Raw genomic sequence first — 56,013 nt, forward strand, 5'->3', positions numbered from 1 at the left:
GAGGGCGAGGACAACTGGATGGGGCGGCACTTCTTCACCGGCGGCCTGATGCCGGCAGCGGACACGCTGCTGCACTTCCAGCACGACCTGCAGCTGCAGCAGCGCTGGTTGCTGGATGGCACGCACTACCAGCGCACGGCCAACCACTGGCTGCAGAACCAGGACAGCCAGCGCGATGCATTGATGCCGGTGCTGCGCCAGACCTACGGTGATGCCGCCGCTGCGCTGTGGTTCCAGCGCTGGCGGATGTTCTGGATGGCCTGCGCCGAACTGTTCGGTTATGAGAAGGGCCAGCAGTGGCTGGTGGCCCATTACCTGTTCCGTCCCCGTTGAAGGAGAACGCCATGCGTCTGTCCAGCCTGCTTCCCGTGATCGCGATGGCGTTGTCGGCCAGCGCCTGTTCGTCCAGTCCGGAACGTCCGTTGCCCCGCGCGAGCGCGGTGGACGTGCCGCGCTTCATGGGCGACTGGTATGTCATCGCACAGATTCCCACCTTCATCGAACGCAAGGCGTTTGATTCGGTGGAACGTTATGCGCTGCGGCCTGACGGGCGCATCCAGACCACCTTCACCTACCGCAAGGGCAGCTTCGATGCGCCGCTGAAGACGATGCATCCGGTGGGTCGTGTGGAGGAGGAAGGCAACGGCGCGGTGTGGGGCATGCAGTTCATCTGGCCGATCCAGGCCGAGTACGTGATTTCCTGGCTGGATGCGGATTACCAGCAGACCATCGTGGCGCGCAGCAAGCGTGACTACGTCTGGTACATGGCGCGCACGCCGCAGGTCAGCGCGGCCGACTACCAACAGGCCATCGAGCGCATCGCCGCAATGGGTTACGACACCAGCAAGATCCGCAAGGTGCCGCAGTCGGAGCGGTAGCGCCGAGCCATGCTCGGCGAGCTCAGCGGCAGAGGCAACGGCGTGACGACCAACGGTCGTCACCTACCAGGGGCGACGGCAACGGGTCGGAGCGGTAGCGCCGAGCCTGCTCGGCGAGCGCAGCGGCAAAGGCAACGGCGTGACGACCAACGGTCGTCACCTACCAGGGGCGACGGCAACGGGTCGGAGCGGTAGCGCCGAGCCATGCTCGGCGAGCGCAGCGGCAAAGGCAACGGCGTGACGACCAACGGTCGTCACCTACCAGGGGCCAGGGCATGACGGCCAGCGGCCGTCACTACCGGCGCGCCGCCTTGCCTGCGAAATGCGTGAGGCATCTCATGCCGTGAGAGGCGCTCTTGCCATAATCAGGGTCGAATCCAGCAGAGGGTCGGCCCATGGCAGCCAAGTACTGCGATCTGGTCATGAAGGGCGGCATCACCAGCGGCATCGTGTATCCCAATGCGGTGCTGGCGCTGGCCAGGGAATACCGCTTCAAGAGCATCGGCGGCACCTCGGCCGGGGCCATCGCGGCGGCGGTGGCTGCGGCTGCCGCGCTCGGTGATCGCCGTCGCCAGGCGGGCGAGGCGGTGGGGCCGGAGGCCGGCTTCGAGGGACTGGCCGCTGTGTCGGCCCAGCTGTCCACGCAGGGCTTCATCCATGGCTTGTTCCAGCCTGCCCGCGGCGCGCGCGCGGCGTACCGTTTGCTGGTCGTGCTGGCCAGCCATGCGGGTTGGCCCCGCAAACTACTGTGCCTGCTGGCGGCAGTGTTCACCATCGCACCGTTGGAAGTGCTGCTTTCGCTGTTCCTGCTGCTGGGCATCGGCTATGGCGCCGGCGGCGTAGCGGGCATGCTGGCTGCTCTCCTGCCTTCGCTGCTGTGCGCCTACGGCGCGGGTGTGGCCGGCGCGCTGCTGCGGGTGGCGCGGGTGGCCCGTGGCAACCTGCTCGGGCTGTGCAATGGCCGCAGCGACGACCCACGGCGCCCCGCGCTGACCGACTGGCTGCACGATGCGCTGCAGCGGTTGTCGGGCAAGCCGGACGACCAGCCGCTGACCTTCGCCGACCTGCACGCCGCGCCGCGCTATGCCGACGAACCGCAGGATGGCCGGGCCATCACCCTGCAGATGATCAGTACCTGCGTGTCGCACAACGAGCCGCGCACCCTGCCGTTCTCCGAAGCGCGCTTCTGGTTCCTGCGCGAAGAGTTCGACCGCCTGTTTCCGCGCAGCGTGGTGGACTGGCTGGTGGCCGATGCCGGCGCACCGGAGCAGGTTGGCGGAAGGCTGTACTACCGGCTGCCGCCGGCAGGGCAGCTGCCGGTGCTGGTCGCCACGCGGATGAGCCTCAGCTTTCCGCTGCTGATCAGCGCGGTGCCGCTGCATGAGCCGGCGCGCCACCTTGTACCCGCCCAGGGCAACCGTGCCGAGCCCGGACGTGGCGGGAAGAACGTGGCCGACAGCATGGAGGGCCTGGCCAGCGGGGGGCAGCAGGGAACGACCGCGGCAGGCTCATCGATCGCCGGCTACCGCCGTTGCTGGTTCTCCGATGGTGGTATCAGCAGCAATTTCCCGATCCATCTGTTCGACGCCGCGCTGCCGCGCTGGCCGACTTTCGCCATCAATCTGGTATACCCCGGCGATGCGCGGGAAGTGCCCGAAGCCGGCGATGCGCAGCAGGCGCTGGAACGCGCGGTGGTACTGCCAACCGGCAATCGCGAACGCTGGCAGCGCGGTTACCGCGATATCGCCTCGCCAATGGCCGCCACCGAGCTGACCCGTTTCCTGTTTGCCATCATCGCCACCATGCAGAACTGGCGCGATCTGCTGCAGGCCCGCGCGCCCGGCTACCGCGACCGCATCGTGCATGTCGCCCTGGAAGGCGACGAGGGCGGCATGAACCTGGACATGCCGCAGGAGGTGCTCGGTCGCATCGCGCAGAAGGGCACGCTGGCCGGCGAGCGCTTCTGTCGTTTCTCCTTCGAGAACCACTACTGGATACGTTGGCGCAATGCCGCTTCGGCCTATCAGCGCTACACGCTGGAAGTGTCGCGCACCGATGACGCGGGCCAGCAGGTGGTGGCCTACCGCGCCGCGTATGCCAGCGTCGCGGCAGGGCAGCCGGCACCGCCATCGTATCCGCTGGGATCGCAGGAAAAGCGTCGCGCATCGCAGGCGCTGTATGCGCTGATGGTGGAGCAGGGCGCAAGCTGGGACGACTGCGGTCCGGACCTCACCGACGGCGCCCCGCGCCCGCTGCCGCAGATGAAGGTCACCCCGATCTACTAGGTAGCAACGGCCGCTGGCCGTCATTCCCGTTGGACGGCCAGCGGCCGTCCGTGCAATTGCCCGGCGCTAGCGCCCAGGCAATTGCACGAACGCGCGCTGCATGCAGTCTTCGCGCGGGCACACCCGGCAGCCGGGGCCGATCGACACCGAATTGCCCGGGCTCTGGATATCCAGCCCACGCGTGTACACCAGCCGCTCGGCGTGCTGCAGGTCGCAGCCCAGCGCCACCGCGAAGGTCTTGCGCGGCTGGCCGTGGCCGACCGGCCCGCTGCTGACCTGCCGCGCCAGCCAGAAATGGCGTCGCCCATCGGGCATGCGCGCGGTCTGGGTGAGGATGCGCCCGGGCTGGTTGAACGCCTCGTACACGATCCACAGCGGACACGAGCCGCCGACCTGCGAGAAGTGGAAATCGGTGGCCGAATGCCGTTTGGACACATTGCCCGCCCGGTCCACGCGGATGAAGAAGAACGGCAGGCCGGGTGCACTGCGCCGCGCCAGCGTACTCAAGCGGTGGCAGACCGCCTCGAAGCCCACGCCGAACTGGTGTGCCAGCAGTTCGATGTCATAGCCACTGGACTCGGCCGCACGCAGGAATGGGCCGTACGGCATCACCAGCGCCCCGGCGAAGTAGTTGGACAGGCCGATACGTGCCTGCGCGATGCGCTCGTCATCGCCGAAACCAGCCCGCTCGATCACCGCATCCACCTGTTCGGCATGGCCGCGCAGCGCCAGTTCGGCGGCCATCTGGAATGCCTGCTGGCCCGGTTCCAGGTAGTCCGGCAGCCACAGCGTGCGTGCCTGGCGGTCCATCACGCGCTTCTCCCGCCCGGCCTGCAGCGGGGCCACTTCCACCATCACCCCGTGGCGGTCGGCCAGCAGCTGGCGCAGCCGCGGCGCCATGTGGCCCACGCTCAGGCCCCACTCGGCGAACAGGCGCTCGGCCAACGCGTCCAGTTCAGGGATGTGGTTGTGCATGCGGTTGAAGAAATCGCGCACCTGGTCACCGGCCGGCAGGCTCATCCCAGCGCCGGGCTCACCCAGCTGGAACTCCAGCGCGGCGGCGTGTTCGCGCAGCGCCAGATGGCGCCGGTGCAGGTCCAGCAGGGCCTGGCTGACCTGTGGCAGGTTGCCGGCCAGTGCCCGCAGTTCATTGGCGCTGACATCGGCCAGGCCGAGATCACGCAGGGTCTGCCCCAGTGCCTCCTGCAGCGCGGCGGGGCCGCCGGCGTCGAACAGATCGCCCAGCTCACCCAGCACCGCGCGCAGTCGCTGCTGGACCGCCGGGGTCAAGGGCCGCTTGTTGCGCTCGATCTGGTTCAGGTAGCTGGCTGATACGCCAAGCTGCTGTGCCAGCTGCACCTGGGTATAACCGCGCTGCTCGCGCAGCTTGGCCAAGCGGAGCCCGAGGTGGCGTTGGGGCGACTCCGTATTCACAGGATTAACAACTTTCGTCGTTCCGGTTGGCCAGATTAAGCGTAGACAGCCCGGAAATCGAGCGGTCGCTTGTGAATAATGCCAAGCATCCCTGAGACCCCACGGTACCGCCATGACTGTTGCAGCGCCCCGTATCCGCCTGTTGATCGATGGCCAGTTCATCGAATCGTCCACCGCCCACTGGCAGGACGTCGTCAACCCGGCCACCCAGGACGTGCTGGCCCAGGTGCCCTTCGCCACCACCAGCGAAGTGGATGATGCGGTGGCCGCCGCCAAGGAAGCCTTCAAGACCTGGCGCAAGACGCCGATCGGCACCCGCGCGCGCATCTTCCTGAAGTACCAGCAGCTGATCCGCGAGAACATGAGCGAGCTGGCCCATACCCTCAGCGCCGAGCAGGGCAAGACCGTGCCGGACGCCGAAGGCGATGTGTTCCGCGGCCTGGAAGTGGTCGAGCACGCCGCGGCGATCGGCAACCTGCAGCTGGGCGAGCTGGCCAACAACGTGGCCAACGGCGTGGACACCTACACCCTGATGCAGCCGCTGGGCGTGTGCGCGGGCATCACCCCGTTCAACTTCCCGGCGATGATCCCGCTGTGGATGTTCCCGATGGCCATCGCCACCGGCAATACCTTCGTGCTCAAGCCGTCCGAACAGGACCCGATGGTCACTATGCGGCTGGTCGAACTGGCGCTGGAAGCCGGCATTCCGAAGGGCGTGCTGAACGTGGTGCACGGTGGCGAAGAAGTGGTCAACGCAATCTGCGACCACCCCGACATCAAGGCGGTTTCGTTCGTGGGTTCCACCCGCGTCGGCACCCACGTATACAACCGCGCCTCGCTGGCCGGCAAGCGCGTGCAATGCATGATGGGCGCCAAGAACCATGCCGTCGTGCTGCCGGATGCCAACAAGGAACAGACCCTCAACGCGATGGTCGGTGCCGCCTTTGGTGCCGCCGGCCAGCGCTGCATGGCGGCCTCCACGCTGGTACTGGTGGGAGAGGCGCGTTCGTGGGTGCCTGACCTGGTGGCCAAGGCGAAGACGCTGAAGGTCAGCGCCGGTTCGGTCGCCGGCACCGATGTCGGCCCGGTCATCTCCTGCAGCGCACGTGAGCGCGTGGAAGGGCTGATCGCTTCGGGCGTGGAGCAGGGCGCCACGCTGGACCTGGACGGCCGCAATCCGCAGGTGGACGGCTTCGAGAAGGGCAACTTCGTCGGTCCGACGATCTTCTCCGGCGTCACCACCGACATGCGCATCTACCAGGAAGAAATCTTCGGGCCGGTGCTGGTGATCCTCGAAGCGGAAACGCTCGATGACGCCATCGCGCTGGTCAACAGCAACCCCAATGGCAACGGCACGGCGGTGTTCACCCAGTCCGGCGCCGCCGCCCGCAGGTTCCAGGAAGACATCGACGTAGGCCAGGTCGGCATCAACGTGCCGATCCCGGTGCCGGTGCCGCTGTTCTCCTTCACCGGTTCGCGCGCGTCCAAGCTGGGTGACCTCGGCCCGTACGGCAAGCAGGTGGTCATGTTCTACACCCAGACCAAGACCATCACCGCACGCTGGTTCGATGACGAGACGCTCAGCCACGGCGTCAACACCACCATCAGCCTCAAGTAACAACGGAGTTCCAGCCATGAGTAACTCGATGACGACGGAACTCGAAGAAGCGCAGCAGGCCTATCGTGAGGCAGCGCGTGACTTCGCCCAGGCGGAATTGGCGCCGCACGCGGCGCGGTGGGATGCGGAGGGCATCTTTCCGCGCGAGGCGATCGCCAAGGCAGGGGAGCTCGGGTTCTGTGGCCTGTACATGGATCCCGAGGTCGGTGGCAGCGGCTTGAGCCGACTGGACGCCGCCGTCGTCATCGAGGAACTCGCCAACGTGGATCCGTCCACCGCAGCGTACGTGAGCATCCACAACATGGCCTCGTGGATGGTATCCACGTGGGGCCAGCAGGCGCTGCGCGCGGCCTGGGGTGCGGACCTGGCGGCCGGCATCAAGCTGGCCTCCTACTGCCTGACCGAACCCGGCGCCGGCTCCGATGCGGCGTCGCTGAAGACCACGGCGCTGCGCGACGGCGATGATTACGTGCTCAACGGTTCCAAGGCCTTCATTTCCGGGGCCGGTGCCACCGAACTGCTGGTCGTGATGGCGCGTACCGGTGGCGCGGGCGCGGGCGGGATCAGTGCGATCGCCGTGCCAGCCGACCTGCCGGGTATCAGCTACGGCCGCAAGGAAGAGAAGATGGGCTGGAACAGCCAGCCGACCCGCGGCATCACCTTCGAAAACGTGCGCGTGCCGGTCGGCAACCTGCTGGGCGAGGAAGGGGGCGGCTTCAAGCTGGCGATGAAGGGCCTGGACGGTGGCCGCATCAACATCGCGGCCTGCTCGCTGGGCGCCGCCCAGGGGGCGCTGGATGCTGCCCGCCGCTACATGGGCGAACGCCGCCAGTTCGGCAAGGCGCTGGCCGAATTCCAGGCCCTGCAGTTCAAGCTGGCCGACATGGCCATCGAACTGGTGGCGGCCCGCCAGATGGTGCACACGGCGGCGCGCAAGCTCGACGCCGGCGCCAGCGATGCCAATATCTGGTGTGCGATGGCCAAGCGGTTCGCCACCGATGCCGGCTTCACCATCTGCAACGAAGCGCTGCAGATCCACGGCGGCTACGGTTACATCCGCGAATACCCGATCGAGCGACTGCTGCGCGACAGCCGCGTGCACCAGATCCTGGAAGGCACCAACGAAATCATGCGGGTGATCGTCGCCCGCCACCTGCTCAACACCGAAGAGGAACTGCGATGAACGATTGGCGCACCCACGATCACGTCGGCCTGAAGGTCCAGGCCGATGGCCACGTCGCAGTCATCACCCTGCACAACCCGCCTGCGCATACGTGGACCGTGCACAGCCTGGCGGCACTTCGCGACCTCGTCGTCGCGCTGAACGCGGACCGTTCCATCTACGCACTGGTGATCAGTGGCGAGGGCGAGAAGTTCTTCTCCGCCGGCGCCGATCTCAACCAGTTCGCATCGGGTGACAAGGGCGCTGCCCGTGAAGCCGCACGTCGTTTCGGTGAAGCCTTCGAGGCACTGTCCGGCTTCCGTGGCGTGTCCATCGCCGCGATCAACGGCTATGCGATGGGCGGCGGGCTGGAATGCGCGCTGGCCTGTGACCTGCGCATCATCGAAGAACATGCCCAGGTGGCGCTGCCGGAGGCCACCGTCGGCCTGCTGCCGTGCGCCGGTGGCACCCAGAACCTGCCGCGCCTGGTCGGTGAAGGCTGGGCCAAGCGGATGATCCTGCTCGGTGAGCGGATCGACGCCGACACTGCCGTGCGTATCGGCCTGGCCGAACAGAAGGCCGGCAAGGGCGAAGCCAAGGCCCTCGCACTGGAATGGGCGAAGAAGGCCGGCAAGCAGAGCCCGACCAGCATTGCCGCCTGCAAGACGCTGGTGCAGTCCACGCGCACCGGTACCCACGCCGCCGCGCTGGTGGCCGAGCGCGAAGCGTTCGTGGACCTGTTCGACAGCGCTGACCAGGTGGAAGGCGTGAGCGCTTTTCTGGAAAAGCGCAGCGCGCAGTGGAAGAACGCATGAGCCGGGAAACCGACATCGTGGTCGATGAGGCACCGGTGCTGTTCGAAGAGCGCGTGGCGGCCAACGGCATGCGCATCGGCATCGCCACGCTCAACGCACCGCGGACGTTGAACGGGTTCTCGCTGCCGATGGCGCATCTGCTGCTTGAAAAACTGCGCACCTGGGCAACTGACGACGGCGTTGCGATGGTGGTGCTGCAGGGTGCCGGAGAGAAGGCGTTCTGCGCCGGTGGCGACCTGCACAGCCTGTACCAGAGCATGCTGGCGTACCGTCAGGCAGGCCACGTCGACATCCGCCAGAACGCCTACGCCGCCGAGTTCTTCGACGTCGAGTATCGCGTCGACTACCTGATCCATGCCTATGCCAAACCGATCCTGTGCTGGGGTCATGGCATCGTGATGGGCGGGGGCATCGGCCTGATGTCCGGTGCCAGCCATCGCGTGGTCACCGAGCGCTCCAAGCTGGCGTTCCCGGAAATCACCGTCGGCTTGTTCCCGGATGTGGGGGGCAGCTGGCTGCTGCCGCGCGTGCCCGGTAACGGGGGGCGTTTCCTGGCGCTGACTGGCGCGCTGCTCAACCCCGGCGATGCCCTCTTTGCCGGGCTGGCGGACCTGCACGTCGCTGAATCACACCGGGGCGATGTGCTGGATGCGCTGCTGGCGGCAGGCTGGGAAGCCGACTGCAATGCCAACCATCACCACCTCACCACCGTGCTGCAACGCTTCGCCAGTGAGGCTGCGCCCGGGCCCCTGCAGCGCAACGCCGGGTTGGTGGACGTGCTGTGTGACGGCGATGATCTGCAGAAGATCGTAGACCGTATCACCGCCATGGAAAGCGAGGATGCCTGGCTGCAGGCCGCGCAGAAGACGCTGGCAGCCGGGGCTCCCGGCTCGGCGCGACTTGCGTTCGCCCTGCAGGCACGCTGCGCGGACGAACCGCTGGCCGATGTGTATCGACTGGAGTACGTAGCGGCACTGCACTGCGCGGCACACGGCGATTTCGCCGAAGGCATCCGCGCGCTGCTGGTCGACAAGGACCGCACCCCGCATTGGAACCCGGCCACGCTGTCCGACGCCAGCGCGGCGTGGGCCGAAGATTTCTTCATTTCCCCGTGGCCGGCCGACCAGCATCCGCTGGCCGATCTGGAAGCCACCACTCCTGAAAGGACCCCCGCATGAGTCGCATCGCATTCATTGGTCTGGGCAACATGGGCGGGCCGATGGCCGCCAACCTCGCCAAGGCCGGCCACGCCGTGCGGGTGTTCGACCTGGTGCCGGCCGCCGTGCAGGCTGCGGTCGACGCAGGCGCCACCGCAGCCAGCTCCGCACTGGATACGCTGGCCGATGCCGAAGTCGTGATTTCGATGCTGCCGGCCAGCCGCCACGTCGAAGGCGTGTACCTCGGTGATGACGGTCTGCTGGCCGATATTCCGGGCGGTGCGCTGGTGATCGACTGCAGCACCATCGCCCCGGCCACTGCGCGCAAGGTCGCCGAAGCCGCCGCCGCGCGCGGACTGCAGATGCTGGACGCGCCGGTTTCCGGCGGTACCGCCGGCGCCAGCGCCGGCACGCTGACCTTCATCGTCGGCGGCGAAGAAGATGCGCTGGAACGCGCGCGTCCCTACCTGCAGGCGATGGGCAAGAACATCTTCCACGTGGGTGCCAACGGTGCCGGCCAGGTCGCCAAGCTGTGCAACAACATGGCGCTGGGCGTGATCATGGCGGTCACCGGTGAATCCATCGCGCTGGGCGTGGCACACGGGCTGGACCCGAAGGTGTTGTCGCAGATGATGGCGGTCAGCACCGGCCGCAGTTGGGCCACCGAAGTGTGCAACCCGTGGCCCGGCGTGCTGGAAAACGCACCGGCTTCGCGCGGTTACAGCGGCGGTTTCGGCAGCGACCTGATGCTCAAGGACATGGGCCTGGCGGTGGAAGCGGCGATGAGCGTGGGCGCCTCGATTCCGCTCGGCGAACTGGCGCGCAACCTGTATTCGATGAACCACCAGGCAGGCCGCGGCAAGCTTGATTTCTCCAGCGTGGTGCAGCTGGTGAGCAACGAAAAATAGCCCACGGCCAGCGCGTGCTGGCGGGCATGAAGGGGTAGGGGTGACCAGCGGTCGCCCTGCTACCAACCGCGGTGGGATGGGCGGATGCACGGTCACGACCGGCATCCGCCCATTTTTTTTCAGGCCACGATCAGCTTGACGTCGATGTTGCCCCGGGTCGCGTTGGAATACGGGCAGACAACGTGAGCCTTCTGCACCAGCTCTTCCAGCTGCTCGCGCGGCACGCCCGGGGCGGTGATGGTCAGCTCGGCTTCGATGCCGAAACCGGTCGGGATCTGGCCGATGCCGACCTTGCCGGCCACGGTGGTGTCGGCCGGGAGCGCAACCTTGGCCTGGCCTGCGACGAACTTCAGCGCGCCCAGGAAGCAGGCCGAGTAACCGGCAGCGAACAGCTGCTCCGGGTTGGTGCCCGGGCCGCCGGCGCCGCCGAGTTCGCGCGGGGTCGACAGCTGGATGTCCAGCACGTTGTCGGAGGAAACAGCGCGGCCTTCGCGGCCGCCGGTTGCGGTGGCCTGGGCGGTGTAGAGAACCTTTTCGATCGACATGGCGGAGTTCCTTGTTGGGGTGGCCGGTTGGCCGGTGAGGTGTACTTTGCGCGCCGTGGGTGGACGTGTGGCAACATGGAGTCCGGAAAACTTGATGGATCGTCCAGCCATGCTTGATCGACTTGAATCCCTGCTCGACCGCTTCCCGGTCAGTGCGCGGCTGCTGCAGGGTGGCGAGATCAGCGGCCATTGGGTGCCCGCACAGGCCGCCAGCCAACCCCTGCTGCACCTGCTCAGCCAGGGCGGCGTGGAACTGGTGGACCGCGATGGCACCTGCCTGCGCATCGACCAGCCCAGTGTGCTGCTGTACGCCCGCCCGCGCGACCATCACTTCAACGTCGATGACCGATTGCGGGTGCCGCTGGTGACTGCCGGGCTGCGTTTCGAAGCCGGCGAAGGCAGCCCGGTGGCCGATGCGTTGCCGAGCCCGGTCTGCCTGCCGCTGGCCGACCTGCTGGGCAGCAACGCGGTGCTTGGCGTGCTGTTCGAAGAAGCGTTCGCACAACGCTGCGGCCGCCAGGCGATGCTCGATCGTCTGTTCGAACTGGTGATCATCCAGGTGCTGCGCACGCTGATGGAAAACGGCCAGATCCAGGTCGGGCTGCTGGCCGGCATGGGCCATCCACGGCTGCGCCATGCGCTGGTGGCCATGCATGAGCAGCCGGCGGAAGAGTGGTCGCTGCACGCGCTGGCCGAACGTGCCGGGATGTCACGCAGCGCTTTTGCCGAAGGCTTCCGCGAGGTCATCGGAAGTACCCCCGGGCAGTACCTGCAGGCGTGGCGGACCAGGCTGGTGCAGCAGGCGCTGCGTCGTGGCCAGCCGTTGAAGCGCATCGCCGGTGACGTGGGCTACGGCAGCGAAGCGGCGTTGTCGCGCGCGTTCAAGGCGCAGACCGGGCAGTCGCCGCGCGAGTGGAAGCAGGCCGCAAGGTAGCGCCGAGCCATGCTCGGCGAGCGTCCCGCGCGGTGCAGCATTCCGCTGAGCACGGCCAGGCGCTACCGGGTCATACCGCCCATTCCAGGTCGGTGGTGAACATGATGGTCAGCCAGCGATCCGGCGACTCTTCGCCCAGCAGGTCGCCGATCTCATCGCGCAGCCGATCCCATTCGGCCAGCGCGCGTGGCGGATCGTCGGCGCGCACCACGAAGAACAGTTCGATCTGCTCGCCGCGGCCCACCTGCGCCACGTAGCTGCGGTAGTCGAGGAAACCGTGCCGCGCCACCACATCGCGCGCCACCGTATCCACGTGGTTGCGCAGCTCCTGCGGTGCGACCAGCAGGATGCCCGCAAGCGCCTGGCGTACGGTTCCCAACGGAGCCACCATCACGAACAGGCAGACGGCCGCCAGGATGCCCGGATCGATGTACGGGCCGATCCAGTCCAGTGGCGTGCCGCGCACCAGCGCCCCACCGACAAAGGCCAGCAGGTAGCAGGCCGACATGCTGGCGGCGATGATCCAGTTCTTCGCATCCAAAGCGATGAAGTCCGATCCGATGCGCCGGTTGGCGCGCAGCACGAAGGCGGCCAGCGCGCCTTCGGCGAGCAGCGAGATCACCCCGAAGGTGATCGCCGGACCCAGCGCGATCAAGCGCCCGCCCGAGGTGAGCGCATCCACGGCGTTGACGAAGGCATACAGCGCCGCACCGATCATCAGCGTCCCGCTGACCCCCAGCACGATCGGCTCCAGATGCCAGAAGCCCATCGAAAAACGCTGGTTGAGCCGCGACTGCAGCGTATCGGTATTGGTCGATTGGGCGATGAGCCGGGCCACCAGCAGCGAGAGCCAGGTCATGACCACGTCGATCAGGCCGTAGATGCCGTCGAAGATGATCAGCGAGGAGTTGGCGTACAGCCCGAAGCCCACGGCCATGGCCGCCATCACCAGGGTGCCGGCGATGGACAGGCGCAGCACGCCCTGTTCGGTGCGCGGATCGAAGAAGCGGGGGGCAACGGAAGCCATGCCGGGATTGTAGCGCCCGGCCCTGGTAGCGCCGAGCCACGCTCGGCGAGCGCAGCGGCGTGACGACCAACGGTCGTCACCCACCAGAGCAAGGGCAACAGCAGGACGACCCACCAGAGCAAGGGCAACAGCAGGACGACCAACGGTCGTCACTACCTTGCCGCCGTCGCCTGCCGTAAACTTGCGCGCTTACCGCCGCCGCGTATGCGTGGCCCTGCCCGCGGTCACCAGGAACCCCCCATGCAGACCCATTACCCGCTGCGCCAGCAGTGGCTCGGCAACGTCCGTGGCGACGTGCTGTCCGGCATCGTCGTCGCCCTCGCGCTGATCCCCGAAGCGATCGCGTTCTCGCTGATCGCCGGGGTCGACCCCAAGGTCGGCCTGTACGCCTCGTTCTCCATCGCGGTCATCACCGCCATCGCTGGCGGCCGCCCCGGCATGATCTCGGCGGCCACCGGTGCGATGGCGCTGGTGATGGTCGACCTGGTCAAGGACCACGGCCTGCAGTACCTGTTCGCCGCCACCATCCTGACCGGTCTGCTGCAGATGACCGCCGGCGCGCTCAAGCTCGGTTCGCTGATGCGCTTCGTCTCGCGCTCGGTCATCACCGGCTTCGTCAACGCATTGGCGATCCTGATCTTCATGGCCCAGCTGCCGGAGCTGGTCGGCCGCGGCCCGATGGTCTATCTGCTGTGTGCGGCGGCGCTGGCGATCATCTATCTGCTGCCGCGGATCACCCGCGCGGTGCCTTCGCCGTTGGTCGCCATCGGCATCCTCACTGCAGTGGTGATCGGCTTCGGCATCGACGTACGGACCGTGGGCGACATGGGCCAACTGCCGGACAGCCTGCCGTCCTTCTTCCTGCCGGACGTGCCGCTTAACTGGGAGACGCTGCGCATCCTGCTGCCGGTGTCGGCCACCCTGGCGGTGGTGGGGCTGCTGGAATCAATGATGACCCTGCAGATCGTGGAGGACATCACCGAAACCCCAAGCGAGCGCAATCGCGAGTGTGCCGGACAAGGCCTGGCGAACACGGTGACCGGTTTCTTCGGGGGCATGGCCGGCTGCGCGATGATCGGGCAGTCGGTGATCAACGTGACCAGTGGCGGGCGTGGGCGCCTGTCCTGCCTGATCGCCGGCAGCGTGTTGCTGATGCTGGTGGTATATGGCAGCGACCTGGTGCGGCAGATCCCGATGGCCGCCCTGGTGGCGGTGATGATCATGGTCAGCATCGGCACCTTCAGCTGGCGCTCGCTGCGCGACCTGCGCACGCACCCCCGCAGTTCCTCGGCGGTGATGCTGCTGACCGTGGTGGTGACCGTGGCGACGCATGATCTGGCCAAGGGCGTACTCAGCGGCGTGCTGCTGTCAGCGCTGTTCTTCGCGCGCAAGGTCGGCGGCATGCTGGACGTGCAGCGTGATGACCACGAGGGCGCGCAACGGTATGTGGTGCGTGGACAAGTATTCTTCGCATCGGCCGGGCAGTTCGGCGCGGCCTTCGATTACCAGCACGTAGCGCCGCGGGTGGAGATCGACCTGCAGCACGCCCATCTGTGGGACCTCACCGCGGTGGGAGCGCTGGAGCGCGCGGTGGAAAAGCTGCGCGCGCATGGCGCGGTGGTGGAGGTGGTGGGCCTGAACGCGGCCAGCGAAACGCTGATCGAGCGGGTAGGGCGCAAGGGCCCGGCCGGCAGCGCGCATTGATCCCTGCCGGTAGTGACGGCCGCTGGCCGTCAAGCGGGTGGTGGGTGACGACCGTTGGTCGTCACGCCCGTGCCCACCCGGATCATTCAGCCGCCCGGTGTAAACTATTGATCATGCAGGCATTGCCTGCCGCCCCTGATTCTCCAGCGTCCCCATGACCCAGCCAACCGCCACCGCCGCGTCCCGCTACGCCGATTCCCTGCGTCTTTCCGTCGCCCCGATGATGGACTGGACGGACGATGTTTTTTAATTAAGCATAATCAATGATTTGCAGGCTTGGCATGATTTGCTGTAGCACTTGTGTTGCTTTGGGTGCTCCTTTTCGTATCTTGCAGCGCTTGAGGTGCCCACGTGACCACGCTGTCGTATCAGGCCGACCCCGCCCCCAGTGTGGCAATGCCAGCACCGTAGAAGGATCTGAAGGGCCGTTATGAGAGACTACGACGCAAGCAAAATTGACCGAATCGAACTGCTGCCTCTGCCGACGAGGTGGGATCTCCTGCTAGCTCAACCCGTCACGTCCTGGAGTGTGGAGGATTGGACTTATGCGGTAATCCGCACGGATGATTGCCCGATGAGCCGGGTTCAAGCGATGACCGTCTTGCGACGCGCCTATCCCGAACTTGGCGATCAGTTCTCGTATGTCTTACAGGTGTGGGAAGCCGGCTACGGTCCAGCGCCGAGAGACTGACTCACCATACGATTGCGCAGATGGCTTGCTTATGACACTGGCCACCCACTGCATTTGTAGGATCTCCCGCATCAGGTCAGTGCACTGGTAAACGCAGCTGATGGTGGGGTCTCGGCAAACGCCGACGGCTTCGGCAGCATCAAGGATGCGGCTGCGACCTGAGGCTGAGGGTCGGCAGGGAATTGTGTAAAAAACGGCCAAAAGCTAGCTAACTATCTGCCAGCAAAGCCTTTTTGTGCAATCACTCCGCTGCACTTAGACGCAGATCGGCAGATCTAGTTCGTAGCGACTTCAAGAATCCGCCGTGAGAAGTCGATCGGCTCGACCGCCCGCTTAAGATCCAAGGTGTAGTCCCCGAACCGGTTGATATGGCTAGTCCTATACGGTGACGTAAGCGTCCGGTGACCACATCTATGCACCGGCACACCTGAGCGGTGGGATACCCGTTTCCCCAAACGGACAGCCCACATGCCTTCCAAACGCGATTATTGGTCCAAGCAGATCTCCGCCTGGTCCGCCAGCGGCACTACCCAAGCGGCGTGGTGCGCCAAAAACGGGTTGGCGATCAGTAGCTTCAGTTACTGGCGCCGCAAGCTTGCTGCGGCCGCCGCAGCGACTCCTGCATTACCGGCAACGCTACCGATCTGCATCTCCCCCGCCGCACCGGTGGTTACGGCCGATATCCGCCTTCCCAGCGGCGTCAGCGTCTGCGTGCCCGCTACCGACCCGGTCTGGCTGGCGCGGCTGCTTCGCGAGATCGGCGCGTGCTGAGTAGCGCTATCACCGCCTGGCACCTGGTTACCGCCCCGGCAGATCTGCGCTGTGGCATGGACCGGTTGCTGCTGCAGGTGCAGGCATTGCTGGATCGGCCCGCAACCGAGGGCGAGGCGTACGTTTTCGTCAACCGCGCCGGCACGCGCCTCAAGGTGTTGTGCCTTGATCGCCACGGCGTTTGGCTGGCAGTACGTCGGCTGCATCAGGGGCGTTTTCAATGGCCGCGTCCGGGCGATACCGCCTGGACGTTGAGTGGTGAGCAGTGGGCGTGGCTGTGCGCGGGCGTGGACTGGCAGCGCCTGTCCATTGCACCGATGGCAGGTGCGCACCCGCTGTAGACCATGGCATCGTAGTGGACATGGATCTGTCCGCACTCGATGACATCAACGACCCGCAGGCGCTTCGCGACCTGCTGATGTCAGTGACTCGCGAGCGCGACGCTGCCCTGTCCACAGTTGCAGAGCAATCCGCACTGATCGCTGCCCGCGAGCTCACCATTACCCGGCGCGACACCCAGATTGCCACCCTCACCGCCGAGATCTCCCGCCTACGCCGGTTGCAGTTCTCCGCAAAGACCGAGCGCATGGACCCGGGCCAGCGCGAGCTGTTCGAGGAAACCATGGCCGCCGATATCGCGGCCGTGGAAGCGCAGCTGGCGGCTATCCAGGCCGAGGGCGAGAGCGCCGCCGCTGCGCAGCAGCGGCGCAAGGCTGCCAGCGCCGGAGGCAAGTCGCTGCCAGAACACCTGGAACGCGTGGAAACCCGGCACGAGCCGGCCAGCTGCGATTGCCCGCAGTGCCAGGAAAAGCTGGTGCAGATCGGCGAGCACGTCAGCGAGCGGCTGGCCTGCAAACCGCTGCAGTTTTACGTCAAGCGCGATGTCCATCCGCAGTATGCCTGCCGCACCTGCGAGCTGATCGTGGCCGAGCCGGTGGCTGCGGCCATCATCGAGCGCGGCCAGGCTGATGCCAGCCTGCTGGCACAGGTTGCCGTGGCCAAGTATGTCGACCACCTGCCGCTGTATCGTCAGGAAGCCATCTACGCACGCAGCGGCATATCGCTGTCGCGCAGCACACTGGCAGAATGGTGCGGAGCCATCGGCGTGGCATTGCAGCCGCTGGCCGATCGCCTCCGCGAGAAAATGCATGCGCAACACGTGCTGCATGCCGATGAAACCCCGGTGCAGATGCTGGAGCCAAAAACCGGCTCCACCAAACGCGCTTATCTGTTTGCGTATGGCAGCGTCAGACACGTTGGCGCCGATCCGCCGATGGTGATATTCCAGTTTGAAACAGGCCGCAGCGGCGCCCATGTCCGGCAGTTTCTCGGAGACTGGCGCGGCGCGCTGATGGTCGACGATTACAGCGGCTACAAGGCCAGCTTTGCGCAAGGTGTGAGCGAGCTGGGCTGCTGGGCGCACGCCCGGCGCAAGTGACATGAGCAGCACATTGCCAGCGGCAGCGCGATCGCCGCTGAGGCGCTGGCGCGGATTGCGGTGCTGTACAAAATCGAGGAGGCGGCCAGTAACATGACGGTCGAAGCACGCCATGCCTACCGACAAGAGCACGCGCTGCCAGCGCTGGCTCGATTGAAAGCATGGCTGCACGAGCTGCAGCCCAAGGTACTGGGAAACAGCGGCACGGCGCGTGCGTTGGCGTATACGCTCAAACGCTGGGATGCGCTGGCGCGCTACGCCGAGGACGGGGATTATCCGATCGACAACAACCTGATCGAGAATGCCATCCGGCCAATTGCCCTTGGACGCAAGAACTGGCTGTTTGCGGGTTCGGAGCAGGCCGGGAAGCGTGCCGCGGCGATCATGAGCCTGCTGGCCACGGCGAAGGCCAATGGCTTGGAACCGCATGCCTGGCTGTACGAAACGCTGGCGCGCCTGCCGACGACGCTGGACCGGGATATCGATCAACTGCTGCCACTGCGCACGGCTTGAAGCTGCTGGGTAGGTGACGTCGCCAGACGCTTACAGGCGGGCTCGCGATGGAGTCCTATGAGTTGGCCAATGGGATGCGGCCAGTGTGGATCGAGCTTAGTGACGCTATTGCGCACAACCATTCAGTTATGGCAAACAAGGAAACGTCAATGAGATTGTCCATATATCGCGAAACGTTCATGTTAGAAAAAGTAGCTGGCGAGCTCTTTAGCTGACGCAATGCGTCTCCCCCCCGGGTGTTGCAGCCGCAGTAGCACTTAAGCCTTATGCGCTGAGTTGCGGACTTAAAGGCACCGAGCCACACTTTATTGGTGCGGCTCGGTGCTCGCATCGGGAAGGCTCCCGCCGGTCCCGCATTTCTCAGCGAAGCAACAAAACGGGTATATGGCAGGTACGCAACACACTGGTAGTGGTGCTTCCGACTATAAGCCGCCGAACGCGTGAGTGCCCGTAGGCCCCCATTATCAGAAGATCGATCGATGCATCGGCTACTCGCCTAACAATCACTTCTTCGGGTTCGCCTGCAATCACATGGCCCTGACTACTCAAGCCGGCCTCCGTCAGTGTGGATAGTGCCCAGTCCATATTTAGATGGGCGGCGTCACTGTCTTTAGCTACGGTTATGACCTCAACCTGCATACCCGTAAAGAGAGCGCTCCTTGCCATCATCTCGACCCCTTTTCGGGTAGTCGGGCTACCGTCAAATGCGATGAGAACCCTCCTGATAGCTGAAAAAGCACGTGACGCCACCAGCAATGGTTGGTGTAGGGCGCGAACAGCACGTTCCACTTCGCCTCCGAGATGGCCCTTGGCGAAATCAGCATGCTCACCTCGCTTACCGAGAACGAATAGGCGAACCTCGTCCTCGCTCTCTGTCAGGTTGTCCACCAGACTGCCGTGTCGAAGCTTGGTTTCCGCTCGCACTCCCTGGGCAGCCAGGGCAATGGATTGTGCGTGATCAAGTAATAAACGACCCCGCTCCTGGGCAAGCCTGCTCTTGGATTCATCCAGTGCCGCCAACTCCTGGAGGAGCGTCTCCTGGGCGCCCAACGCAAGGCTGCCGCTGAAGTCGTTGCTCGATTGAGAGTCTGAATGGCGTTCCAGCACATGCAGGAACTCCAGGGGGGCGCCCAATCGATTTGCGGCCCACGCGGCGTGGTGGATCACGCTCTCGCTGTAGACGGAAGCGTCGATTGCTGCGAGGACCTTCAAGAGGCCGTTGGCGCTTGAAGGGCTATTGATATGCATTTCCATGGCTATCTCCTCAGTGGCCCATCAATCGTTCAACAGCATCAGGTTTGTCATGCACACCCAGACGGTCAACCAACGTGGCGCTAGCTTCGTTCATGCCAAGGATATTGACCAAAGTTCCCTCACGTCTGAACTTAAGCACCACAGTGTCCAAGGCGCCCACTGCGCTCAGATCCCAGAAGTGCGCCCGACTGACATCGATGGAGACGCGTTCAAGAGCTTCTTTAAAGTCAAAACCGGCAATGAACTGGTCTGCGGACGCAAAGAACACCTGACCTGTCACCGCGTAGGCGCGCTCCCTGCCGGAGTCGAGCGAAGTCGATCCGATGTGCAGCACCTGCCCAACTTTTCGAGCGAAGAACAACCCAGACAGAAGGACACCGGTGAGCACTCCCTTTGCGAGATCATGCGTTAGTACGGTGACTACAACAGTAGCAATCATTACCAGGCTGGAGGCCTTCGGATTCGTGGTAAGCCCTTTGATGGATGACCAACTGAAAGTGCCGATACTGACCATGATCATCACCGCTACCAGTGCCGCCATCGGGATCTGTTTGACCCACGGTCCTGCAAAGACAACCATCAGCAGCAGGTAGATGCCCGCCGCCAAAGATGACAAACGGCCGCGTCCACCTGACTTTACGTTGATCACGGACTGGCCAATCATCGCGCAGCCGGCCATGCCCCCAACGAAGCCCGACGCAATATTGGCAACACCCTGGCCAACGGCCTCGCGGTTCTTGTCGCTCGGCGTATCCGTGAGTTCGTCAACAATCTTGGCGGTCAGCATGGATTCCAACAGGCCCACAACCATGAGAGTTGCAGAGACCGGGAAGATGATCTTGAGCGTCTCAAAATTGAGCGGCACGTCCGGGATGAGAAACACGGGCAAGCTATCAGGCAGTGAGCCCATATCGCCCACAGTGCGGATATCGAGCTTCAGCGCAACAGCAACGAAAGTGAGCACCACGATCGCCACAAGTGGTGATGGGACAGCCTTGGTGATGCGCGGGAACAGGTAGATGATGGCTAGCCCGGCCGCCGTCATGGCGTAGACGGGCCAGGCGACATTCGTCAGTTCTGGCAACTGGGCAAGGAAAATAAGGATCGCCAATGCGTTGACGAAGCCGGTGACCACAGAGCGGGAGATGAACCGCATAAGTGAGCCAAGCCTAATTACGCCCGCCACGATCTGCAGGACGCCGGTCAGCAGCGTTGCAGCAAGCAGATACTGAAGGCCGTGGTCTTTGACCAAAGTGACCATCAACAACGCCATGGCGCCAGTGGCGGCGGAGATCATTCCAGGGCGACCGCCCGTAATGGAAATGACGACTGCAATGCAGAACGAGGCGTAGAGGCCAACCTTAGGGTCGACCCCTGCGATGATGGAAAACGCGATGGCTTCGGGGATCAGGGCGAGAGCTACAACGATGCCCGAAATAAGATCGCCACGAACATTCCCAAACCAGTCCTGGCGCAGGGTAGAGAGCTTATTCAAAATAAATAGTCCGATTGGCCTTGGCAGTCGCCAAGGCTGTCTGTGAGCAAATACGGCAAACCTTCCCGTGAAATCGGGTTTCTCAGTGGCGAGAAATTAAGGTGGCGTAATCACAGTTCTATGCGTCATCGGATTCGCGAAGAGACTTCGCTGGCCGGATAAGCCTAACATCAGTAGTACCCGGGTGCTAGTCTCAAGCACACCCCGTCCGGATCCTGTTGTCGATTCTAAGCCAGTCCTCGCTGGTCAGATCCTAACGGCACTTCATCGTCAATGTAGGACGAACCTCGATGTGCCGCGACAGGAGGTCAACTTGAGACCTCCACCCCCGTCTACTTAGTGGCCGGCGCCAACTGAGCCTGACAGCGCGCTGCCGTCCATCTTAGGGCGCTTGCTAGTCGGCAGCGCCCCGCTGACCATGTAGACAATATCCTCTGCAATGTTGGTTGCATGGTCACCCACCCTCTCAATGTTCTTTACCACGAACAAGAGGTGGGCCAGGTCGAGGGCCGGTGCGCGGTTGTCTGCCATGCTCTGCACGATGTCCTTGAAGAGCAACGTGTGCATTGCATCGATTACCGCATCTTCTTCCCAGACTCGGTAGGCCGATTCGATGTCCATCGTGGCGAACGACTCTCTGGCCGACTTCAGCTGAAGCAGCGTTAGCTCCGCCATACGCTGCATCGGTTCTGCCAGCTCAACAGGGGTTGGGTCAGGACTCATGGCCATCGACCTTTTGGCGATGTTGAAGGCCAAATCACCGACACGCTCCAAGTTCGAACTGATCCGGATTGCTGCCATCACGTGACGGAGGTCGATCGCCAGAGGTTGGCGGCGAGCTATAACGCTCACCGCATCGCTCTCAATACGTGCGGCGAGCGCATCCAGCCGCTCTTCGCGAATGGCCACCTCTCTAGCCATCTGGTCATTGCCGCGGCGCAATGACCATACAGCATCGGTCAGTTGCTGCTCGGCAAGAATGCCAAGCTCCAGGATATGCGCGGTGAGTGCACGCAGCTCAACATCGAAGGACTGAACAATATGGTCGGTCATGACACCTGCTCCTCAGCCAAATCGGCCGGTGATGTACTCGTGGGTCTTTTGTTCCTTGGGGTTCGTGAAGAACTCCGCCGTGGGACCGCTTTCAACCAGCTGCCCCATGTGCATAAATGCAGTCCTGTCTGAGATCCGCGCAGCCTGCTGCATGTTGTGAGTCACAATGACAATTGTGTATTGAGCACGCAACTCGTCAATCAGCTCCTCGATCCTTGCAGTTGCAATGGGATCTAACGCAGAAGTCGGTTCATCAAACAGAATGATCTCCGGATTCGGTGCCAGAGCCCTGGCGATGCACAAGCGCTGCTGCTGCCCGCCGGATAATTCAAAGGCGGATTTGCCAAGCCTGTCCTTTACTTCGTCCCAAAGCGCCGCGCCGCGCAGGGCGCGTTCGACATGCTCGGTGACCACAGATTTGTTGCGCACACCGCGAATCAGGATTCCCGAGGCCACATTGTCAAAGATCGATTTAGGGAATGGATTCGGCTTCTGGAACACCATGCCAATGCGCAGCCTAACGCGCATCGGGTCCACGTCTGGCCCTACGATGTTCAGATTCTCCGGCATCAGGGTGATAGAGCCGGAGTAGCGGTTGTTTGGATACAGGTCGTGCATTCGATTGAAGCAGCGCAACAGGGTACTTTTGCCACAACCCGATGGGCCAATCAGCGCTGTGACCTGATTGCTGCCGATCGACAGGTTGATGTCCTTGAGCGCGTGGAACTTGTCGTAATGGAAGTCCAGCCCACGGACCTCGGCACGCACGGTGCCATCGTGCACAGAAGGCGAGACGCGTTCGGGCACGGGAACAGGAATTGAGATGGTCGAGTGATTCATGCTGTCTCCGTGGATCAACGCAGGCGACGACGAAGGCGGTAACGCAGCCAGATGGCAAAGCCGTTCATCAGCAGGGTCATGCCAAGCAGCACCAGCCCTGCAGCTGCAGCATTGACGTGGAACCCAGCCTGCGGGCGTGACACCCAATTGAACATTTGGATGGGCATCACGGTGAAGGGGGAATTGAGCCATTCGAAACTGAGGAATGGAGCAGGCGCCTGGATCGGTGATGGCGGCAGGAAGGCGATGAAGGTCAGTGCGCCGATGGTGATGATTGGCGCGGTCTCACCGATGGCTCTGGACATGCCCACGATTGCGCCGGTCAAGATCCCCGGGCGCGCGGCTGGGAGCAGGAAGATGCTGACCGTTTGCCACTGATCTGCACCCAGGCCGAAAGCGGCTTCGCGGATATCCTGAGGGATGGCGCGTAGCGATTCCCGGGTTGCAACGATGATGATGGGTAGGATCAGCAACGCAAGCGTCATGCCAGCAACCAGGATCGTCTGGCCAAGCCCGAACATCTGGACGAAGAGTCCTAGTGCCAGCAGACCGAAGATGATTGAAGGGACACCGGCAAGGTTGGTGACATTGACCTCAATGAAGTCAGTGATCCAGTGTTTGGGCGCGTATTCCTCCAGGTAGACGCCAGCGGCGACGCCCACCGGCACGGCTAGAACCCCGGTCACCAGCATGACCAGGCAGGTGCCGATCCAGGCCGAGAGAATGCCGGCGGACTCAGGACGGCGGGAGGGAAAGTTGGTAAAGAAGTCCGGAGTGAGTCGAGCTGCCCCATCCACTACGAAGTCGGCGACAAGCGCCATCAGAATGGTGAGGGTCAGAAACAGCACCAGCAGCCCGAGCACGGTAAAGCACAGATCTGAAATCCGCGCGCGCCTGGTGATTGCACCGTCGTCCAGGCCCATCGGTTCGATGTGGTCTCGCATCAGTAGGCCTCCCGGTAGCGTTTGCGGAGCCAGAAGGCGAAAAGGTTGAAGCTGAAAGTGAGTGCGAACAGCGTCAGACCAGCAGCGAAGATGGTCTGGTAGGCAATCGAATCATGTGGAAGGTCGCCCATGCTCAACTGCACGATGTAGGAGGTGATGGTTGCTGCCCCCTCGAGTGGATTGGTCGCGATACGTGCCTGTTGCCCGGCGGCGATGGCGACCACCATGGTTTCACCTACTGCTCGCGACATTCCGAGCAGGTAGGCGGCCGTGACGCCCGAGAGAGCAGCAGGTGTCACTACCTTCAACCCGGTTTGCAGACGGGTGAAACCCAGTGCGTATGCGCCCTCGCGCAGCGAATCGGGCACGGCGCGCATGGCGTCTTCGCTCATGGAAACGATGTAGGGCAGGATCATGATGCCAATTACGACCCCGGATACCAGCAAATTGAAGCGCGCCAGTCCCGGGATGAAGGACTGGAAGATGGGCGTCAGGAACAGCAGGGCGAAGTACCCGAACGCAACTGTGGGTACGCCTGCGATGAGCTCGAGGAATGGTTTGACCGCTTCGCGGAGTCTGGGCTTGGCGAATTCGCTGAGATACAGGGCGAGGATCGTGCCTGCCGGTACCGCAACGATCAGCGCGATGGCCGTGGTCATCAGCGTACCCGACAGCAGCGTCATGATGCCGAAGTGCTTTTCTTCGAAAACTGGCGTCCACTGCGTATCGGTCAGGAAATCCACGATGGACACCTGGGTGAAGAACTTCACGCTCTCACTGAGCAGGACGTAAAGGATGCCGAAGGTGACCATAACCGACAGCGCCGCTGCAACGAACAATACGATGCGGATGCCTGAATCGATGGCATGGCGGCGGCGCAGGAAGGCGTCGCTTGGCTGAAGCGGGACAGGGCCCGCATCGAGGAAGGAGCTACTACTTTTCATCAGACGGCCTCAACCGGCGCGCCCATCGCTGGGCGCGCCGACCATGATTGTCAGTAGACCAGCTTCTCTTTCAGCAGCTCGTCGATGGAAACGCCAATCTTCGAGCCAGTGAAACCGGTGCCGATCTCCCGTTTTGCAAAGCGGTCGCGCATTGCAGCCAGGGCGTTCTCCGGCAACGGAACATAGCCCACTTCCTGCACCAGTCCTTCGGAGTGCTTGGAGTCCAGATAGAACTCCACGAAGCGCGCGACTTCGGGCTTGGTTTCAGCGGCCTTCTTGCTTACGTAGATGAAGATCGGACGCGACAGAGGCTGATACTGGCCGGAGCGCGCAGTTTCCACGCTCGGAGCAACCGCCTGGGCGCTGGCGTTGGCCTTGATGCCTACTGCCTTGAGCTTATCGGCGTTCTCTTCGTAATAGGCAAGGCCGAAGAAGCCCAGTGCATTGGCGTCACCAGAGACACCCTGCACCAGCACGTTGTCATCTTCGGAGGCGGTGTAGTCGCCGCGGCTGGAGTGTTCCTTGCCGACGACGGCGGCGGTGAAATAGTCGTAGGTGCCCGAATCGGTGCCTGCGCCGTACAGGACCAGCGGCTTGTCCGGGAAGCTCGGACGAACCTGGTTCCAGTTGGTGATCTTGCCCTGGGCTTCAGGCACCCACATGGCCTTCAGTTCCTCGACGGTGAGGTCATTGGCCCAGGTGTTCTGGGGGTTGACCACGACGGTCAGAGCGTCCATGGCGACAGGAAGCTCGATGTACTCCACGCCAGCGGCTTTGCAGGCCTCCTTCTCCTCGGCCTTGATCGGGCGCGACGCATTGGAGATGTCGGTTTCACCGCGACAGAATTTCTTGAAGCCGCCGCCGGTTCCTGACATGCCGACCGTCACTTTGATGCCGGAATTTTCTTTCTGGAACTCTTCGGCCATGGCTTCGGTGACAGGAAATACTGTCGACGATCCGTCCGTGCTCACCATGCCGCTGATTTCGGCTGCTTTGCCCGCGGTGGAACTGGCGTTCTGGTCAGAGGCGGCCGGCGTGTTGGAGGGCGAGCACGCGACGATCGAGAGCGTCGCTGCGGCAAGAAGAGTGAGGCGCAGGTACATTGGGAATCTCCTATGTTCAGATGTTCTTGGGTGCGATTGTGATCTACCCGCCCAGCTCCCCAGCTGGAGGGTCAGGACTACTTGAGAAGTCGTGGCGGGGCCGGCACCTCCGCCACGCAGTCGCAGGCGGGATCGGTCGGGTGAGGCTGAAGGCAGAGCTCAGACCGTCCACCGCAGCAGTCGTCCAGCAGGAAGCCCAGCAGTCCATGCATGCCCTCAAGGCAGGCGCGGTAGCGCACGAACCGCCCCTCTCGGGTTCCGCAGATCAACCCGCCGCGGCTTAGCACGGCCAGGTGGTTGGATAGCGTGTTGTGGCGCATGCCCATCATGTCGGTCAGTACGCCAGCCGTCAGGCCTTCGGGCTCGTGGTTCACCAGCGTGCGGAAAATCACTAAGCGCGCGCCGTTGCTCAGTGCCGCAAGGGCGTCCAGTGCATGGTCGATGGACATCGACGGGCTCAAAGAGCGCCGCTCGAAGTAATCGAAGTCCAGAACGCGTTGGGGCTGAGCCATGGGAAACTCCCGTTGGATACATGTGTCGACATGTCGAGAGATGTCGACATATTGGGATGCTCTCCCTTTTAGATGACACCGTGATGACAGCTGGGCATTCAGATTCTGATAACGGACCGAACGCAGAAGTCCCGCCGTAGCGGGACTTTACTGGGGTGTTGGCCTGGCCGAAGACGGTGTTCGCTGTCTAGACATTTGTGGGTGCGTTAGAGGCAGTTACCTGCCTGACAACTTCTCGCGCGTAACGTGTCACGCCGATCAGCGTGGCCGACGCGGTGCCGTTCCAATCGCCATAGCCCAGCAGCCAGACCGCTGGCTCTGCAACCGAACGTACCTTGGAGTCATCCACGTCGATCTGACCCTGTGCGTCGATCAGGCCCAGCCCTTCCAGGTGCGACACCGCTGGCCGGAAGCCTGTGCACCAGATCACGGCGTCGAAGGTGCGTTCGCTGCCATCTGGCCATTGCATGCCGGTGGCGGTGAAACGGGCCGGCGGCCCAATGGAGGCCAGGACGCCGCGTTGGCGCGCGTCGACCACCGGCGGCACCATGACGATGTCGCCGAAACCGCCCTGCGGCAGATCCGGCTCGCGCCCCTCCTGCTGCGCTCTCCATTTCTCTGTGGCGCGCTCGAACAGCACGCGCCCATCGACATCGTCGGCCAGGAACTCCGGCTTTTGCTGGGTGATCCAGGTGGTCTGGGCGACCTTGGATACTTCGGCCAGTATCTGCGCGCCGGAGTTGCCGCCGCCGATGATGGCAACGCGCAGTCCGGCAAAGGGTTCGGGATTGCGGTAGTGGGCCGAGTGCAGCTGCACGCCAGCAAACGTGTTCAACCCGTCGAACGCAGGTCTGTACGGATGACGCCAGGTACCGGTGGCGCTGATCACCGCACGCACTTGCCACTGCCTGCCGTCATCTGCATCTACCAGCAGTTGATCGCCTGAGCGGCTGATGCGCTGCACCCGCACGGGACGTACCACCGGCAGCGCGTACTTGTGTTCGTAGCGGGTGAGGTAGTCGATCACTTCCGCCCGCGCGGGGTAGGCATCCCGGCTGGCGGGCATCGGCCAACCGGGAATCGAGCTCCAGCCCGCAGGCGAGAACAGGTGCAGCGACTCCCACGTATGCTGCCAAGCACCGCCGGGCGCTGCCTCCACATCGAGAATCACATAGGACAGCCCGCTGCGGCGCAGGAAGTAGCCGGCTGCCAGGCCTGACTGGCCACCTCCGATCACCACCACATCGACACTTTCCATCTAAGCTCCCTTAAGCCTGCACCGCAGTCAGGCGGCGTTCCTCTGCTGCTGTTGATCGGAGATCTTGAGGGCATCCAGGTGCCGCTCTGCATCCAGCGCGGCCATGCAGCCGAAGCCCGCCGAGGTGATTGCCTGGCGGTAGTGCTGGTCGGCCACGTCGCCGGCGGCGAACACGCCTTCCACCGAGGTCTGGGTGGCGTTGCCGCCCAGGCCCGAACGAATTTCCAGGTAGCCGTTGTTCATCGCCAGCTGGCCATCGAACAGGCTGGTGTTGGGGTGGTGGCCGATGGCCACGAAGAAGCCGTGCGCCTCGATGTCGCGGATGCTGCCGTCCTGCACCGACTTGACCCGCACACCGGTCACGCCGGCCTCGTTGCCCAGCACTTCCTCGACCTGGTGGTGCCACACGGTCTCGATCTTGCCGGCTTCGACCTTGGCGAACAGCTTGTCCTGCATGATCTTTTCCGCCTTGAGGGTGTCACGGCGGTGGACCAGGTAGACCTTGCGGGCGATGTTGGACAGGTACAGCGCTTCCTCCACGGCGGTGTTGCCGCCGCCCACCACGACCACGTTCTGGTCGCGGTAGAAGAATCCGTCGCAGGTGGCGCAGGCGGAGACGCCGCGGCCCTTGAACTCGTCTTCGGTCGGGATGCCCAGGTACTTGGCGGTCGCCCCGGTGGCGATGATCAGCGCGTCGCAGGTGTACTCGGCACTGTCGCCGATCAGCTTGAACGGGCGCTGGGCCAGGTCGGCGGTGTGGATATGGTCGAAGATCACCTCAGTCTCGAAGCGCTCGGCATGGGCCTGCATGCGCGTCATCAGATCCGGGCCCATCAGACCATGGGCGTCGCCCGGCCAGTTGTCCACCTCGGTGGTGGTCATCAGCTGCCCGCCCTGCTGCAGGCCGGTGATCACGACCGGCTTGAGGTTGGCGCGAGCGGCGTAGACGGCGGCGGTCCAGCCGGCTGGGCCGGAACCGAGAATCAGCAATGGAATGTGTCGGGTGGTGCTCATGGCTCAGCGGCTCCGTGCATCGGCAGGAAAGTACCGTTTGCCCAGCCGCAAGGCGACGTGGACCAGCAGGATCAGTACCGGCACTTCCACCAGCGGGCCGATGACGGCGGCGAATGCAACCGGTGAGGCCAGACCGAAGGCCGCGATCGCCACAGCGATGGCCAACTCGAAGTTGTTGCCTGCCGCGGTGAAGGCGATCGCGGTGGTACGCGGGTAATCCTTGGCGATGAGTTTGCCCATGAAGAAGCTGAGGACGAACTGGATGATGAAGTACAGCGTCAGCGGGATTGCGATGCGCACCGCGTCCATCGGAATGCGCAGCACATCGCCGCCTTTCAGGCTGAACATCGCCACGATGGTGAACAGTAGCGCAGCCAGGGTGATCGGACTGATGGCCGGCAGGAACTTCTCTTCATACCATTGCACGCCCTTACGCGCCTTCAGCCATCGGCTGGTGAGGAAGCCGGCGAGGAACGGGATGCCCAGGTAGATCAAAACAGCCTCGGCGATGGTCCAGACACTGACATCGATGACGCTGCCCTGCAGGCCGAACACCGGCGGCAGCCAGGACAGGAAGAACCATGCGTAGACGCTGAACAGCGCGATCTGGAAGATCGAATTGAACGCCACCAGACCGGCCACGTACTGGCTGTCACCGCGGGCCAACTGGTTCCACACCAGTACCATCGCGATGCAGCGGGCCAGCCCGATCAGGATCAGGCCGGTCATGTACTCGGGGTAGTCGCGCAGGAACAGCACGGCCAAGCCGAACATCAGGAACGGACCGATGATCCAGTTCTGCAGCAGCGAGAGCATCAGTACGCGCTTGTCGGCAAAGACCGTGGGCAGTTCCTCGTACTTCACCTTGGCCAGCGGCGGATACATCATCAGGATCAAGCCAATGGCGATCGGGATGTTGGTCGAACCAATCGACAGGCTGTGGAGCGCGCTGGGCACGCCTTCGAACATCGCGCCCAGTCCGACGCCGAGCGCCATGGCCGCGAAGATCCACAGTGTGAGATACCGGTCCAGGAAGGACAGGCGGGAGGTATCAGTGGTCATGGGGGTTTCCGGAAGGGCGGTCAGTTGATCTGTGCGATCGGATCGAGGCGGGCCTTGAGAGCCTCCCGGTCGTCCCAGGCGCTGTCAGGAATCTCCATGAAGGCCTTTAGGCGCGCCTTGATGATCTGATGCGCGCGGTCGAAGGCTTCAGCCTTCTGTGCGTCCGAGCCTTCCACGCCGGCCGGATCGAACAGGCCCCAGTGCACCCGCACGAAGTCGCCGAACACGACCGGGCACGCTTCGGCCGCCGCGCTGTCGCACACGGTGACGATCAGATCCATCGCGCCGGCATCAGCTTCGGCGAACTCGTCCCAGGACTTGCTGCGCATGCCCTCCACCGGAAAGCCCTCACGCTGCAATTGGGCGATGGCGAACGGGTTGACGCGCCCGGCCGGCTGGCTGCCTGCGCTGAGAGATTCGTAACGGCCTTCACCCCACTTCCGCAGGGTCGATTCAGCCAACACGCTGCGCGCGGAATTGCCAGTACACAAGAACAGGACACGACGGGTCATTTGAGCGATCTCTGAGGTAGGTTGGTCAGCAGCCCGCGGGGCGTTCGCAGGCTTTTTCATCGGCACAGCAGTTTTCAGTGAGGTAAGCCACCAGTGCGTTCATCGCCTCGAACTCGGCTCGGTAGCAGATGCTCCGGCCGCGCTGCTCGGCGCTGATCAGCCCCGCCGCCAACAGCTCCTTCAAATGGAAGGAAAGGGTGGCGCCGGGCAGCGAGAGCGCCTGGGCAATGTCACCGGCCAGCTTGCCGCCGCTGCCGGCCTGCACCAGCAGGCGGAAGATGGACAGCCGGGTGGCATGGCCCAGGGCAGCCAGAGCGTGGGTTGCGTTCTTATGTTCCATGCTTCTAGAATAATAGAATAGAAATCATAGGACAACCCCCGTGCAGCAGATTCCCAATGTGATCCCGGGTGCCTTGGATATCCCCACGGCCACCAAGCTCAACGATCCGGCTGTGCAGCCACACCGGCCACGCATCCTGATCCTGTACGGGTCGCTGCGGCCGCAGTCGTTCAGCCGCAAGCTGGCGCTTGAGGCGCAGCGGCTGCTGGAGCAGCTCGGGGCGGAAACCCGCCTGTTCGATCCACATGAGCTGCCGATGCTTGACTCGGTACCGGCCACCCACCCCAAGGTGCAGGAGCTGCGCCAGGCCTCGCTGTGGTCGGAAGGACACGTTTGGGTCAGCCCGGAACGCCACGGCACCCTTACTGCGGTATTCAAGAACCAGATCGACTGGCTGCCGCTCGAAGAGGGCAGCGTACGCCCCACCCAGGGCCGCACCTTGGCGGTCATGCAGGTGTGCGGTGGCTCTCAGTCGTTCAACGTGGTCAACGCGCTGCGCGTGCTCGGCCGCTGGATGCGCATGGTGACAATTCCGAACCAATCGTCGGTGGCCAAGGCGTGGCAGGAATTCGGCGAGGACGGTCGGATGAAACCCTCGGCGTATTACGATCGGGTGGTGGACGTGATGGAGGAGCTGGTCAAGTTCACCCTGTTGGTCCGCGGTCGTAGTGACTACCTGGTTGACCGCTACAGCGAACGCAAGGGCGCAGTTGAGGCTGCGGCGCTGGCTGCAGCTGCCGGCGTCATCGAGACTGCATTGAACGAAAAGGAAAACGCATGAACGCCGTCGTCTACCACAACCCCAAGTGCGGTACCTCCCGAAACACGCTGGCACTGATCCGGCATGCCGGGATAGAGCCGGAGGTGATCGACTACCTGGCCCATCCTCCCAGCCGCGCGCGGCTTGTCGAACTGATTTCCGCAGCCGGTTTGAGTGTTCGAGGCGCTATTCGAGAGAAGGGAACGCCTTACCTTGAGCTGGGCCTGGACACTCCGACGTTGAGTGACGACGCGCTACTTGATGCAATGCTGGCCAATCCTATTCTGATCAATCGTCCCTTTGTCCAGACCGACATGGGCACCCGCTTGTGCCGACCCTCGGAGATAGTCCTGGACATCCTCCCAGCAGTGGATAGGCCCTTTACCAAGGAGGATGGCGAGGTGGTGATCGATCAGGACGGAAAACGTCTGGTCTGACACTCCGTAGCCAGCGCGCAACGTAGGAGTGCTGGCAGTACTTCCAGCACGAGGTTGTACCCAGAACCGCCGGCAAAAAAAGGGCATGGAGATTGAAAAGCATGCAGAGCACGTCCATGCTTCGCCCTGGCTTGGTCCGGCTGACCGTTGCATTGGGGATCGGCCAGATAATTGCGTGGGCAAGCAGCTACTACATGCTTGCCGTGTTGGCGCTACCGATATCCAAGAGCACCGGTTGGTCCCTCGGGCTGCTCGTAGGTGGCCTGTCCGCAGGCCTGGTTACGGCCGGGCTGCTGGCTCCTCTGGCCGGCCGCGTGATCGATAGGATGGGAGGGCGGGCGGTATTGACGGCCAGCTCAGTGCTATTTGCCTTGGGCCTGTCCGTGCTGGCCCTGTCTCATTCCCCGATCACGTACTACCTCGGCTGGGTGGTACTGGGTGTTGCCATGGCTTCTGGCCTCTACGACGCTGCATTCTCGACACTGGGACAGCTGCTGGGGGCAAATGCGAAACGCTCTATTGCCGGCCTCACCTTGGTTGCAGGTTTTGCAAGCACGCTCGGTTGGCCGGCAATGTCCTACCTTGGCGAGGCTCTGGGATGGCGCGGCGCCTTGTGGGTCGCCGCGGCGGTGAACATCCTGGTTGCTCTTCCGATCCATTTGCTCGCAGTTCCCAAGCACCAGCGTTCGGTTGTGCCAGATACGATTGCTCCAGCGCCCACGTCCACTGAGGCGGTAGCTTCTGCAAAGCGAGCGACCTCCCCAACCCCTGCGCAGTGGCTCGTGCTTATTGGGCTCTTGCTTACCTGCCAAGCAGCGATCATGGCTACCTTATCGGTGCATCTCCTTGCCCTGCTGGGGGCGATCGGGTTGGCTCCGTCCATGGCGCTGCTGGCTGGCATGGTCATCGGCCCTGCACAGGTCACAGCCCGGTTGCTTGAAATGTACTTCGGGCAAGGGGTGCACCCCACGTGGTCTGCGCGAGTTGGTATCGCAGCCACGCTGGCAGCGATGTTGCTTCTGCTCACACGACAGCCTTGGGTCGCGATCGCTGCGTTTGTGATCTACGGGGCAGGCAATGGAATCCTGACGGTGGTCCGCGGTACCTTGCCGCTGGCGTTGATCGGCTCAGCCGACTACGGCAAGACCATGGGCGTGCTCGCCCGGCCCATGCTCTTGGCCCAAGCGGTGGCGCCACCGCTGGCAGCTATCGCACTTGAGCGGGTTGGTCCTACCGGGCTGATTTGCCTCCTGGCCATCTTCGCCGTCGTTTCCCTCATCGGAAGCTGGTGGCTGCCCACCAAAGTGCATAACACCTGCAGTTGAATATGCATCAATGTACATATATGCTCTTTTCATGAGCAAGGGCACCCCCAAAGCGAGTGCGATCGAGCAGGCCGTGGGCGTCTTGGCAGACCCCATCTTCCGGGCGCTGTCGGAGCCATCACGTTTGGCCGTGCTCAAACGTGTGCTGCACGTAGAGCGAGCCGACATCGCGGAGATCGCCGCGGGCCTTCCGCAGGAACGCTCTGTTGTATCGCGCCACCTGCAGGCATTGCACGACGCCGGGATTCTGCGTGCCGAACGCATAAGTCGTCAGGTGTATTACCAGGTCGATGGCCCCGCCGTTGTCTCTCGCCTCGAGCACATCCTTTTGCAGGTCAAGGCACTGGCACCGTATTGCTGCCCGGGCGATTTGAGGTAACACCCCCGCGTACGATTCCGCTTTGGAATTCAACCTAAATATATGCATATAGGCGCATACACACATGGAAAGACTTGGCGTAGAAGTCGTGGTGATCGGGGCAGGACAAGCCGGTTTGGCGATGTCTTATCGGCTTAAGGCAGCAGGCGTGTTGCACGTGGTTCTCGAGCGGCAGCCGGCAGCCGGCAGCCGGCAGCAGGGGGCAGCTGGCCGTCGTACTACGACAGCCTGACCCTCTTTTCTCCAGTTCCCCGGCGGGGCCAAGCGTTACCCCACGCGTGACGAGGTCACCGCCTACCTGCGCCAGTATGCCGCCAGGTTTGACTTGCCGGTGCGCCCTGATTCCGAGGTAGTTGGACTCTCCTCAGAGGCAAAGCAACATCTGATCACGCTGGCGGATGGGAAAGTGATTGCCGCAAAAGCGGTAGTCGTGGCAACCGGTGGCTTCAACAAGCCCTATCTACCGACCATTCCCGGGAAGCAGCTCTATCAAGGGGAGGTTCTGCACAGTTCGGCCTACCGAAACCCGGCTGGCTTTGAAGGAAAACGGGTCGTGGTCGTGGGCGCAGCAAACTCAGCAGTTCAGATCGCATACGAGCTGCACAAAATCGCGGAAGTGACTTTGGCAACCCGCGAGCCAGTGAAGTTCGTGCCACAGCGATTCCTGGGCTTCGACTTCCACGACTGGCTTAAATGGACAGGTCTTGGCAGCTCGCGTTGGCTGAGCGATCAGAGTACGCCGGTTCTGGATGATGGCCGCTACCGGCACGCTCTGCGTACGGGCGCTCTTTGCCGGCGAGAGATGTTTACTGCGTTCGGAAGGGACGGCGTCGTGTGGCCTGACGCGGAAGTACAAGCCGTCGATGCCGTGATCTTCGCAACGGGTTTTCGGCCCAATACATCGTTCCTGCAACACACCGGCGCGCTGGATGACGACGGACGAGCCCTACACAGCAAGGGGGTTTCCACTGCGATCGAGGGGCTCTATTACCTAGGACTTCCCCTGCAACGCAACTTTGCCTCTGCGACGCTTCGGGGTGTAGGGAGCGACGCAGCAGAGATCCTAACCTCGGTCATGGCTCACCTGCGTACCGTATAGACCACCGCGTGCGAGGCCTTCGGCCGCCTTAGAGCGTCTGGCGAACGCGCACGCCGTGGCTAGGCCGAGACTCAACGTCAGCGCCAGCAGCGGCTGACTGATCAACCTGATATCGCACAACCAGCAAAAACATGCCAAAAAGCAGCTACTTAGCTCACTTTTGGCTGTTTTTTACACGAATCCCTGCCGATCCTCAGGCTGGCTGGAGCGTAGCCGCTTCAGCGGCGCATGCGGCGGATCAACGAACGGTTGGGTGAGGACGTGGTCCAGTTCACACCCGTTGATCCGTCGATGCTGGCAGGTGACAGCTGACGTAGCCTTGTAAGTCCACTCCTTCAATCCAAGTCAGCACCGGCGGGTAGCTGTTCTCGGATGTAGGTTTCGATGTAGGCCATCACTTCAGCGGCGCCGACCTCATTCTTAAGCAGATCGATTGGACAGCGGTTGCCCAGGTACGGGCGAGGAAGCTCTGCCCAGCTGAAGAATTGGTTTGGGCGGGGTCGTACAGGCTTCGCCGCGATCATGGCGGCTTCGAGAAGATCCGGGCGTGGGTACCATGAGAGGGGCTTGATAGCGGCTTTTCGGCCGCCCGTCACGACCCGGGGTAACTGAGATGCGGCCAGTTCTTCAGCGCGGATGTACGTCCTGGTCCAGTTGGCGAGCTTCCGTAGATCGGCGTTCGCCTGCCGCTCTTTGTCGGATACGTAACCGGCATCATCTTCCTTCCGGATATCGAGCCGGGTCGGGATCACCAACCCGATGACCAACTCAGGTCGCTTCTTCTTTATGAGCTCAAGGGCAGGGGCGATGTCTGTGTCATTGGTCACCAGGACCAACTGATCGAGGTCTGGGCAATGTAGTGCATCGTCATAAAGGGCCAGTGCCAGATTGACATCAGACTGCTTTTCTTCGAGCTTCCATACCTGTGTCTTGCCGCACAGGTTTGGGTGCTTATCGGGGTTGTCAGCGTCGACCAGGTACTGCGAGGACTTGGTGAGCGAATAGTAGCCCTTCGTCAGTGAGATGCGCTTGGAGCTCAGCAGCGCGGCGTGATATTGGCTCTGGGAGGCCACGGAATCTGCTCCCTTGGCAGCACTGCCAAGGATGGGAGCGGTGAAGTAACGAATCGCGCATTCATCCAAAACCATGGACGAAGCATTGGCGTCCGTATCAGGCCGATGGAGTGCTGTCGGCAGGATGTGCTGCTCGAACAGCTTGATCAGATCCAGCCACTTGTAGGGCGTCTGCCGGAGACAACCATAGTAAAGGTTGAAGCCGTCGATATAGATCCGCGTCCGTAGCGGCACTGTTCTTCTCCCAGAAACGAAAAAACCGGCTGATCGCCGGCTTTTCCCCCCTAATTCCCAGAGTCCAAGCCTCATGGGAAAAAGGGTTAGTTGTTGGGGATAATTGTACGGGATTCCATAACGCATTCGCGACAAGATTCAAGGCAGATTTAGAACGCTGAGTTCTCTTTTTGAGAAATGGCGTTTGCCTTCGCGTAGCGCTTATAGCCCCTGGTCTCGATTTCGGCCCCTAAGCAGCCGATTGTAGTCCACCCGCCCTGACCGCGCACGTGTTCAGCTCTATGTCACGCGGCCAGGGCGCATCGTCGGGCAGAGAGGCTGCTGGGCGCGCGGGGCGAAACGGCTACTCTTGCGCCCGTTCAGGTTCAGCCGATGGGCTGCATGAAGATCAGTTGCACATGCAGCCAAGCGGCCACATAGTCGACCATGAGCGGTGATTGACCGGTATGCCAATGGTCGCAGCACCTGCGCTGTGCAGCTGATGGGGTGCGTAAGCATCAGGGGAGCAGATAGTCCCGCAGGCGCAACTGGTGGTCCGCCAAAATAGATCTCAGCTTCTGCTGACTTGAGCTGACTGCTTGCCTGGAGATGCAAAGTTCCCTCGCGATCTCAGACTGCGAGCGACCCTCCCGAAGCAGAACCCAGACGCGCTCTTTCAAGCTCGTATCCTTCCGGGCATTAGGCGACCTTATGCGGGAGTGAACGCGGTCGTACGCCAAGCGGCGAAGCATATGCTCGTCTGGATGTGGCAACCCGGGCAACTCAAAAGCGTAAGCAGATGCCGAGAAATTGCACACAGCATCCAGCTCTTTCAGGAACGCAGCCTTGTACCGCAAGTCAGTTCGATACCGGGACTTCGGGTTGCTTGGGTCATGGACGTCGCAGAAGCGGGCGCTTTTCTGACTGCTGCTCAGCAACTGCGGGGATTGGGCAGTAGTCGCCCATCGCATGCTGGGGCGCCAGCAAAGCTCACAGCATTTCTCGCTGCCCGGCGCCTGATCTGGCACGCGCCCCAGCACGGCATGACTTCTGTGATTTGGGCGAAGTCGCTTCAGGAGATGCAGGATCTCGCGCATCAGGTCGAGTGCACTCGTAAAAGCAGCTGATGCTGGCGGTGCCAAGCCGCTGGCATCATCACAGGAATGGATGGCCAGACGCAGACACTGGATCCAACGCTCCATTGCGTAGATTGCTTCGTCTGCGGGCGATGTCCCCGGCGCATGCTTACTCGGAGTGCACAGATGACGCACAGCGGGGTACGCCGCAAGCCGGGACAGTACCGATGCTCTAGGCTGACGCCAGCCGTTAGACGGGCGGAACCCACCAAGTAGCTTCGAGTCCCATGGTCCTGAGTAGGCAAGGGCTTCAGCAAATGGCGGGTCAATATGGCGTTTGAGCAAGGCCCACACCGAGTATCGACGCGACGTCAGTGTGTGCGACGCCGTGAGTCCATTCGCGAACTCAGATGCGCCTGACCTAAGCGGGGCAGGGCAGTTCTTATAGGCCGCGACAGCTTTGTGGATGCGAGCGCTGATGGATCTCATGTCAACCAATATTGACATAAATGAGAACCCATAAAGAAGCCTCGGTGACCTATCGTCGCGTCATGTAACAAGAACTCATTGGAAGCAACGTGAGCACACGAGCGCTGTTGGTAGATCTTTATGGTCCATTGCTGACCTACGAGCAGCTGGCGAAGGTCCTCGATAGGACAGCGGCCAGCCTACGGACCAATCTGAGCAGGCGCGATAGCGCCTCAGGTCAAATGCTGGCTTCGGCCAGGGTCCGCGTAGGCCGTCGCGTTTACTTCAGAACAGAGCGAATCGGGGAGCTTCTTGATGGGCAGCGGGACCAGTCCCCTGGAGCGTGCGTATGAACACCGTCTTCTTGCTGATGGCGGAGTATGAAACCGCGCAGATTCCTCTGGAGAGGCTATGTCCGATGTTCGGACTGACTCCGCCAGAAGCAGCAAAACGAGCCGCGCGAGCTGCCCTGCCGGTACCGGCCTACCGACTTGCAAGTCAGAAGTCCCCTTGGCTTGTGGATGTATATGCCCTTGCCGTGTATCTAGACCAGAAAAAGGGGCTCGCGGAGGAAGAGTGGCGGCGGGTCCAAGGTGTTGTCAGTCCGTTGCGGGGCCACAGGGCGGCGTGATGACCTTGCTCGGCCATTCAGATGCTTCCGGCATTCCGTCTGTATGTCTGTCGGAACGGTAATTCCTCCTTCACCTCACAGACCTCCTGCAGATAGCTATTTCCCCGTGGCCCCGGCCGCGGCGGTTTCGTGTGCCCGTCCTACAGTGAAGGCAGAGATCGGGCTTGCGGTAAAGAACTGTACGCCGGCGGGCCGGCACAAGCGCGTGCGTTGGAGGAAGCCCGGTGGGGCTCGCCGCCCCGGTGTGATTGATGCCACACGGTGCGAGCTTGTCCGAAGTCTTGAGCAGCGGCACGGGTCTGTATGGGCACGTATCAAGGACCAAGTACACGTTGCCGGCTATACAGTGGAGCGTGCCCGAGAACGTGTGCGTGCTTTCCGCTCTGATGGCGCTGAATCTCTCTTGGCGATGGTGGTCGCACTGCTCTACATGACCGATGTACGAACTGGCTTCATCGGAAAGCCGCGTGCCGGTGGCGGGCGCTGGCAACGCTACACACTCCGCGACATGGCGCAGCTCGCGTATGGCGGCCAGGGCGAAAAGGATGTGCGGCGTGCCAGTCGAGCGATTGCGGTCATGGTCAGCCTTGGGTGGGCCTACCCTACCAAGCAGGTCCGCCGATATGTGGGTGACACCACGTTCCGGAGCGAGGCTGGTATCCGCCGGTTGAACCTGAGGCGGATCTGCGACATGACGGGCACGACCTGGTTGCTCCAACGCGACAGGCGTCATGCCGATCAGAAGCACGGTGCGAGTACTGCATGGCTCGAAGAGGCCAAGGCAAAGGCTCAAGCGCGAAAAGAGCGCCTGCAGGCGCGCCGCGCCCAGCTCGAAAGGCTTGCTGATGAGTTGAAAGCGTTTCAGCCTGGCGCTGGGTCTGGGCCGGCGGTAGTGGCGCGGAACCGAGGTGCCCCCGCGCTACTAAGCGCCATCTTCGAAAATGCATTCGGTTGAAATCAAGGCTGTTTCGGGCAGCTATTGCCAAACGTTCTGAAATCCAAGAAATAGCCTTTTCTATCCTGTCCGCTCCAGCGTGCAGCGAACGTCTATGTCCGATGGAATGCCGCCATCGCGAAATATCCACCAATGGTTTTAACTTATCCACACGTTCTGGGGATGCGTCGGTGCATAGCCTATTGATAAGTGTGCTTATTTGTCCGTCTTAATTGGAGGGCCATTCAGTCAACCTCCGGTTAAAAGCTCAGTAATCAGAAAATTAGAAGAATTACCTGAAGACATCGAAGTGCATCGGTAGTAGATTTGATTACTTGCGATAATCAGAATATGGGTCCGCGTCATCGTTCTATCGAGTATCCCCGTCGTAGTTCCATGAAGGTCTAGTGTCTGACACGCTCAAAGATTCATTGGCTTCCTTCGCCTGAGAATTTTCCACGTAAGCCAGGCGCTCGAGTCACACCGCTACACGAACATCCAGAGAAGATAGCCGGCCAGATGCCGGTGAACGCTTCGCCTCAGGCCTAGCCGCCCAGGTTTTCCACGAGCAAGCCTAAGGAATGGGGGGCGCTCTTGAGCCGACAAATCATGTCGATGATCGACCCGCCGAACAGGTCAGGCCGATGCCCTTACATGCCATTTCTGTCCGCAGCTCAGGAGCTTCTATATGCACGACAACTATTCAAGAGCCATCGACGCGGAGTTGCGCGTCATTACCTCGCCCCGCCTGGATGCCTTGAAGTTTCATCGTTCGCGCACGCACGGGTGCGTTGCTCGAATTCTCGCAGCTATAGCCGCTGCACCGGTCACTGCCGGTGCTGCCTCAAGGCATATCGCTGGTGTCTTGTTGGCGGGTCATCGCAAGCACATGGGGCTGGTACTGCTTTCCCTAGCGGTGTTGCTGGCGTCTACCGGCTGCGGCAAAGAGCGGGAGCAGTTGAGCGGCCTTGGTGGAGAGCCGTCAGAAGCTGAGGTACGGGCAAGCCTCCGGAAGGCGACCAGTTACCAAGATCCGCGTGCCGGCTTCAAGCCCAAGCCAATTACGGTTGGCTCCCCCTCGAGCCCAAGCAAGGAGAGCGGCCGATGATCGTACTTGAACAACCACTGATCCAGCTGCTGCAGCTTGCGGTATGGATCGCACAGGGATGGATGGCGGTACTGGTCACGAGCGTTGCAGCGTTGGCCCTGCTGTTTCGCCGGCACGGGCCGGAAGCTGAAGTTAAATCGCCACGCGCCGTGGGTGCCTTGCGAGCGATAGTGCAGCTTTGTGGGGGACGACTGATCTTCTTGAACGTGCGCCAAAACTTCCCCGCGGTACACGACATGATCTTCATCGGAAGTTTGCGGGACCGGCCGACGCGTATCGGAAAGTTCAAGCCATGGATAGTCGTCGTCGTCATGGTGACCATCATGTTTGTTCTGTCACCCGATGCTAGAGCGCAGGCCGGGTCGATGGGCGACAACATGCTTGATGACACCACCGCGTTCTACGTCACTCAATCCCAGCAGATGGCGGCGATTCTCAAGCCGCTGGCCAAGCAATTGTATGGCTCTCTGGCGATCATCAGCTTTGCCCTGTTCTGGATACGTGCGGCGCTGAGTGGAAGTGATGCACCTTCCATGATCGGAAAGTTCACCATGGAGATTCTAAAGGCGGGGTTCTTCCTGTGGGTGATCGATGTTGGGCCGGAGTACTTGATGCAGTTCATGCGCTACTTCACTGACGCCGGCTCGCAGATCGGACAGGCGGGGCAGCTATCACCATCAGGGATCGTTGTGCTTGGGTTCGACACGTGTTTTCGCACATTCGATGCTATTGGCCGGATGGGGTGGGGCGACACAGCGGCGTTCGGTCTGCCATTGGCACTCTGTGGCATCGCGATCCTCGTGTGCTTTGCGTTGGTCGCGATCCTGTTGATGATCCGACTGATCGAACTGCATATGGTGATCTACGGCGGAATCCTGCTTCTTGGCTTTGGTGGGATCTCGTACACCAGGGACATACCGCGGAACTATCTTTCCTACGCTATCAGCTGCGGCACGCAACTGTTCATGATCTATGTTCTCGTGGGCTTTGGGATGCAGCTGGCCGACACTTGGCCCGCAAGCCTTTCAACCGATACCACTCCAGATGCAATTTTGCGCCAAGTGCTTCAGCTCTTTGTTGCAGCACTTGTTTTTGCCTCGCTCGCGTGGTCAATCCCCAAGGCTGCGGCAAGCCTCGTCAATGGTTCCGTAAGCATGGGTGCCTCCGATGCCTTTGCACCAGCTGGTGCAGCTGCGGCGGGGGCTGCAGTGGGCTCCGCAGTGGCTACTGGGGGCACTGCCGCGCTTGCAACGGCTGCGAAGGGAATGGTGCAGGCTACTACCGCTGGCACATCGCTCGCGACGCAACAAGGAAGCTCGGGTGCTTCAGCAGCATTGAAGGGCCTCGGACATGCAGTCAGTTCCGTAGCGAGAGAAGCAGGAAGTGCGATCAAGGCCAAGACGGGTTTTGCTCCTCCCTCCTCGAATGCAACCGACGATAGAGGGCGAACGGTCGAGAGTCTAGGTACCCGGGCAGCAAATGGCTTAATCCAGCAGGTGCAAGCTGAAAAGGAAGCCCGAGCGGGTGCTCCGATGCGGTCGGCAATCCAAGAGAGCGGCGAGGACGTGCAGTCAACAGCCCCTGCAGCGCGGAACGCCTCTCCCGGCGCCACCGGCGGCGGTGCGGGAAGCGGACTACAAAGCCCGAATGCGGGTCGCCCGCATGGTGGAGGCCCAACTCGGTCGGGCTCCGGCGCCCGCCTTACTCCACCGACTCTGCCACCAGACAGTGCGCCAAGCAGCTCCGTTTCAATCCGCATCGACAATGAAGACTGAGGGAAAGAACCATGAAGGCCAATAAGAAGTTTGCATTCACAGTCGCTGCATGTCTGGCCAGCTTGGGTGGCGCCACTTACATGGTGCCGGTCTCAGCACAGTTGGTCGTGGTAGATCCTACCAACTACGTCGCCAACTCGATGACGCAACTAAGGGCTGTGCAGTCAAACCTCAATGAAGCGAAGCAAATCCAGCAGCAGCTAGAGGCGTTGAGGTACCAAGCCCAGAACACAAGGTCACTCACGCAAGGCGCGTGGAGCCAGGGCGCCGATACCATCGCTCGCTTGGCCAACGTACTGCAGGAGGGCAGTTCACTGGCGGTGACGGCCAAGGACTACGCTCGGCAGTTTCATACGATGTTCCCCGGCTACAAGGCAGACCATGACGTCAGTCGGAGCTATGACAGGTGGAATGCAACAACGAGGGACAGCGTTCTGGGCGCGTTGAAGGTCGCCAACCTGCAGGCGAACGGGTACCGGGATGAGCAGCAGGCCCTGTTGGCGTTGAAACATGCGGTAGGGTCTACCAATGGGCAAAAAGAGGCTTTGGACGCGGCCAATCATGTTGCCTTGGCCCAGGTCACTCAGATGCAGAGCTTGCGCGAGCTGATGGTTGCTCAGATGCAAGCTGAGGGCACGTACATGGCTGCCCAGACACAAGCCGCCCACTCGCGCGAAGAGTCGATCCGTGACGCCACGCAGTACCGCGACACGCGATCGGGCTTCAAGCCTAAGCCGATCAAAATCGGAAATTGAGTGACTAGGGCGGCCCGCTTGCTGCGGGCCGTCTGGACATGCTGTACGCATTCAGTTCTACGCTGTAGTGCATGAGACGTGAGCACAGTTGCCGGGTAGCGTCGGCGAAGTCCGCAAGCGGGACGAACCCCGCCGGCGGCAAGAGGCGCCGGAGAAATGGCCTCGACATTGATCGAGCTTGGCAACTGATTGCGCTGGGCAAATTCAATCGAATCTCGTCAGCCAAATAGATGGCGGGGCAGAGGATGCTTCAGATCTAGTCAGGCGTACTGGCTTCCTTAGTCAGGCCTGCGGTCGCCGCCATGCTTGGATCTTCGCCTCTTGGGGCCTGACAATAGAGCGCGTCGTTGTGCCCCTTCAGAATTGCGGCGGCCGCAACTTTGGGCTGTCGCTGCTGAAGCCTAGCATTGGACTGCCGCGGCGACTCTTCAAAATTGCGGCGGCCGCAACTTTGGGCTGTCGCTGCTGAAGCCTGGCACTGGACTGCCGCGGCGCCTCTTCAAAATTGCGGCGGCCGCAACTTTGGGCTGTCGCTGCTGAAGCCTGGCACTGGACTGCCGCGGTGCCTCTTCAAAATTGCGGCGGCCGCAACCTTGGACTCTCCCTACTGAAGCTAGGCATTGGGGTGTCGTTGCGTCTCCAATACTGGGCGCCCGGAAGTACTGCCCCGGACTGCTGCCCTCACTGATGCAGCCGGACGGTGCAGTCGCATACCGTTCTGGGGCTATCGAAGTTAGGTGAGCTTGCAAACTGCTCTCCCGCTTCACCAACCACCCGGGGGTCGATCGAGGTGTCGCATGCGGACACGGTAGGTGCGTGCAGGAGAAACGCCAGCAGAGCGGAGCAACAACCACCAATGGATAGTGGAACATAAAGGGTGGGATGCAGTGGGCTGAGAATTCACGCACAAGCGTTTGATTTATCGGGATTTGTCTTGCATCCCGCCAAGCGCATCGTGCATCCCATTTGCATCCCAATTCTGAAGGCTTTCGTCCTCCCCAAAATTGCGGCCGCCGCAATTCTTCCCGCCTACGAGTTGCTGAAGAGCAAGTTGAAACGCCTTGCCACTGCCAAGTGCTCCTTGATACGACTCGCATGTGAGCAACCCAAGCCCTGAGTAGCCCAGCCCTTTTTTGGCGATCTTCGAGCCATAGTTATTGGCAATCTGGGCGAGTAGGACCAGTGCGCCGAGATTGGCCGACTGCAGGCACAACTGAAGCGCCTGACCGAGGAGCGCGACGTCCTAAAAAAGCCGTGGCGAACGTCGCCCAGAAGAAAAGGCCTAGTACGGGTTCGTGCGGGACCATGGGCGCACTGTGCCAAAGACGGTAACAGCCCCCAGAAGCTTGGGAGAACCGGTTCCGGGGGGGAGTGGGGGTACTCGGTGTCACCGCACGGCAGTTGCGGTGGAGGTATATCGAGGCTGATTGAGCCTCGGGGGGAGGCCGTCTCAAGCAAGTCTGGTACATTACTTCGGCGTATGGAGTCCTTGGGGAAGGTCGTGCTTCCAGCTTTCACACTGTCGGGCGTGCTACCGCCATACCATCCTAAGCAGGGAGCTACGGCCGATGACGTTCACGGCCGGTCGCCCTACCTGATTACACCTGAGCAGCTGGTCGCAACTTTTGCGACAAGTGCGGAGCGTAAATCGCTCCTTCGAGATCTCTTCCAGTATCGCCAGACCCTGCGAGACCTTGGCTTTCATGGGTATCAGTGGATCGACGGCAGCTTCCTGGAGGACGTCGAGGCGCTCCGGGGCAGGCCGCCAGGCGACATTGACTTGGTCACATTCGTCGCACGACCCGCAGTTTATGAAGGCGATGTCGAGTGGGGCGTGTTCCTTGACCAGAACATCGATGCCCTGTTTGCCGAGGATCTCCGCCTAGATTGCTTCTTCGTTGATCTGAGTCTCCCGCCGCCCGTGGTCGTTCGTCAATCAGTGTTCTGGTTCGGTCTCTTCTCTCACCAGAGGGAGACGGCCTTATGGAAAGGCATCGTCCAGATCGAACTGGATGCTGATGACACTGCGGCAGTCGCTATGCTCGAGGGAGGGGAACATGCCAACTAAGCTGCGACGCGACGAAGTCTCTGCCGAGCGAGCAACCGTCTGCGCTCTGCTTGCGCAGGCCAATGAAGTCGGCGATCTCCTCGGGGCGAGACAGTTCCAGAGGAGGTTGCAGAAGCTCGATGAGGAGCTTCGCGTACTGGGCCGATTTGAAGAGCGGTCTGCGTCTGCCGCTCTCTTTTTCAGCGGCCCCAAGGTGGCCGGCTCTCGCGGGATCGAAGCAGACTTCGCCGGTGATGCGCTGGAACGCTTCCAGGATCTCGTCTCGAAGACTTTTGCTCGTCGAGAGCTTGGTAATCTCGGTGCAAGGGGGCCTGTGGCCGCAAGACCCGATTCAAAGCTGATGGTGACGGCAGTAACCCGAGGATCGTTCGGATTCGTCTTGGAGGAGGTCGGCGATCAAGCTGAGGCAATACGGACACAGCTTAGCGAAGTCGTGGAAGAAGTCGTCAGTTTCGTTTCACAACTGGCAGATCCCGCAGAAGACGTCTTCTTGGAGGCTGTCGCCGACATTGATTCGCGTCTCCTTGGCTCTGCCCGTTCCTTCTTTACCTCGCTGTCGAACGCTCAGGCGACCCTTAAGATTGTTGAGGGTGATCGGGAGATTTCACTCGGCCGGGACGATGTACAGCGTGGCAAGGACCGAACTGAGGGCCTCGTGATCACTGAGCGCGAGGCAGTCCAACTGAACGGCAGGCTGTTCGTTCTTCCCGCTCATCGCCGGTTTGAGTTCGTGCTTGACGGCACAGGCGAGAACATCTCCGGCAAGGTCGCGGCCGAGCCAAGCAGGGAAATCGGTGATCAACTACTCGGCGGGCTATTCAGCCCTATTGGCCGGCGCTGGGTCGCCGAGTTCGATATCCGAGAAGTGACTAGGCCCCAGAGGCCGGTGCGCCATTTCTACACACTCGTTCGCTTGATTCGAGAGATTGTTGAAGCGCCCCCGTGAGACCCGCACTTAGCGGTATGCCGGATGCCTAGGTGCGAATCGATCCCGGCTCTTTCCTGCAGTTGCCCCACGACTACTCTTCTCAATGCCGCTCGTATAGATGCCGCTGGAAGTCCACAAAAACCCGCCGCACCTGCTCCGGTTTGCCGAGCTCTGCAAAGGCATCGGTCAGCGCCCTGTACCGAAGCCGTAGTAGCGGTGAGAGCTTTTCCGCGTCGAGTTCGTCAATGCCCTGCTTGACGTACTGCGCAAGCACGAAGTCGATGAAGGCCTGCTGCTTGTCGGTGAACTCGCCGGCTCCAGCGATGCGCGCGGCTTCCGCCCGCGCTTCCCGCGAGAGCGGGTCTCGGGCATAGGCGACATAGGCCAGAACGTCAAAAAGATCACTTTTTTCGGCGTCGATGATCTTCTGCATTTCGGCCAGCGGCTCCTTGCCGAAGCCGCGCTCAGCCAGGTCGGTCAGTAGTTTCTTACGTGTCTCGGGCGCGCTCCAGATCCGGCGTAACTCGTCCTCGTCCTTGAAGAACTCCGGTAGGGTGCCGAATAAGGCTTCGAGGAACTGCGCGGCCGACATCGGCCGCCCGTCCGCGCTCCAAAAGGTCGTTGCGGACATGCTTTGGATGGTTCGAGCCTTGCCATCGGCGAGCTTGACCTTGAGCTTCTGCCGCGGTGGCTCCGGATCGCCCATCGGCGGTGGCTCCGGGTTGAGCACCGGCTCTCGCGGCGGGCGGGGCTGCCCTGGCGGTTCCGGATCCTGCGGCTCGCCGTCCCACTCCGGGTCGCAGAAATGGTGGTGCGCCTTCACGAAGTCATAGATCGTGAAGTGGTCTTTGCCGTCATATAGGCGTGTTCCGCGGCCGACGATCTGCTTGAACTCAATCATCGAACTGATGGGTCGCATCAGCACGATGTTGCGCACGTTGCGCGCGTCCACACCGGTTGAGAGCTTCTGCGAGGTCGTCAGGATCGTCGGGATCGTCTTCTCGTTGTCCTGGAAGTCGCGCAGCGCCTGCTCGCCCCGCGCGCCGTCTTCGGCCGTCACGCGCACGCAGTAATCAGGGTCTTTGCTCGCCTTCACTTGGTTGATCAGATCCCGCACCATCAGCGCGTGCGCCTGGGTGGCGCAGAATACGATGGTCTTCTCGCTCTGCTCGATCATCCCGATGAAGAGCTTGACCCGGTACTCCTCGCGCTCGGGGATGATGATCGCGCGGTTGAAGTCACCTTCGACGTAGCGCTTGCCGGGCACGACCTCGCCCTCGACCACCGCGTCGTCCGGGGTGTAGGTGTAGTCGTCGATCGTGGTGGCGATCTGCCTGACCTTAAAGGGGGTCAGGTAGCCGTCGTTGATGCCTTCCTTCAGCGAGTAGGTGTAGACCGGCTCACCGAAGTACGCATAGGTGTCCGTGTTGCCCCGGCGCTTGGGCGTGGCCGTGAGGCCCAGCTGCACGGCCGGCCCGAAGTAGTTCAGGATCGCGTGCCACTGGCCTTCGTCGTTGGCCCCGCCACGGTGGCACTCGTCGATGACGATGAAGTCGAAGAAGTCAGGTGGGTATTCGCCGAAGTAGGGCGCGGGCTGCCCATCCTTGGGTGCGCCGCTCATGAAGGTTTGAAAGATCGTGAAGAAGATGCTGCCGTTTTTGGGCACCCGGCCCTTCTTCTTGATCTCGTCGGGTGCGATACGCACGAGGGCATCGTCGGGGAAGGCCGAGAAGGCGTTGTAGGCCTGGTCGGCGAGGATGTTCCGATCAGCCAGTAACAGGATGCGGGGGCGCCGCGAGGGTTCGCCCTGTCCTTTCCAGTCGGCGACGTTCCAGCGACTCTGGAACAGCTTCCAGGCGATCTGGAAGGCAATCGCCGTCTTGCCGGTTCCGGTGGCCAGGGTCAGCAGGATGCGCTCGCGGCCCTCGGCGATGGCTTCGAGCACCCGCCGGACCGCGATCTCCTGGTAGTAGCGGGTCTCCCAAGCGCCGCCCTTGTCTTCGAAGGGCACGGCGGCGAAGCGGTCGCGCCAGGCGTTGGATTCCGCAAAGGTCTTTGCCCAGAGTTCGTCGGGGCTCGGGTAGGCGGCGACATCACCCTCCTCACCCGTGGCCATGTCCACGCCGTAGATCGCTTGGCCATTGGTGGCGTAGGTGAAGCGCACCGCAAGCTTCCGGGCGTACTGCTTGGCCTGCGCCAGGCCCTCGGTGGTTGGCTTGTCCCAGGCCTTGGCCTCGATGACCGCAAGCTTGGTGTTCCGGTAGATCAGCACGTAATCGGCGATCTCGGCCTTACCGCGCTGGCCTTTGCCCTGCAGGCGGCCGGGCGCGATGACCTCCCGGCGGATGCGGCTCCCGTCCACGACACCCCAACCGGCCGCCTTGAGAGCGGGATCAATGTGTTCGGCGCGGGTCTCGGCTTCGTTCATGCCATCGCTTTCAGTTGTTGGTCGGTGGTCTTGGCGGTGAGCTGGCCAGTGAAGGCTTGGTGCAGAAGGGACTTCTTGAGCTCGTCGAGGGCAGTGAGCTTTCGAACGCACACCCCTTCTAGGCGATTGGTTTGATCCCGAACCTCGTCAGAGGCCGCAACTATCGCTTGCTGCTCTGCGAGGGGAGGGAGGTGCAATAAGACATCCTTCGCAGCACCCACGTTGAAGTGCTTTTGCGCGGCCCCTACAACCTTGCCGCTGACCATTTCTTTGCCGAATGCCGAGTTGAAGAACGCGCACAAGAAGTGTGCGTCGATCTCAGGGCCTGGCTTGACGATCACAAGATCGCTGCAGTTTGCAACTCCGAGCGAGTGAGGAATAACCGCTGCTGTACCTGGGTATCCGGTCCTGACAATGGCCACATCTCCAGTCTCTAGGCTCGATTTCCCGAGACTGGCGTGGAACTGCTCATCGATGAAGACGAGGTTCTGCATCGAAACCGAGAAAGGCCGAATATTCTGCGAGCGTAGGAATGGAATGCCTGTCGGCTTGTACCGCTTCGCCATAGAGCCTACGTGTCCGACTGTGATCCGCTGGCACAGCGACTTCAGACATCTGTCAGTCCAGCCTTCGTTGCGTGCCGAGAAGATCGCAGCCAGGTAGCTCTCGAACACCTCCCGCGCATTCTGTAGGTTCTTCTCGGTGTTGGCCTTGGCCGTGGCGATTGCCTCGAAGGCCTCATCGAGGATGGCGACGAGGCGGCGCTGCTCTGGCAGCGGTGGGAAGTCGACCGTGATTCTCTTGTAGGCATCGCCGTTCAGGTTCCGAATTCCGGTCGAGTGACTCTGCATCGCCTCCGTGCGGCCAGAGACATAAATCCAGTGAAGATAGCGATGCAGATAAAGCGGATCGAGCTTGTCGGACTCGATCACCCGCATCGCTGCCGTGAAGTTGCTAAACGAGTAGTCGCCGTCCGTCTTGTCGAAAAGCACGACGCGCCCAACCGGCTGCTTCGGCCCGCCGCCTGATTTCTCAAGAATCAGGTCTCCGTATTGGAGGCGACGCTTGGCGAACTTCTTGGCCTCAACATCAAGGTACGCAATGTCAGAGTCGTCTAGCGCGCCGTCCTTGGTGAAGTTGGTATTGCGGATCACGCCTACATGGACAAGCGGCGGGACTTCACCCTTCCATAGCCCGTTGATGAACTGGCAAGCCTCGCCCAACGAAGTACTTTTCCAACCCGTCATCACGCCACCAGCTCCCGAAGCGCCACCAGGGCCTCAGCGCTCTCGGCGTCGAGCGCGGCGATTTCGTTGAGGATCTCCTGTGGGCTGCGCAGCGTGACCACTTCACCGCCATTCGGGTTCTTGACAGAAAGTTCGTAAGTTGTGGTGTCGATGCTGGTCGCGTCCAGCGTCCAACTTTTCGGCGACTCTGCGAAGGTCTTCTGCAGCTCGACGAACTCCACCAAGTCGGCGTCGTTCAGCGCCGTGGTCTTGCCCAGGCTACGGCCGGGATCGAGCTGGTAGTACCAGATCTGGCGGGTCTTGGTGCCCTTCTCGAAGTACAGGACGACGGTCTTCACGCCGGCACCCTGGAAGGTGCCGCCGGGGCAGTCGAGCACCGTGTGTAGGTTGCAGCTCTCCAGCAGCAGCTTGCGGATGCTGGTCGCGGCGTTGTCGGTGTTCGACAGGAAGGTGTTTTTGATGACGATCGCCGCCCGGCCCCCGGCCTTGAGCGTCCTGATGAAGTGCTGCAGGAACAGAAAGGCGGTTTCGCTGGACTTGATGGGGAAGTTTTGTTGGACCTCCTTGCGCTCCTTGCCGCCGAAGGGCGGGTTGGCCAGGATGACGTCAAAGCGGTCCTTCTCCTGGATGTCGGCGATGTTCTCCGCCAGCGTGTTGGTGTGGATGACGCTCGGGGCCTCGATGCCGTGCAAGATCATGTTCATGATCGCGATCACGTATGCCAGGCTCTTCTTCTCCTTGCCGTATAAGGTGCTCGTTTGCAGAGTCTTGAGGTCGGCCGTGGTCAGGCCCGACTGGTTGGAGAGGTACTCGAAGGCCTCGCACAAGAAGCCGGCCGAGCCACAGGCACCGTCGTAGATGCGCTCGCCGATCCTGGGCTTGATGACCTTGATCATGGCGCGGATGAGCGGCCGGGGTGTGTAGTACTCTCCGCCGTTGCGACCGGCGTTGCCCATGTTCTTGATCTTGGCTTCGTACAGGTGTGAGAGCTCGTGCTTCTCGGCTTGCGCGCCAAAGCGCAGCTCGTCGACATGCTCGATGACGTCACGCAGGTTGTAGCCGCTTTGGATCTTGTTCTTGATCTCGCCAAAAACCTCGCCGATCTTGTACTCGATGGTGTCGGGGCCGCTGGCGCGCTGTTTGAAGCCGGCGAGATACGGGAAGAGCTTGACATTGACGAAGTCGCGCAGGTCGTCGCCTGTTAGAGCCGCGTTGTGGTTAAGCATGCCGTCCGGCCCCTTTGGCGCGGCCCAGGCCTCCCAACGGTAGGGCAGTTCGATGATGTAGCGATAGGGCTTGTCTTCGAGCGCTGCCTCACTCGCCTTGTCTGCTTCAAGCGCGTCGAGATACTTCAGGAACAGTAGCCAGGAGGACTGCTCGGTGTAGTCCAGCTCGCTCGTGCAGCCGGCATCCTTGTGCAGGATGTCGTCGATGTTTTTGAAAACCTGTTCAAACATGGTAGATCTTTCTCACCGATGGTGGTTAGGGGTGGGCTCGAACCACCGACCCAAGCATTGTTAGTGCATAGGTCATCGTGCAACGGAGTGTTTGCCTCGGAAATAGACTTCGCGCCTGAACTCAACGATCTGGAACGTCTTCGGGCCTCAGATGCGTATATCGCTTTAGCGTTGCCCAGGATTCATGAAGAGTGAATTGCGCAACCTCCTGAATACTGTAGCCTTTTTCGAACAGGCGGGACGTTGCTTCATGGCGGAGGTCATGAAAGCGGAGATCCGGAATACCCAGCAGATGCACTGCGCGAGTGAAGGCGGCCCCAATCGACTTTGGGTTGTAAGGGAAGATAAGAGAGTTGCGGGTCGAGCCATTCTGGCGATCTATGATCTCCCACGCCGTTGGCGATAGCTTGAAAAACTTGTGGTTTCCCGCTTTGAGCCGCGGGTGCTTGACGTCGCGTAGAAGTGCTATCCCCCGCTCACGACTCAGATCCCCCCACTGCAGCCGGGTGATCTCTTCCTGACGCCTGGCCGTGGCCAAGGCAAACCTCATGATTTCGACCATGGGGATGTCTGCACGTTGATCACGTTGGGTGAAGTAGGCGATGAGACTTCGCTCCTCGGCCTCCGAAAGGCGTCTTTGCCGCTGACGAGATTTTGCAACGATCCGCTCTCCACGGAGAAAGTTCGCCGCCTCATCCAGCGCATGCAGCGGGGTAGGTAGCCCCAATACAGCCGTAGCGGTCTTGAACACCGTGCGGAGCCAAATCAGGTCATTGGCGGCCGTGGCGGGGCCCGCGCCCTCTGCGCGCCGGTTCTCTATGTAGCTTATGAAGTCCTGGCGAGTCAGGCTATCGGCCCGGCGATCCCTTAAACTGGCCGTCTTGAGCCTAGCCAGGTCTGCCTTCTTAGATCGACCCCATTCTTCACCTTGGCGTTCCCGAAGCTCATACCACCCGATCAGTTCGCCCCAAGTCATTCGCTTACCCAGCGGTTCACCCCGGGCGCGCTGAAGCTGTAGGCCGGCCTCTCGGCGGGTAACCCACTCCCTCGCCAGAGCCTTGGTACTGAAGGTTTCCGACTCGCTGTGGACGAGCTGGCCATCGCGCTTAAGTCGTATCTGGGCTGTGTACCCTGTGGACCCGTCTTTACGACGTCTGCTGGTGATCGTTCCCATCAGTGCTACGGACTCTGCTGTGTAGCATCAAATGTAGCACTTAGGCCTCGAAAACGCCCGAAAACGCGCTAAAATGACCGACAATGCAAAGCGATAAAACTACCAAAGAATCATCGGATAAGGCTCGAAGAGAGCGCTACGCCGCCTCCCTCCGCCTTTCCGTCGCCCCCATGATGGACTGGACGGACCGCCATTGCCGTGTGTTCCATCGGCTGCTGGCGCCCGGCGCGCGCCTGTACACGGAAATGGTGCACGCCAATGCGGTGATCCACGGTGATCGCCAGCGCCTGCTCGGCTTCGATCCGGCCGAAACGCCGCTGGCCCTGCAGTTGGGCGGCAGCGATCCGGCCCTGCTGGCGCAGGCCGCGCGCATTGCCCAGGACTGGGGCTATGACGAGGTCAATCTCAACTGCGGCTGCCCATCCGACCGTGTCCAGGCCGGCCGCTTCGGCGCCTGCCTGATGCGCGAACCGGCCCTGGTGGCCGACTGCGTAGCGGCGATGGTGGCCGCGGTGGATATCCCGGTCACGGTCAAATGCCGGCTCGGGGTGGACGATGACAACGACTACGAGGCCTTCGCTGCGTTCGTCGACCAGCAGGTCGCCGCCGGTGCACCGATGGTGGTGGTGCACGCGCGCAATGCCTGGCTGAAGGGCCTGTCGCCGAAGGAAAACCGCGAAGTGCCACCGCTGCGCTACGACTGGGCCTACCGGCTCAAGCAGGAGCGTCCGGAGCTGCCGGTGGTGCTCAACGGTGGATTGGCCAGCATCGAGGCGGTGCAGGCCCAGTGCGGCAAGGTGGACGGGGTGATGCTGGGCCGTGCGGCCTACCACGATCCCTACCTTCTGCATCAGCTGGAGGCGCTGCAGACCGGCGCCCCGTTGCAGGCACGGCAGGCGCTGCTGCGCGCGCTGCGTCCCTACGTGGAAGCGCGGCTAGCCGAAGGGTCGGCGCTCAAGCACATCACCCGGCACATCCTGGGCTTGTTCCACGGGCAACCGGGGGGCCGCGCGTTCCGCCAGATCCTCAGCGAGGGCGCACATCGCCCGGGCGCGGACTGGAGCCTGGTGGAGCAGGCCCTGTCGGCCACCGAACGTGATGGCGGGCGCGAGGCGGCCTGACGCAGTGCGCGCCGGGGGGCCGCAGACGGCCCCGAATGCTGTTAGTATGTTCACTTACCTGAATATAGACATCCGATCTTCAGGAAAGTTCAGACCGGATTCACTGGCAAAAGCCGAAATTTGCAAAAGATTTGTAAAGCCCCGGACCTCGCGTCCGGACGCGGACTTCACAATTTTTGAACGAATTGCCGGCCTCGGCTAGGATCCAACGATGTCCTCCCGTTCTTCCCCCTGCCAGCTTGCCCTCGCCACGGTCGTGGTGCTGGTGGCGTTCGCGCCGCTGCACGCCGTCGCGCAGGCACCGATGCAGGGCCAGATGCAGCAGACCATGGCGCAGCGGGCGCAGATGCGGGAACGTCCTGAAGTGGTCATGCGGGGGTCCCAACGCGGTGATGAGCGCTCCCTGTCCGACGCCGTGCGGCGGGTGCAGCGATCCACCGGTGGACACATCCTGGGCGCAGAGCGGGTGCCGTTCGATGGGCGCGACATCAACCGCGTGAAATACATGGATGAGCGTGGCCGCGTCCGCTACATGGATGATCCGGTGCAGCAGCGTTCACAGGCCCGCCCGCCCCGATCGGATATGTCTTCACTACGCGGCGATAACCCCTGAACGGGGATTATTGTCGCATCACACCCGATTTCCACCGGCCCAACCGGCCGACCCCAGCACACTAGGGAGAGTTCATGCGTATCCTTCTGGTCGAAGACGAAGCCCCGCTGCGCGAGACCCTTGCAGCCCGGCTCAAGCGCGAAGGCTTTGCCGTCGACGCGGCGCAGGATGGCGAGGAAGGTCTGTACATGGGCCGCGAAGTGCCGTTCGACGTTGGCATCATCGATCTGGGCCTGCCGAAAATGTCCGGCATGGAGCTGATCAAGGCGCTGCGCGACGAGGGCAAGAAGTTCCCGGTCCTGATCCTTACCGCCCGTTCCAGCTGGCAGGACAAGGTCGAAGGGCTCAAGCAGGGCGCCGACGATTACCTGGTCAAGCCGTTCCATGTCGAAGAGCTGCTGGCACGCGTCAATGCGCTGCTGCGCCGCGCTGCGGGCTGGAGCAAGCCGACCCTGGAATGCGGTCCGGTGGCATTGGACCTGGCGGCACAGACGGTCAGCGTGGCCGGCAGCAACGTCGACCTCACCAGCTATGAGTACAAGGTGCTGGAATACCTGATGATGCATGCCGGTGAACTGGTCTCCAAGGCCGACCTCACCGAGCACATCTACCAGCAGGATTTCGACCGCGACTCGAACGTGCTGGAAGTGTTCATCGGCCGCCTGCGCAAGAAGCTGGATCCGGACGGCGAACTGAAGCCGATCGAGACCGTGCGTGGCCGCGGCTACCGTTTCGCGATCCCGCGCAACGAGGGCTGAGCCTGCTGCAGGCGAGAAGATGATGTCCGGCCGTCTGTGGTTCTTCCGACGCTGGCGGCCGCGCTCCCTGCAGGCGCGCCAGCTGCTGGCTGCGTCCGTGGGCCTGGTGGCCTTCCTGGCACTGGCCGGCTACGCGCTGGATGCGGCCTTCGCCGATACCGCGCGCGCCAACCTGCGCGAACGCCTGAAGAACTACGCCACGGCCTACGCCGCAGGCAGTGACTTCACCCGCGACCGCTCGCTGTACCTGCGCGAGCAGCCGCCGGATCCGCGCTTCGACGTGCCCGGCAGCGGCCTGTACCTGCAGGTCGTCACGCCGGACGGCAAGGTCAACTCGATGTCCGCCGAGGGCCCGATGCTGCCTACCCAGGGCGGCGGGCTGCTGGCACCGCGCCAGGAAATCTTCGAAGGCCCGCTGCCGATCATCCAGATCGACGGCAGCGAGGGCTCGGTCTACCGCTACGGGCTGGGCCTGGTGTGGGATGCCGACGCCGACCCGGCGACCGAATTCCCGTACACCATCTACGTGATGGAAGACTCCGGTGCACTGGGCGCGCAGCTGCGCGTGTTCCGCGGCCGGGTGTGGTTCTACCTGGGCGGCATCGGCCTGATCCTGCTGCTGTTGCAGACGGTCATCCTGCAGTGGAGCCTGCGCCCGATGCGCCGGGTGATCACCGAGCTGACCCGCGTGCAGCGCGGCGAAAGCGAGCGCATGAGCGAACGCCATCCGCGCGAGCTTGAACCGCTGACCGACAGCATCAACGCCTTCATTGAAAGCGAGCGCGAGAACCTGGAGCGCCAGCGCAACACGCTGGCCGACCTGGCGCACAGCCTGAAGACCCCGATCGCCGTGCTGCGCACGCAGATGGACAGTGGATCGAGCAACGATGCGCTGCGCGAGGAACTGGACGTGCAGCTGCAGCGCATGAACAACCTGGTGTCCTACCAGCTGGCACGCGCTGCGTCGTCCGGGCACAAGCTGTTCTCAGCCCCGCTGCCGATCGAATCCAATGCCGAAGAAATCGTGCGCGGGCTGGAGAAGGTCTACGCCGCCAAGGGCGTGCTGTGCGAGTTCGACATCGATCCGGGATCGCGCTTCCACGGTGAACCCGGCGACCTGCAGGAGCTGCTCGGCAACCTGCTGGAAAACGCCTTCAAGTGGGCCAACCGCCGCGTGCTGCTGACCGCGCAGCCGCAGCCGGCGCCGAACACGCGCCGTCCTGGCCTGCTGCTGGCGGTGGACGACGATGGCCCCGGTATCGCTCCGGAAGACATCGCCAAGGTGTTGCAGCGCGGCGTGCGTGGCGATGAGCGCGTGCAGGGCCACGGCATCGGCCTGTCGATCGTGCAGGACCTGATCAAGGATTACCGCGGTGAGCTGCTGGTGACGCGCTCTTCCGAACTGGGCGGCGCGCGCTTCGAAGTGCGGCTGCCGGCCGGCCCGTAAGCGCCGCGCGGGGCGCTACCACGGCGGCATCGCCGCATGATCTTCCGGTAGCGCCGAGCCATGCTCGGCGGAAGCCATCACCGCGCCACGTGCTCCAGCGCCGACAGTACCGGCGGCTCACCGTAGAACCGCCGCAGGTGCGCGGCCACGCTGGGCAGCGCCTCGGCCAACACGTCCGGTGCGGAGAAATGGTATTCACTGACCACCGCGAAGAACTCTTCCGGCGCCTCGGCCGCATACGGATCGATCAGCGTTTCCTCGCCCGCATCCACCTGCACGCAGAACGCATCGTAGGCGCGCTGGAAATCGGCCGCCCACTCACGCTGCCAGGCGCGTGGCAACGGCGGCGTGCCGTCGATCGCGCCATCCAGCGCATCGATCTTGTGCGCCATCTCGTGCACCGCCACGCAGTAGCCATCGAACGGTGCCTGCAGGTCGGCCTGGATATCCGCCCACGACAGGATCAACGGGCCGCTGTCCCAGCTCTCGCCGATCAGCTCGTCGTCCCACTCGTGCAGCACGCCGGCG

The 56,013-nt window shown here is 62.4% G+C and carries 51 protein-coding genes and 2 pseudogenes (2 of these 53 only partly in view); 30 read left to right on the top strand and 23 right to left on the bottom strand.

Annotation, left to right across the window (positions count from 1 at the left end; all coding sequences use genetic code 11):
• From ACI2JH_RS07470 to ACI2JH_RS07480, 3 genes are all read left to right on the top strand, one after another.
• Nucleotides 1–333, top strand: partial view of a class I SAM-dependent methyltransferase gene (locus tag ACI2JH_RS07470; RefSeq protein WP_404735831.1) — the end only. 741 nt of this gene lie to the left of the window's left edge; the window shows 333 of its 1,074 coding nt (coding positions 742–1,074); its start codon lies beyond the left edge, outside the window; its stop codon occupies nucleotides 331–333.
• A gap of 11 nt (nucleotides 334–344) precedes the next feature.
• Entirely contained in the window at nucleotides 345–878 is a 534-nt protein-coding gene (locus tag ACI2JH_RS07475) for a lipocalin family protein (protein ID WP_182656474.1), read from the top strand.
• A gap of 395 nt (nucleotides 879–1,273) precedes the next feature.
• Complete coding sequence (locus tag ACI2JH_RS07480) at nucleotides 1,274–3,163, top strand: patatin-like phospholipase family protein (protein WP_404735832.1); 1,890 nt, start codon at nucleotides 1,274–1,276, stop codon at nucleotides 3,161–3,163.
• Nucleotides 3,164–3,229: 66 nt separating this feature from the next.
• Here ACI2JH_RS07480 and ACI2JH_RS07485 read toward each other — a convergent pair whose 3' ends face one another.
• Entirely contained in the window at nucleotides 3,230–4,597 is a 1,368-nt protein-coding gene (locus ACI2JH_RS07485; protein ID WP_404735833.1) for a short-chain fatty acyl-CoA regulator family protein, read from the bottom strand.
• A 112-nt stretch (nucleotides 4,598–4,709) separates the two neighbouring features.
• Here ACI2JH_RS07485 and ACI2JH_RS07490 point away from each other — a divergent pair, with 112 nt between their 5' ends.
• Genes ACI2JH_RS07490 through mmsB form a run of 5 tightly spaced genes read left to right on the top strand, consistent with a single transcriptional unit; the run spans nucleotide 4,710 to nucleotide 10,257 of the window.
• A complete protein-coding gene (locus ACI2JH_RS07490; protein WP_042613738.1) occupies nucleotides 4,710–6,215 on the top strand; it encodes a CoA-acylating methylmalonate-semialdehyde dehydrogenase in 1,506 nt (501 codons plus the stop codon).
• Between the two features lie 16 nt (nucleotides 6,216–6,231).
• Complete coding sequence (locus ACI2JH_RS07495; RefSeq protein ID WP_101099554.1) at nucleotides 6,232–7,398, top strand: acyl-CoA dehydrogenase family protein; 1,167 nt, start codon at nucleotides 6,232–6,234, stop codon at nucleotides 7,396–7,398.
• Nucleotides 7,395–8,192, top strand: a complete 798-nt coding sequence (locus ACI2JH_RS07500; protein ID WP_404735834.1) for an enoyl-CoA hydratase — start codon at nucleotides 7,395–7,397, stop codon at nucleotides 8,190–8,192. Before ACI2JH_RS07495 ends, ACI2JH_RS07500 begins: the two co-directional genes overlap by 4 nt.
• On the top strand, nucleotides 8,189–9,370 hold the full coding sequence (locus tag ACI2JH_RS07505; protein WP_404735835.1) for an enoyl-CoA hydratase/isomerase family protein: 1,182 nt from the start codon (nucleotides 8,189–8,191) through the stop codon (nucleotides 9,368–9,370). The genes ACI2JH_RS07500 and ACI2JH_RS07505 overlap by 4 nt, the downstream gene beginning before the upstream one ends.
• Nucleotides 9,367–10,257 (top strand): 3-hydroxyisobutyrate dehydrogenase, encoded by an 891-nt coding sequence (gene mmsB / locus ACI2JH_RS07510; protein ID WP_101099551.1) that lies wholly within the window; start codon nucleotides 9,367–9,369, stop codon nucleotides 10,255–10,257. The genes ACI2JH_RS07505 and mmsB overlap by 4 nt, the downstream gene beginning before the upstream one ends.
• A gap of 119 nt (nucleotides 10,258–10,376) precedes the next feature.
• On the opposite strand, the gene ACI2JH_RS07515 is transcribed toward mmsB, so the two are convergent.
• Complete coding sequence (locus ACI2JH_RS07515; RefSeq protein WP_182656469.1) at nucleotides 10,377–10,802, bottom strand: organic hydroperoxide resistance protein; 426 nt, start codon at nucleotides 10,800–10,802, stop codon at nucleotides 10,377–10,379.
• 109 nt (nucleotides 10,803–10,911) lie between these two features.
• On the opposite strand from ACI2JH_RS07515, the gene ACI2JH_RS07520 reads away from it, so the two are divergent.
• The gene (locus ACI2JH_RS07520; RefSeq protein ID WP_182656468.1) at nucleotides 10,912–11,736 is read left to right on the top strand and encodes an AraC family transcriptional regulator; all 825 of its coding nucleotides are present in this window, start codon (nucleotides 10,912–10,914) and stop codon (nucleotides 11,734–11,736) included.
• 70 nt (nucleotides 11,737–11,806) lie between these two features.
• Here ACI2JH_RS07520 and ACI2JH_RS07525 read toward each other — a convergent pair whose 3' ends face one another.
• Nucleotides 11,807–12,763 (bottom strand): cation diffusion facilitator family transporter, encoded by a 957-nt coding sequence (locus ACI2JH_RS07525; protein WP_404735836.1) that lies wholly within the window; start codon nucleotides 12,761–12,763, stop codon nucleotides 11,807–11,809.
• 240 nt (nucleotides 12,764–13,003) lie between these two features.
• Between ACI2JH_RS07525 and ACI2JH_RS07530 the strand changes: the two genes are divergently transcribed.
• The 5 genes and pseudogenes from ACI2JH_RS07530 (at nucleotide 13,004) to ACI2JH_RS07550 (ending at nucleotide 17,880) form a co-directional block, all read left to right on the top strand.
• Nucleotides 13,004–14,467 (top strand): SulP family inorganic anion transporter, encoded by a 1,464-nt coding sequence (locus ACI2JH_RS07530; protein ID WP_404735837.1) that lies wholly within the window; start codon nucleotides 13,004–13,006, stop codon nucleotides 14,465–14,467.
• Nucleotides 14,468–15,626: 1,159 nt separating this feature from the next.
• Nucleotides 15,627–15,929, top strand: a complete 303-nt coding sequence (gene tnpA / locus ACI2JH_RS07535; protein WP_404735838.1) for an IS66 family insertion sequence element accessory protein TnpA — start codon at nucleotides 15,627–15,629, stop codon at nucleotides 15,927–15,929.
• Complete coding sequence (tnpB, locus tag ACI2JH_RS07540; protein WP_404735839.1) at nucleotides 15,923–16,270, top strand: IS66 family insertion sequence element accessory protein TnpB; 348 nt, start codon at nucleotides 15,923–15,925, stop codon at nucleotides 16,268–16,270. The genes tnpA and tnpB overlap by 7 nt, the downstream gene beginning before the upstream one ends.
• 77 nt (nucleotides 16,271–16,347) lie before the next feature.
• Nucleotides 16,348–17,724, top strand: a pseudogene (gene tnpC, locus ACI2JH_RS07545) (IS66 family transposase); the annotation flags it as partial.
• A 27-nt stretch (nucleotides 17,725–17,751) separates the two neighbouring features.
• Nucleotides 17,752–17,880 (top strand): transposase domain-containing protein, encoded by a 129-nt coding sequence (locus ACI2JH_RS07550; protein ID WP_404735899.1) that lies wholly within the window; start codon nucleotides 17,752–17,754, stop codon nucleotides 17,878–17,880.
• Nucleotides 17,881–18,240: 360 nt separating this feature from the next.
• Here the strand turns inward: ACI2JH_RS07550 and ACI2JH_RS07555 are convergent, their stop codons facing one another.
• The 13 genes from ACI2JH_RS07555 to ACI2JH_RS07615 all read right to left on the bottom strand — a co-directional run bounded on the left by ACI2JH_RS07555 (nucleotide 18,241) and on the right by ACI2JH_RS07615 (nucleotide 30,211).
• The gene (locus tag ACI2JH_RS07555) at nucleotides 18,241–19,134 is read right to left on the bottom strand and encodes a universal stress protein (RefSeq protein WP_404735840.1); all 894 of its coding nucleotides are present in this window, start codon (nucleotides 19,132–19,134) and stop codon (nucleotides 18,241–18,243) included.
• 10 nt (nucleotides 19,135–19,144) lie between these two features.
• Nucleotides 19,145–20,629, bottom strand: a complete 1,485-nt coding sequence (locus tag ACI2JH_RS07560; RefSeq protein WP_404735841.1) for a SulP family inorganic anion transporter — start codon at nucleotides 20,627–20,629, stop codon at nucleotides 19,145–19,147.
• A 336-nt stretch (nucleotides 20,630–20,965) separates the two neighbouring features.
• Nucleotides 20,966–21,682 (bottom strand): phosphate signaling complex protein PhoU, encoded by a 717-nt coding sequence (gene phoU / locus ACI2JH_RS07565; RefSeq protein WP_404735842.1) that lies wholly within the window; start codon nucleotides 21,680–21,682, stop codon nucleotides 20,966–20,968.
• 12 nt (nucleotides 21,683–21,694) lie between these two features.
• Nucleotides 21,695–22,522 (bottom strand): phosphate ABC transporter ATP-binding protein PstB, encoded by an 828-nt coding sequence (gene pstB, locus ACI2JH_RS07570; protein WP_404735843.1) that lies wholly within the window; start codon nucleotides 22,520–22,522, stop codon nucleotides 21,695–21,697.
• Nucleotides 22,523–22,536: 14 nt separating this feature from the next.
• Nucleotides 22,537–23,466 (bottom strand): phosphate ABC transporter permease PstA, encoded by a 930-nt coding sequence (gene pstA / locus ACI2JH_RS07575; protein WP_404735844.1) that lies wholly within the window; start codon nucleotides 23,464–23,466, stop codon nucleotides 22,537–22,539.
• Nucleotides 23,466–24,410, bottom strand: coding sequence for a phosphate ABC transporter permease subunit PstC (gene pstC / locus ACI2JH_RS07580; protein ID WP_404735845.1), 945 nt, complete (start codon nucleotides 24,408–24,410; stop codon nucleotides 23,466–23,468). Before pstC ends, pstA begins: the two co-directional genes overlap by 1 nt.
• Before the next feature lie 50 nt (nucleotides 24,411–24,460).
• Nucleotides 24,461–25,513, bottom strand: coding sequence for a phosphate ABC transporter substrate-binding protein PstS family protein (locus ACI2JH_RS07585; protein ID WP_404735846.1), 1,053 nt, complete (start codon nucleotides 25,511–25,513; stop codon nucleotides 24,461–24,463).
• Nucleotides 25,514–25,590: 77 nt separating this feature from the next.
• Complete coding sequence (locus ACI2JH_RS07590; protein ID WP_404735847.1) at nucleotides 25,591–26,025, bottom strand: ArsR/SmtB family transcription factor; 435 nt, start codon at nucleotides 26,023–26,025, stop codon at nucleotides 25,591–25,593.
• Nucleotides 26,026–26,212: 187 nt separating this feature from the next.
• The gene (locus ACI2JH_RS07595) at nucleotides 26,213–27,283 is read right to left on the bottom strand and encodes an ArsO family NAD(P)H-dependent flavin-containing monooxygenase (RefSeq protein WP_404735848.1); all 1,071 of its coding nucleotides are present in this window, start codon (nucleotides 27,281–27,283) and stop codon (nucleotides 26,213–26,215) included.
• Nucleotides 27,284–27,310: 27 nt separating this feature from the next.
• Nucleotides 27,311–28,297, bottom strand: coding sequence for a thioredoxin-disulfide reductase (trxB, locus tag ACI2JH_RS07600; RefSeq protein WP_404735849.1), 987 nt, complete (start codon nucleotides 28,295–28,297; stop codon nucleotides 27,311–27,313).
• 3 nt (nucleotides 28,298–28,300) lie between these two features.
• Nucleotides 28,301–29,359 carry an ACR3 family arsenite efflux transporter gene (gene arsB / locus ACI2JH_RS07605; RefSeq protein WP_404735850.1) on the bottom strand — a complete coding sequence of 353 codons (1,059 nt, stop codon included), beginning with the start codon at nucleotides 29,357–29,359 and terminating at the stop codon, nucleotides 28,301–28,303.
• A gap of 20 nt (nucleotides 29,360–29,379) precedes the next feature.
• Nucleotides 29,380–29,871: an arsenate reductase ArsC gene (locus ACI2JH_RS07610; RefSeq protein WP_404735900.1), complete on the bottom strand. Its 492-nt coding sequence runs from the start codon at nucleotides 29,869–29,871 to the stop codon at nucleotides 29,380–29,382.
• 25 nt (nucleotides 29,872–29,896) lie between these two features.
• Nucleotides 29,897–30,211: an ArsR/SmtB family transcription factor gene (locus ACI2JH_RS07615; RefSeq protein WP_404735851.1), complete on the bottom strand. Its 315-nt coding sequence runs from the start codon at nucleotides 30,209–30,211 to the stop codon at nucleotides 29,897–29,899.
• A 40-nt stretch (nucleotides 30,212–30,251) separates the two neighbouring features.
• Between ACI2JH_RS07615 and arsH the strand changes: the two genes are divergently transcribed.
• From arsH to ACI2JH_RS07645, 6 genes and pseudogenes are all read left to right on the top strand, one after another.
• Nucleotides 30,252–30,992: an arsenical resistance protein ArsH gene (gene arsH / locus ACI2JH_RS07620; protein ID WP_404735852.1), complete on the top strand. Its 741-nt coding sequence runs from the start codon at nucleotides 30,252–30,254 to the stop codon at nucleotides 30,990–30,992.
• Nucleotides 30,989–31,408 (top strand): arsenate reductase (glutaredoxin), encoded by a 420-nt coding sequence (gene arsC, locus ACI2JH_RS07625; RefSeq protein ID WP_404735853.1) that lies wholly within the window; start codon nucleotides 30,989–30,991, stop codon nucleotides 31,406–31,408. Before arsH ends, arsC begins: the two co-directional genes overlap by 4 nt.
• 101 nt (nucleotides 31,409–31,509) lie before the next feature.
• A complete protein-coding gene (locus tag ACI2JH_RS07630; protein ID WP_404735854.1) occupies nucleotides 31,510–32,733 on the top strand; it encodes an MFS transporter in 1,224 nt (407 codons plus the stop codon).
• Nucleotides 32,734–32,764: 31 nt separating this feature from the next.
• Nucleotides 32,765–33,112, top strand: a complete 348-nt coding sequence (locus ACI2JH_RS07635) for an ArsR/SmtB family transcription factor (protein WP_404735855.1) — start codon at nucleotides 32,765–32,767, stop codon at nucleotides 33,110–33,112.
• A 64-nt stretch (nucleotides 33,113–33,176) separates the two neighbouring features.
• Entirely contained in the window at nucleotides 33,177–33,344 is a 168-nt protein-coding gene (locus ACI2JH_RS07640; protein ID WP_404735856.1) for an FAD-dependent monooxygenase, read from the top strand.
• A gap of 24 nt (nucleotides 33,345–33,368) precedes the next feature.
• Nucleotides 33,369–34,211: pseudogene (locus ACI2JH_RS07645) on the top strand (flavin-containing monooxygenase); the annotation flags it as partial.
• 335 nt (nucleotides 34,212–34,546) lie between these two features.
• Here ACI2JH_RS07645 and ACI2JH_RS07650 read toward each other — a convergent pair.
• Nucleotides 34,547–35,644: a 6-hydroxy-3-succinoylpyridine hydroxylase gene (locus tag ACI2JH_RS07650; protein ID WP_404735857.1), complete on the bottom strand. Its 1,098-nt coding sequence runs from the start codon at nucleotides 35,642–35,644 to the stop codon at nucleotides 34,547–34,549.
• 1,746 nt (nucleotides 35,645–37,390) lie between these two features.
• Here ACI2JH_RS07650 and ACI2JH_RS07655 point away from each other — a divergent pair.
• From ACI2JH_RS07655 to trbJ, 4 genes are all read left to right on the top strand, one after another.
• Nucleotides 37,391–37,672, top strand: a complete 282-nt coding sequence (locus ACI2JH_RS07655) for a pyocin activator PrtN family protein (protein WP_404735858.1) — start codon at nucleotides 37,391–37,393, stop codon at nucleotides 37,670–37,672.
• 244 nt (nucleotides 37,673–37,916) lie between these two features.
• Complete coding sequence (locus ACI2JH_RS07660) at nucleotides 37,917–38,627, top strand: hypothetical protein (RefSeq protein ID WP_404735859.1); 711 nt, start codon at nucleotides 37,917–37,919, stop codon at nucleotides 38,625–38,627.
• Nucleotides 38,628–39,710: 1,083 nt separating this feature from the next.
• Nucleotides 39,711–41,489 (top strand): P-type conjugative transfer protein TrbL, encoded by a 1,779-nt coding sequence (gene trbL / locus ACI2JH_RS07665; RefSeq protein WP_404735860.1) that lies wholly within the window; start codon nucleotides 39,711–39,713, stop codon nucleotides 41,487–41,489.
• Nucleotides 41,490–41,500: 11 nt separating this feature from the next.
• On the top strand, nucleotides 41,501–42,244 hold the full coding sequence (gene trbJ / locus ACI2JH_RS07670) for a P-type conjugative transfer protein TrbJ (RefSeq protein WP_404735861.1): 744 nt from the start codon (nucleotides 41,501–41,503) through the stop codon (nucleotides 42,242–42,244).
• Nucleotides 42,245–43,163: 919 nt separating this feature from the next.
• On the opposite strand, the gene ACI2JH_RS07675 is transcribed toward trbJ, so the two are convergent.
• Nucleotides 43,164–43,457 (bottom strand): hypothetical protein, encoded by a 294-nt coding sequence (locus ACI2JH_RS07675; protein ID WP_404735862.1) that lies wholly within the window; start codon nucleotides 43,455–43,457, stop codon nucleotides 43,164–43,166.
• 276 nt (nucleotides 43,458–43,733) lie between these two features.
• On the opposite strand from ACI2JH_RS07675, the gene ACI2JH_RS07680 reads away from it, so the two are divergent.
• Complete coding sequence (locus tag ACI2JH_RS07680; RefSeq protein ID WP_404735863.1) at nucleotides 43,734–44,312, top strand: DUF6932 family protein; 579 nt, start codon at nucleotides 43,734–43,736, stop codon at nucleotides 44,310–44,312.
• Complete coding sequence (locus ACI2JH_RS07685) at nucleotides 44,302–45,258, top strand: hypothetical protein (RefSeq protein ID WP_404735864.1); 957 nt, start codon at nucleotides 44,302–44,304, stop codon at nucleotides 45,256–45,258. Before ACI2JH_RS07680 ends, ACI2JH_RS07685 begins: the two co-directional genes overlap by 11 nt.
• A gap of 82 nt (nucleotides 45,259–45,340) precedes the next feature.
• On the opposite strand, the gene hsdR is transcribed toward ACI2JH_RS07685, so the two are convergent.
• From hsdR to ACI2JH_RS07705, 4 genes are all read right to left on the bottom strand, one after another.
• Nucleotides 45,341–47,668, bottom strand: a complete 2,328-nt coding sequence (gene hsdR, locus ACI2JH_RS07690) for an EcoAI/FtnUII family type I restriction enzme subunit R (RefSeq protein ID WP_404735865.1) — start codon at nucleotides 47,666–47,668, stop codon at nucleotides 45,341–45,343.
• Nucleotides 47,665–48,915: a restriction endonuclease subunit S gene (locus ACI2JH_RS07695; RefSeq protein ID WP_404735866.1), complete on the bottom strand. Its 1,251-nt coding sequence runs from the start codon at nucleotides 48,913–48,915 to the stop codon at nucleotides 47,665–47,667. Before ACI2JH_RS07695 ends, hsdR begins: the two co-directional genes overlap by 4 nt.
• Nucleotides 48,915–50,372, bottom strand: a complete 1,458-nt coding sequence (locus ACI2JH_RS07700) for an N-6 DNA methylase (protein ID WP_404735867.1) — start codon at nucleotides 50,370–50,372, stop codon at nucleotides 48,915–48,917. Before ACI2JH_RS07700 ends, ACI2JH_RS07695 begins: the two co-directional genes overlap by 1 nt.
• A 121-nt stretch (nucleotides 50,373–50,493) precedes the next feature.
• Entirely contained in the window at nucleotides 50,494–51,546 is a 1,053-nt protein-coding gene (locus ACI2JH_RS07705; protein WP_404735868.1) for a tyrosine-type recombinase/integrase, read from the bottom strand.
• A gap of 83 nt (nucleotides 51,547–51,629) precedes the next feature.
• Between ACI2JH_RS07705 and dusA the strand changes: the two genes are divergently transcribed.
• The 4 genes from dusA (at nucleotide 51,630) to ACI2JH_RS07725 (ending at nucleotide 55,485) form a co-directional block, all read left to right on the top strand.
• Nucleotides 51,630–52,667, top strand: a complete 1,038-nt coding sequence (gene dusA, locus ACI2JH_RS07710) for a tRNA dihydrouridine(20/20a) synthase DusA (protein ID WP_404735869.1) — start codon at nucleotides 51,630–51,632, stop codon at nucleotides 52,665–52,667.
• Nucleotides 52,668–52,878: 211 nt separating this feature from the next.
• Entirely contained in the window at nucleotides 52,879–53,280 is a 402-nt protein-coding gene (locus ACI2JH_RS07715) for a hypothetical protein (protein ID WP_042613748.1), read from the top strand.
• Nucleotides 53,281–53,354: 74 nt separating this feature from the next.
• Entirely contained in the window at nucleotides 53,355–54,038 is a 684-nt protein-coding gene (locus ACI2JH_RS07720; RefSeq protein WP_004136763.1) for a response regulator transcription factor, read from the top strand.
• A 22-nt stretch (nucleotides 54,039–54,060) separates the two neighbouring features.
• Nucleotides 54,061–55,485, top strand: coding sequence for a sensor histidine kinase (locus tag ACI2JH_RS07725; protein ID WP_101099588.1), 1,425 nt, complete (start codon nucleotides 54,061–54,063; stop codon nucleotides 55,483–55,485).
• Between the two features lie 77 nt (nucleotides 55,486–55,562).
• Here the strand turns inward: ACI2JH_RS07725 and ACI2JH_RS07730 are convergent, their stop codons facing one another.
• Nucleotides 55,563–56,013 carry the 3' portion of a zinc-dependent peptidase gene (locus ACI2JH_RS07730; protein WP_404735870.1) on the bottom strand. The gene runs 356 nt beyond the window's last position, so only the last 451 of its 807 coding nucleotides appear in the window; the start codon falls outside the window, past its right edge; the stop codon is at nucleotides 55,563–55,565.

This window comes from Stenotrophomonas sp. NPDC078853, assembly GCF_044901215.1.
In the GTDB taxonomy this organism is placed as follows: Bacteria; Pseudomonadota; Gammaproteobacteria; order Xanthomonadales; family Xanthomonadaceae; genus Stenotrophomonas; species Stenotrophomonas lacuserhaii.

Excerpts from the sequence above, each read along its gene's own strand:
- ACI2JH_RS07475 (WP_182656474.1), top strand. The coding sequence starts at position 345 with ATGCGTCTGTCCAGCCTGCTTCCCGTGATCGCGATGGCGTTGTCGGCC.
- ACI2JH_RS07480 (WP_404735832.1), top strand. The coding sequence starts at position 1,274 with ATGGCAGCCAAGTACTGCGATCTGGTCATGAAGGGCGGCATCACCAGC.
- ACI2JH_RS07490 (WP_042613738.1), top strand. The coding sequence starts at position 4,710 with ATGACTGTTGCAGCGCCCCGTATCCGCCTGTTGATCGATGGCCAGTTC.
- ACI2JH_RS07495 (WP_101099554.1), top strand. The coding sequence starts at position 6,232 with ATGAGTAACTCGATGACGACGGAACTCGAAGAAGCGCAGCAGGCCTAT.
- ACI2JH_RS07500 (WP_404735834.1), top strand. The coding sequence starts at position 7,395 with ATGAACGATTGGCGCACCCACGATCACGTCGGCCTGAAGGTCCAGGCC.
- ACI2JH_RS07505 (WP_404735835.1), top strand. The coding sequence starts at position 8,189 with ATGAGCCGGGAAACCGACATCGTGGTCGATGAGGCACCGGTGCTGTTC.
- mmsB (WP_101099551.1), top strand. The coding sequence starts at position 9,367 with ATGAGTCGCATCGCATTCATTGGTCTGGGCAACATGGGCGGGCCGATG.
- ACI2JH_RS07515 (WP_182656469.1), bottom strand. The coding sequence starts at position 10,802 with ATGTCGATCGAAAAGGTTCTCTACACCGCCCAGGCCACCGCAACCGGC.
- ACI2JH_RS07520 (WP_182656468.1), top strand. The coding sequence starts at position 10,912 with ATGCTTGATCGACTTGAATCCCTGCTCGACCGCTTCCCGGTCAGTGCG.
- ACI2JH_RS07525 (WP_404735836.1), bottom strand. The coding sequence starts at position 12,763 with ATGGCTTCCGTTGCCCCCCGCTTCTTCGATCCGCGCACCGAACAGGGC.
- ACI2JH_RS07530 (WP_404735837.1), top strand. The coding sequence starts at position 13,004 with ATGCAGACCCATTACCCGCTGCGCCAGCAGTGGCTCGGCAACGTCCGT.
- tnpA (WP_404735838.1), top strand. The coding sequence starts at position 15,627 with ATGCCTTCCAAACGCGATTATTGGTCCAAGCAGATCTCCGCCTGGTCC.
- ACI2JH_RS07550 (WP_404735899.1), top strand. The coding sequence starts at position 17,752 with ATGAGCCTGCTGGCCACGGCGAAGGCCAATGGCTTGGAACCGCATGCC.
- ACI2JH_RS07555 (WP_404735840.1), bottom strand. The coding sequence starts at position 19,134 with ATGGAAATGCATATCAATAGCCCTTCAAGCGCCAACGGCCTCTTGAAG.
- phoU (WP_404735842.1), bottom strand. The coding sequence starts at position 21,682 with ATGACCGACCATATTGTTCAGTCCTTCGATGTTGAGCTGCGTGCACTC.
- pstB (WP_404735843.1), bottom strand. The coding sequence starts at position 22,522 with ATGAATCACTCGACCATCTCAATTCCTGTTCCCGTGCCCGAACGCGTC.
- pstA (WP_404735844.1), bottom strand. The coding sequence starts at position 23,466 with ATGCGAGACCACATCGAACCGATGGGCCTGGACGACGGTGCAATCACC.
- pstC (WP_404735845.1), bottom strand. The coding sequence starts at position 24,410 with ATGAAAAGTAGTAGCTCCTTCCTCGATGCGGGCCCTGTCCCGCTTCAG.
- ACI2JH_RS07585 (WP_404735846.1), bottom strand. The coding sequence starts at position 25,513 with ATGTACCTGCGCCTCACTCTTCTTGCCGCAGCGACGCTCTCGATCGTC.
- ACI2JH_RS07590 (WP_404735847.1), bottom strand. The coding sequence starts at position 26,025 with ATGGCTCAGCCCCAACGCGTTCTGGACTTCGATTACTTCGAGCGGCGC.
- ACI2JH_RS07595 (WP_404735848.1), bottom strand. The coding sequence starts at position 27,283 with ATGGAAAGTGTCGATGTGGTGGTGATCGGAGGTGGCCAGTCAGGCCTG.
- trxB (WP_404735849.1), bottom strand. The coding sequence starts at position 28,297 with ATGAGCACCACCCGACACATTCCATTGCTGATTCTCGGTTCCGGCCCA.
- arsB (WP_404735850.1), bottom strand. The coding sequence starts at position 29,359 with ATGACCACTGATACCTCCCGCCTGTCCTTCCTGGACCGGTATCTCACA.
- ACI2JH_RS07610 (WP_404735900.1), bottom strand. The coding sequence starts at position 29,871 with ATGACCCGTCGTGTCCTGTTCTTGTGTACTGGCAATTCCGCGCGCAGC.
- ACI2JH_RS07615 (WP_404735851.1), bottom strand. The coding sequence starts at position 30,211 with ATGGAACATAAGAACGCAACCCACGCTCTGGCTGCCCTGGGCCATGCC.
- arsC (WP_404735853.1), top strand. The coding sequence starts at position 30,989 with ATGAACGCCGTCGTCTACCACAACCCCAAGTGCGGTACCTCCCGAAAC.
- ACI2JH_RS07630 (WP_404735854.1), top strand. The coding sequence starts at position 31,510 with ATGCAGAGCACGTCCATGCTTCGCCCTGGCTTGGTCCGGCTGACCGTT.
- ACI2JH_RS07635 (WP_404735855.1), top strand. The coding sequence starts at position 32,765 with ATGAGCAAGGGCACCCCCAAAGCGAGTGCGATCGAGCAGGCCGTGGGC.
- ACI2JH_RS07640 (WP_404735856.1), top strand. The coding sequence starts at position 33,177 with ATGGAAAGACTTGGCGTAGAAGTCGTGGTGATCGGGGCAGGACAAGCC.
- ACI2JH_RS07650 (WP_404735857.1), bottom strand. The coding sequence starts at position 35,644 with ATGCGTTATGGAATCCCGTACAATTATCCCCAACAACTAACCCTTTTT.
- ACI2JH_RS07655 (WP_404735858.1), top strand. The coding sequence starts at position 37,391 with ATGAACACCGTCTTCTTGCTGATGGCGGAGTATGAAACCGCGCAGATT.
- trbL (WP_404735860.1), top strand. The coding sequence starts at position 39,711 with ATGATCGTACTTGAACAACCACTGATCCAGCTGCTGCAGCTTGCGGTA.
- trbJ (WP_404735861.1), top strand. The coding sequence starts at position 41,501 with ATGAAGGCCAATAAGAAGTTTGCATTCACAGTCGCTGCATGTCTGGCC.
- ACI2JH_RS07685 (WP_404735864.1), top strand. The coding sequence starts at position 44,302 with ATGCCAACTAAGCTGCGACGCGACGAAGTCTCTGCCGAGCGAGCAACC.
- hsdR (WP_404735865.1), bottom strand. The coding sequence starts at position 47,668 with ATGAACGAAGCCGAGACCCGCGCCGAACACATTGATCCCGCTCTCAAG.
- ACI2JH_RS07695 (WP_404735866.1), bottom strand. The coding sequence starts at position 48,915 with ATGACGGGTTGGAAAAGTACTTCGTTGGGCGAGGCTTGCCAGTTCATC.
- ACI2JH_RS07700 (WP_404735867.1), bottom strand. The coding sequence starts at position 50,372 with ATGTTTGAACAGGTTTTCAAAAACATCGACGACATCCTGCACAAGGAT.
- ACI2JH_RS07705 (WP_404735868.1), bottom strand. The coding sequence starts at position 51,546 with ATGGGAACGATCACCAGCAGACGTCGTAAAGACGGGTCCACAGGGTAC.
- dusA (WP_404735869.1), top strand. The coding sequence starts at position 51,630 with ATGCAAAGCGATAAAACTACCAAAGAATCATCGGATAAGGCTCGAAGA.
- ACI2JH_RS07715 (WP_042613748.1), top strand. The coding sequence starts at position 52,879 with ATGTCCTCCCGTTCTTCCCCCTGCCAGCTTGCCCTCGCCACGGTCGTG.
- ACI2JH_RS07720 (WP_004136763.1), top strand. The coding sequence starts at position 53,355 with ATGCGTATCCTTCTGGTCGAAGACGAAGCCCCGCTGCGCGAGACCCTT.
- ACI2JH_RS07725 (WP_101099588.1), top strand. The coding sequence starts at position 54,061 with ATGTCCGGCCGTCTGTGGTTCTTCCGACGCTGGCGGCCGCGCTCCCTG.